The organism is Planobispora longispora (genome assembly GCF_016863135.1).
GTDB lineage: Bacteria > Actinomycetota > Actinomycetes > Streptosporangiales > Streptosporangiaceae > Planobispora > Planobispora longispora.
On record NZ_BOOH01000073.1, the window covers coordinates 1 to 45,138 of the forward strand.

The 45,138-nt window shown below is 72.8% G+C and carries 35 protein-coding genes and 1 pseudogene; 15 read left to right on the forward strand and 21 right to left on the reverse strand.

Features of this window, described 5'->3' with window-relative positions; translation table 11 throughout:
- From Plo01_RS38145 to Plo01_RS38160, 4 genes are all read right to left on the reverse strand, one after another.
- The coding region (locus tag Plo01_RS38145) for a non-ribosomal peptide synthetase (protein ID WP_203895674.1) at positions 1 to 8,163 on the reverse strand (8,163 nt) is incomplete at its 3' end.
- 183 nt (positions 8,164 to 8,346) lie between these two features.
- Positions 8,347 to 10,896: an MMPL family transporter gene (locus Plo01_RS38150; RefSeq protein ID WP_203895675.1), complete on the reverse strand. Its 2,550-nt coding sequence runs from the start codon at positions 10,894 to 10,896 to the stop codon at positions 8,347 to 8,349.
- A 50-nt stretch (positions 10,897 to 10,946) separates the two neighbouring features.
- Entirely contained in the window at positions 10,947 to 11,216 is a 270-nt protein-coding gene (locus tag Plo01_RS38155) for an acyl carrier protein (RefSeq protein ID WP_203895676.1), read from the reverse strand.
- Between the two features lies 1 nt (position 11,217).
- Positions 11,218 to 12,996, reverse strand: coding sequence for a fatty acyl-AMP ligase (locus tag Plo01_RS38160; protein ID WP_203895677.1), 1,779 nt, complete (start codon positions 12,994 to 12,996; stop codon positions 11,218 to 11,220).
- 218 nt (positions 12,997 to 13,214) lie between these two features.
- On the opposite strand from Plo01_RS38160, the gene Plo01_RS38165 reads away from it, so the two are divergent.
- On the forward strand, positions 13,215 to 14,177 hold the full coding sequence (locus Plo01_RS38165; protein ID WP_203895678.1) for a cation diffusion facilitator family transporter: 963 nt from the start codon (positions 13,215 to 13,217) through the stop codon (positions 14,175 to 14,177).
- Positions 14,178 to 14,293: 116 nt separating this feature from the next.
- Here the strand turns inward: Plo01_RS38165 and Plo01_RS38170 are convergent, their stop codons facing one another.
- Entirely contained in the window at positions 14,294 to 14,854 is a 561-nt protein-coding gene (locus Plo01_RS38170) for a TetR/AcrR family transcriptional regulator (RefSeq protein WP_203895679.1), read from the reverse strand.
- 81 nt (positions 14,855 to 14,935) lie between these two features.
- Between Plo01_RS38170 and Plo01_RS38175 the strand changes: the two genes are divergently transcribed.
- From Plo01_RS38175 to Plo01_RS38185, 3 genes are all read left to right on the forward strand, one after another.
- Positions 14,936 to 16,564: an MDR family MFS transporter gene (locus Plo01_RS38175; protein WP_203895680.1), complete on the forward strand. Its 1,629-nt coding sequence runs from the start codon at positions 14,936 to 14,938 to the stop codon at positions 16,562 to 16,564.
- A gap of 384 nt (positions 16,565 to 16,948) precedes the next feature.
- Positions 16,949 to 17,593, forward strand: coding sequence for an SRPBCC domain-containing protein (locus Plo01_RS38180; protein WP_203895681.1), 645 nt, complete (start codon positions 16,949 to 16,951; stop codon positions 17,591 to 17,593).
- A 99-nt stretch (positions 17,594 to 17,692) separates the two neighbouring features.
- Positions 17,693 to 18,184, forward strand: a complete 492-nt coding sequence (locus Plo01_RS38185; protein WP_203895682.1) for an SRPBCC family protein — start codon at positions 17,693 to 17,695, stop codon at positions 18,182 to 18,184.
- Between the two features lie 7 nt (positions 18,185 to 18,191).
- Here Plo01_RS38185 and Plo01_RS38190 read toward each other — a convergent pair whose 3' ends face one another.
- Both Plo01_RS38190 and Plo01_RS38195 read right to left on the reverse strand, forming a co-directional pair.
- Positions 18,192 to 19,115, reverse strand: coding sequence for a hypothetical protein (locus tag Plo01_RS38190; RefSeq protein WP_203895683.1), 924 nt, complete (start codon positions 19,113 to 19,115; stop codon positions 18,192 to 18,194).
- Positions 19,116 to 19,138: 23 nt separating this feature from the next.
- Positions 19,139 to 19,324, reverse strand: coding sequence for a hypothetical protein (locus Plo01_RS38195; protein ID WP_203895684.1), 186 nt, complete (start codon positions 19,322 to 19,324; stop codon positions 19,139 to 19,141).
- 231 nt (positions 19,325 to 19,555) lie between these two features.
- Between Plo01_RS38195 and Plo01_RS38200 the strand changes: the two genes are divergently transcribed.
- Positions 19,556 to 20,398 (forward strand): DUF2306 domain-containing protein, encoded by an 843-nt coding sequence (locus tag Plo01_RS38200; protein ID WP_203895685.1) that lies wholly within the window; start codon positions 19,556 to 19,558, stop codon positions 20,396 to 20,398.
- A 148-nt stretch (positions 20,399 to 20,546) separates the two neighbouring features.
- Positions 20,547 to 21,140, forward strand: a complete 594-nt coding sequence (locus tag Plo01_RS38205; RefSeq protein WP_203895686.1) for a hypothetical protein — start codon at positions 20,547 to 20,549, stop codon at positions 21,138 to 21,140.
- Between the two features lie 6 nt (positions 21,141 to 21,146).
- Here Plo01_RS38205 and Plo01_RS38210 read toward each other — a convergent pair whose 3' ends face one another.
- Positions 21,147 to 21,701 (reverse strand): peroxiredoxin, encoded by a 555-nt coding sequence (locus tag Plo01_RS38210; RefSeq protein WP_203895687.1) that lies wholly within the window; start codon positions 21,699 to 21,701, stop codon positions 21,147 to 21,149.
- A 475-nt stretch (positions 21,702 to 22,176) separates the two neighbouring features.
- On the opposite strand from Plo01_RS38210, the gene Plo01_RS38215 reads away from it, so the two are divergent.
- Both Plo01_RS38215 and Plo01_RS38220 read left to right on the forward strand, forming a co-directional pair.
- The gene (locus tag Plo01_RS38215; RefSeq protein WP_203895688.1) at positions 22,177 to 23,997 is read left to right on the forward strand and encodes a substrate-binding domain-containing protein; all 1,821 of its coding nucleotides are present in this window, start codon (positions 22,177 to 22,179) and stop codon (positions 23,995 to 23,997) included.
- A complete protein-coding gene (locus Plo01_RS38220; RefSeq protein WP_203895689.1) occupies positions 23,994 to 25,319 on the forward strand; it encodes an extracellular solute-binding protein in 1,326 nt (441 codons plus the stop codon). Before Plo01_RS38215 ends, Plo01_RS38220 begins: the two co-directional genes overlap by 4 nt.
- A 9-nt stretch (positions 25,320 to 25,328) precedes the next feature.
- Here Plo01_RS38220 and Plo01_RS38225 read toward each other — a convergent pair whose 3' ends face one another.
- The 3 genes from Plo01_RS38225 to Plo01_RS38235 form a co-directional block, all read right to left on the reverse strand.
- Entirely contained in the window at positions 25,329 to 25,718 is a 390-nt protein-coding gene (locus tag Plo01_RS38225) for a type II toxin-antitoxin system death-on-curing family toxin (RefSeq protein ID WP_203895690.1), read from the reverse strand.
- Positions 25,715 to 25,912 (reverse strand): ribbon-helix-helix protein, CopG family, encoded by a 198-nt coding sequence (locus Plo01_RS38230; protein WP_203895691.1) that lies wholly within the window; start codon positions 25,910 to 25,912, stop codon positions 25,715 to 25,717. The genes Plo01_RS38225 and Plo01_RS38230 overlap by 4 nt, the downstream gene beginning before the upstream one ends.
- Positions 25,913 to 26,113: 201 nt before the next feature.
- Positions 26,114 to 27,277 carry a pyridoxal phosphate-dependent aminotransferase gene (locus Plo01_RS38235; protein ID WP_203895692.1) on the reverse strand — a complete coding sequence of 388 codons (1,164 nt, stop codon included), beginning with the start codon at positions 27,275 to 27,277 and terminating at the stop codon, positions 26,114 to 26,116.
- Between the two features lie 138 nt (positions 27,278 to 27,415).
- Here Plo01_RS38235 and Plo01_RS38240 point away from each other — a divergent pair, with 138 nt between their 5' ends.
- Positions 27,416 to 30,559, forward strand: a complete 3,144-nt coding sequence (locus Plo01_RS38240) for a DEAD/DEAH box helicase (protein WP_203895693.1) — start codon at positions 27,416 to 27,418, stop codon at positions 30,557 to 30,559.
- A gap of 32 nt (positions 30,560 to 30,591) precedes the next feature.
- Entirely contained in the window at positions 30,592 to 30,888 is a 297-nt protein-coding gene (locus Plo01_RS38245; RefSeq protein ID WP_203895694.1) for a hypothetical protein, read from the forward strand.
- On the opposite strand, the gene Plo01_RS38250 is transcribed toward Plo01_RS38245, so the two are convergent.
- Positions 30,852 to 32,255, reverse strand: coding sequence for a GH1 family beta-glucosidase (locus Plo01_RS38250; RefSeq protein ID WP_203895707.1), 1,404 nt, complete (start codon positions 32,253 to 32,255; stop codon positions 30,852 to 30,854). The genes Plo01_RS38245 and Plo01_RS38250 overlap by 37 nt on opposite strands.
- A gap of 298 nt (positions 32,256 to 32,553) precedes the next feature.
- On the opposite strand from Plo01_RS38250, the gene Plo01_RS38255 reads away from it, so the two are divergent.
- The 4 genes from Plo01_RS38255 (at position 32,554) to Plo01_RS38270 (ending at position 35,452) form a co-directional block, all read left to right on the forward strand.
- Positions 32,554 to 33,573 carry a DUF418 domain-containing protein gene (locus tag Plo01_RS38255; RefSeq protein WP_203895695.1) on the forward strand — a complete coding sequence of 340 codons (1,020 nt, stop codon included), beginning with the start codon at positions 32,554 to 32,556 and terminating at the stop codon, positions 33,571 to 33,573.
- Positions 33,570 to 34,463, forward strand: a complete 894-nt coding sequence (locus tag Plo01_RS38260) for a carbon-nitrogen hydrolase family protein (RefSeq protein ID WP_239317873.1) — start codon at positions 33,570 to 33,572, stop codon at positions 34,461 to 34,463. The genes Plo01_RS38255 and Plo01_RS38260 overlap by 4 nt, the downstream gene beginning before the upstream one ends.
- Positions 34,464 to 34,488: 25 nt before the next feature.
- Positions 34,489 to 34,953 carry a hypothetical protein gene (locus tag Plo01_RS38265; RefSeq protein WP_239317875.1) on the forward strand — a complete coding sequence of 155 codons (465 nt, stop codon included), beginning with the start codon at positions 34,489 to 34,491 and terminating at the stop codon, positions 34,951 to 34,953.
- Positions 34,954 to 35,020: 67 nt separating this feature from the next.
- Complete coding sequence (locus Plo01_RS38270; RefSeq protein ID WP_203895697.1) at positions 35,021 to 35,452, forward strand: hypothetical protein; 432 nt, start codon at positions 35,021 to 35,023, stop codon at positions 35,450 to 35,452.
- Between the two features lie 51 nt (positions 35,453 to 35,503).
- Here Plo01_RS38270 and Plo01_RS38275 read toward each other — a convergent pair whose 3' ends face one another.
- The 6 genes from Plo01_RS38275 to Plo01_RS38300 form a co-directional block, all read right to left on the reverse strand.
- Positions 35,504 to 36,304, reverse strand: coding sequence for a hypothetical protein (locus tag Plo01_RS38275; protein ID WP_203895698.1), 801 nt, complete (start codon positions 36,302 to 36,304; stop codon positions 35,504 to 35,506).
- Positions 36,305 to 36,381: 77 nt separating this feature from the next.
- Positions 36,382 to 36,951, reverse strand: a complete 570-nt coding sequence (locus tag Plo01_RS38280) for a DUF6461 domain-containing protein (RefSeq protein WP_203895699.1) — start codon at positions 36,949 to 36,951, stop codon at positions 36,382 to 36,384.
- A 241-nt stretch (positions 36,952 to 37,192) separates the two neighbouring features.
- Positions 37,193 to 37,867 carry a response regulator transcription factor gene (locus Plo01_RS38285; protein WP_203895700.1) on the reverse strand — a complete coding sequence of 225 codons (675 nt, stop codon included), beginning with the start codon at positions 37,865 to 37,867 and terminating at the stop codon, positions 37,193 to 37,195.
- A 7-nt stretch (positions 37,868 to 37,874) separates the two neighbouring features.
- Positions 37,875 to 39,146: a hypothetical protein gene (locus Plo01_RS38290; RefSeq protein ID WP_203895701.1), complete on the reverse strand. Its 1,272-nt coding sequence runs from the start codon at positions 39,144 to 39,146 to the stop codon at positions 37,875 to 37,877.
- A 232-nt stretch (positions 39,147 to 39,378) separates the two neighbouring features.
- Positions 39,379 to 40,908 carry a carboxyl transferase domain-containing protein gene (locus Plo01_RS38295; RefSeq protein ID WP_203895702.1) on the reverse strand — a complete coding sequence of 510 codons (1,530 nt, stop codon included), beginning with the start codon at positions 40,906 to 40,908 and terminating at the stop codon, positions 39,379 to 39,381.
- Between the two features lie 130 nt (positions 40,909 to 41,038).
- Positions 41,039 to 42,196 carry a CaiB/BaiF CoA transferase family protein gene (locus tag Plo01_RS38300; RefSeq protein ID WP_203895703.1) on the reverse strand — a complete coding sequence of 386 codons (1,158 nt, stop codon included), beginning with the start codon at positions 42,194 to 42,196 and terminating at the stop codon, positions 41,039 to 41,041.
- A 177-nt stretch (positions 42,197 to 42,373) separates the two neighbouring features.
- Between Plo01_RS38300 and Plo01_RS38305 the strand changes: the two genes are divergently transcribed.
- Positions 42,374 to 42,946 carry a uridine kinase family protein gene (locus Plo01_RS38305; protein ID WP_203895704.1) on the forward strand — a complete coding sequence of 191 codons (573 nt, stop codon included), beginning with the start codon at positions 42,374 to 42,376 and terminating at the stop codon, positions 42,944 to 42,946.
- A 154-nt stretch (positions 42,947 to 43,100) separates the two neighbouring features.
- On the opposite strand, the gene Plo01_RS38310 is transcribed toward Plo01_RS38305, so the two are convergent.
- The 3 genes and pseudogenes from Plo01_RS38310 to Plo01_RS38320 all read right to left on the reverse strand — a co-directional run.
- Entirely contained in the window at positions 43,101 to 43,988 is an 888-nt protein-coding gene (locus Plo01_RS38310; RefSeq protein WP_203895705.1) for a neutral zinc metallopeptidase, read from the reverse strand.
- 33 nt (positions 43,989 to 44,021) lie between these two features.
- Positions 44,022 to 44,534 (reverse strand): anthrone oxygenase family protein, encoded by a 513-nt coding sequence (locus tag Plo01_RS38315; protein WP_203895706.1) that lies wholly within the window; start codon positions 44,532 to 44,534, stop codon positions 44,022 to 44,024.
- A 150-nt stretch (positions 44,535 to 44,684) separates the two neighbouring features.
- Positions 44,685 to 45,138: pseudogene (locus Plo01_RS38320) on the reverse strand (hypothetical protein); the annotation flags it as partial.

Sequence of the window (45,138 nt, forward strand, 5' to 3'; positions counted from 1 at the left end):
CACCCGCTCCGGCCGCACCGATGCCCGCACCAATCCCGGACGCCGCGCCCCCGCCCCGACGCCCTCGGCCAGCCACCCAGCCAACCCCGCCACCGACGGAGACTCGAACACCACCCGTACCGGCAGCTCGACCCCCAGCCCCGAACGCACCCGGCTCACCAACCGCGTCGCCAGCAGTGAATCCCCGCCCAGCTCGAAGAACGAGTCCTCGACTCCGACCGTCTCCAGCCCCAGCACCTCACAGAAGATCCCGCACAGGATCTCCTCGACCGGGGTACGGGGCCCCCGCCCGGACGCCTGGACGCCTGGGGCGGGCAGGGCGGTCCTGTTCAGTTTTCCGTTGGGCGAGAGCGGCAACTCGTCCAGGACCACTACGGCCGACGGCACCATGTACTCCGGCAGCCTCTCCCCGGCGAACCTCCGCAGCTCTCCGGCCTCCAGATCGGCGCCGGTCGCATAGGCCACCAGCCGCCGGTCCCCCGGCCGGTCCTCCCGCGCGATCACCGCCACCGCCGACACCCCCGGATGCCGCGCGATCACCGCCTCGATCTCCCCCGGCTCGATCCGGAACCCCCGGATCTTCACCTGGAAGTCGGCCCGGCCGAGGTAGTCCAGCACTCCGTCCTCACGCCAGCGCACCAGGTCCCCGGTCCGATACATCCGCCCACCCGGCTCCCCGAACGGACAGGCCACGAACCGCTCCGCCGACAACCCCGGCCGCCCCAGATACCCCCGCGCCAGCTGCGGACCGGCCAGATACAGCTCCCCGGCCACCCCCGCCGGCACCGGCCGCAACCACGCGTCCAGCACGTACACCCGCGTGTTCCACACGGGCCGGCCGATCGGGACGGAGACGGCGCCCGGCTCGGGACGGTGCTCCCAGAAGGTGACGTCCACCGCGGCCTCGGTGGGGCCGTAGAGGTTGTGCACCGGCACGCCCAGCCGGGCGGCCGCCTGCTCGGCGAGGTCCAGCGGGAGGGCCTCGCCGCTGCACAGGACGCGGCGCAGCGGTCCCGGCTCCGGGTTCTCCGCCGCCTCTCCCAGCTCCGCCAGGAAGACGGCGAGCATGGACGGGACGAAGTGCACGGTGGTCACGGCCTCGTCCCGGATGAGCCCGGCGAGGTAGACCGGGTCGCGGTGGCCGTCGGGCCGGGCGATGACCAGGGTGGCGCCTGCCTGGAGGGGCCAGAAGAACTCCCAGACCGAGACGTCGAACCCGGCCGGGGTCTTCTGCAGGACCCGGTCGCCGGAGCGCAGGCCGTACTCCGCCTGGGTCCAGAGCAGCCGGTTGACGATCGCGCGGTGGGAGACGACGACGCCCTTGGGCCGTCCGGTCGAGCCCGAGGTGTAGATCACGTAGGCGGGGTTGTCCGGCGCGGGCCGTACGTGCGGATTCTCCGGCGAGTATCCGGCCGGGTCGGCGGTGGCCATCCAGAGGGGGTCGATCACCAGGACCGGGCGGGCGTCGGCGAGCATCGCGTCGATCCGCCCCTGCGGGAGACCGGGGTCGAGCGGCAGGTAGGCCGCGCCCGCCTTGATCACGGCGTACATCGCGACGAGCAGGTCCAGCGAGCGGGGCAGCATCAGGCCCACGATCCGCTCGGGTCCGGCGCCCCGCTCGGCCAGCATCCGGGCCAGCCGGTTGGCCCTGGCGTTCAGCTCCGCGTAGCTCAGTTCCGTGCCCTCGAACACCAGCGCCGTCGCGTCCGGCGTGCGGGCGGCCTGCGCCTCGAACAGGTCCGTCAGCGTCACGGCCGGTACGGGGGCCGCCGTCTCGTTCCACCGGCGCAGGACCAGGTCCCGTTCGGCGGCGGGCAGGGCGTCGAGCGCCGCGACGATCCTGTCGGAGGCCGGCCCCCCGCCTGGTCCTTCCGGGTCCTCCGCGGTCAGCGCGGCGAGCAGGCGCCGCAGCCGGTCCAGCAGACGTGCGGCCTCCGCCTCGGCGAACACGTCGGGCCGGTACTGCAGGCGGAACCGGAGCCGCTCCCCCGGGATCATCAGCAGCGTGACCGGGTAGTGGGTGGCGTCGGCCACGTCGGCCGCGGTCAGCCGGAGGTCGCCGATCGCGGTGCGCGGGTCGACGGGGTAGTTCTCCATCACCAGCAACGTGTCGAACAGGCCGCCGCGCCGGATCTCGGTCAGGCCGAGGTGGTGGTGGGGCAGCAGCTCGGCCTGCTCGTCGCGGAGCCTGCGCAGCAGATCGCCGACCGGTTCACCGGGCTGGAGCCGGACCCGGACCGGAACCGTGTTGATGAGCAGGCCCACCATCCGCTCGGCGCCCGGCAGCTCGGCCGGGCGTCCGGAGACGGTGGCGCCGAAGACGACGTCGTCGCGGCCGGTGAGCTGGGCGAGCAGCAGCCCGAAGGCGGCCTGCACGACCGTGTTCAGCGTGGTGGAGCAGTCCCGGGCCAGCGTGCCCAGGGCCGTGGTCAGCGCGGCGTCGAGCTCGGCGGTGACGCGGGCGGGGGCGGTGGGCTCGGCGGGCGCGTGCGGGGCGAGGAGGGTGGGCTCGTCCAGTCCGTCGAGGGCCCGGTCCCACGCCTCCCGCGCCGCCGTACGGTCCTGCCGGTCGAGCCAGGCCAGGTAGTTCTCGTACGGCGGTGCGGGCGCCGCCTCGCCCTCCGCGTAGAGGGTGAGCAGCTCGGCCGCCAGGAGCGGGGTGGACCAGCCGTCGAGCAGGATGTGGTGGTTGGTCAGGATCAGCCGGTGCGCGTCCGGCGCGAGCCGTACGAGAACGAACCGGAGCAGCGGCGGCCGGGCCAGGTCGAAACGGCGGGCCCGCTCCTCGGCGGCCACCGTCTCCGGGTCCCGACCGGAGACCTCCCGCCAGGGGACTTCGACCCGGCGGTGGATGAGCTGGACGGGGTCGTCGAGCCGGCGGAAGGAGGCACGCAGGACGGGGTGCCTGCGGACCAGCCGCTCGGCCGCCTGCCGGAGCCGGGCGGTGTCGAGGGGACCGGCCAGGTCGAGGGTGAGCTGGGCGGTGTAGACGTCCACGTCGAGCAGGGAGTGGAAGTACAGGCCGCGCTGGAGCGGGGCGAGCGGCCAGACGTCCTGGAGATCCGGGCCGGAACCCGTCGGGACACCAGGGCCGGAACCCGTCTGGACACCCGGGCCGCTGAGCGCTCCGGCGCCCTCCGGGACCGTCAGGCCGTCGAGCTCGCGCTGGGTCAGCGGGGCGAGCACGTCGGAGGGGGTCAGGCCGCCTCCGGAGTGCCGGGAGATCCCGGTGAGCGCCTCGCACCAGGCGGTGGCCAGGGCGACGATCTCCTCCTCGGAGTAGGCGGTCCCGGCCCAGGTCCAGGTGGCGCGGAGGGTGTCGCCCAGGACGACGGCGTCGATCTGGATTGCGTGCCGGAGCGGGGCGGCGGCGTCCTGACCGCCGGACAGGCCGCCGTCGACCGGTTCCCAGTCCCCGCCCGAGGCGGTGACGCGGCCCAGGTAGTTGAAGCCGATCTCCGGCTGGGGGAGCGCGGCGAGCGCGGGGGCGGTGTCCGGGTTGAGGTAGCGCAGCAGGCCGTAGCCGAGCGGGCCGGGCAGGGCGCGCAGCTGTTCCTTGACCCGCTTGACCGCGTGCCCGGCCGCGGGGCCGCCGCCGGCGAGATCGGCCCATTCGAGCTCGCCCGCGTCGATCCTGGCGGGATGCATGCTGGTGAACCAGCCGACGCTCCTTGACAGGTCCGCGCCGGGGAACAGATCCTCCTGCCTGCCGTGTCCCTCCAGATCGACGAGCACGTCACGCCGTCCGCCCCACCGCGCGACCGCCGCCGCGAGCCCGGCGAGCAGCACGTCGTCGGCCCGCCCGTGGAACGCGGCGGGCACCCTGCTCAGCAGCGGCCCCGTGACCTCGCCCGCGAGCTCCACGACCAGCTCGCCCCGCTGCCCCCACGTTCCCCACCGTCGAGGTACGGCGCCCTCGCTCCCGCTCGGGATCCCATCGCCGCCCGGCACGGGAAGAACGGCACCGGCCCCCGTACCCGGCGAAGCGGCGGCACCCGTACCCGGTGGCGTGGGGGGAGGGGTGATCCGAGCCGGGGCGAGGGTGGGCGGGGGGTCGGCGAGGAGGGCGGTCCAGGTGGCGAGCTCGGCTGTTCTGGCCTGCGCCTCGGCGTGGAGGCGGTGGGCCCAGGCGCGGAAGGAGGTGGTCACCGGGGCGAGGGAGGCGGGGCGGCCCTCCGTCGCGGCGGACCAGGCCGCGAACAGGTCGGGCAGGAGGATGCGCCAGGAGACGCCGTCGACCACCAGGTGGTGGAGGACGAGCAGAAGGCGGCCGGAGCGGCCGGGGCCGGCGTCCAGCCAGACGACCCGGACCGTCGCCCCGCTCGCCGGGTCGAGCTCCGCCTGGGCCAGGGCGGAGTGCTCCTCGACCGCCTCGGCCAGCCTCTCGTCGGACGGCTCACCGGAGGTCCCCGCCGGGAACGGCTCCGCCCCGGGCTCCTCGTCCCCAGGACTTCTCCCGGGGGATCCCGCTCCGGACGACGTCTCCGCCGAAGCGCCTGCGACCTCGGCCGGATCCACGACCGGGATCTCGCCTGCGACCGCGGCCTCGCCGCCGACCCCGACCCGCCGTACGCAGTCCTCCGCCCGGACCGCTCCCCGCGGCATGATCTCCAGTCCGCCGGGCGTCGTCCGCAGGCGCAGGGCGTCGTGGTGGTCCAGTACGGCCTGCAGCCCGGATGTCAGGTGGCCGAGGCCGAGACCCGGCGGGACCCGGAGCGTCACGCTCTGGCAGAAGCCCGCGACCGGCCCGCCCGCCTCCGCCAGCCACGCGATGATCGGGGTCGCCGGGACCGGTCCCACCGGCCCCACCGCGTCGCCGCCGTCCGCCGCGCCGGGGCTTTCGCCGGTCTCCTCGGCGGCGAGGGCCAGCGCCTCGGGCGTCTGGTCCTGGAACACCTGCTTGGGGGTGATGCGAAGCCCCGCCTCGCGGGCCCTGGCGACGAGCTGGATCGCGACGATGCTGTCGCCGCCCAGGTCGAAGAAGCCGTCGTCGGCGCCGACCCGGTCCAGGCCGAGGACCTCGGCGAACAGTCCGCACAGCAGCCGCTCCCGTTCGCTCTCCGGCTCCCGGCCCCCGCTCTCGCGGTCCGGTGCGGGCAGGGCCCGCCGGTCGATCTTGCCGTTGGCGTTCAGCGGGAGGGCGTCGAGCACGACGACCGCGCCCGGCACCATGTACTCCGGCAGCGACCGCCGGGCGAAGGCGCGCAGCGCGTCCGGGGAGAGCGTGCCCGCGGACCTCGCGGGGCCCGCGGAACTCACCGTGCCCGCACCCCCTGCGGCTTCCGCAGACCTCGCGGCACCCGCGGCGCCCGCGGCGCTCACGACGTAGGCGACCAGCCGCCGGTCCCCCGGCCGGTCGTCGCGGGCCAGGACGACGGCCTGCTCGACCTCCGGGTGGGAGGCGAGCACCGCCTCGATCTCGCCCAGCTCGATCCGGAAGCCCCGGATCTTGACCTGCCGGTCGGCCCGGTCCAGGTAGTGGAGCTGGCCGTCGGCGCGCCACCGGACCAGGTCGCCGGTGCGGTACATGCGCCCGCCGGGGGTGAACGGGTCGGCGACGAACCGCTCCGCGGTCAGGCCGGGCCGGTTCAGGTATCCCCGGGCCACGGCGGGACCGGCGACGTAGAGTTCGCCGGTCCCGCCGAGCGGGACCGGGCGCAGGCCGGCGTCCAGGACGTGCAGCCGGGCGTCGTAGACGGGACGGCCGATCGGGATGTCGTCGGGCGAGGTCAGCGGGTCGCTGGTGGTGACGACCACGGTGGTCTCGGTCGGCCCGTACACATTGATCATCCGGCGTCCCGCGGCCCAGCGCCGGACCAGCTCCGGGCGGCAGGCCTCGCCGCCGACCAGCAGCGCGCGCAGGTCGGGCAGCGGCCTCTCCGGTACGGTGGCCAGCGCGGCGGGCGTGACGAACGCGTGCGTGATCCGCGCCTCGGCGAGGAACCGGCCGAGCGGCTCGCCGCCGTACACCCCGGTGGGCGCGAGCACCAGCGCCGCGCCCCCGGCGAAGGCCATCAGCCACTCCAGCACCGCCCCGTCGAACCCGATCGAGGCGAACTGCAGGACCCGCGCGTCCGGGGTGACCGCGTACCGGTCGATCTCGGTCCGCGCGTAGGCGGGCAGGCCCGCGTGGGTGACCACCACGCCCTTGGGGCGGCCGGTGGAGCCGGAGGTGTAGACGACGTAGGCGGGGTGGCCGGGCAGGATCGGGACCCGCGGGTCGGTGTCGCGCGGCTCCCCGGCCGTCCCCGTCCCGGGCGAGCCGTCACCGCTCCCTCCGTAGTCGCCGTAGTCGCCGTCGCCACGATCGCCGTACTCGCCGTCGCCGTGGCCGCTGTCGCCACGGCCGCCGTTCCACTCGTCCAGGTCGACGATCTCCATGCCGTCCGGGCGGATCGCCGCGATCGCGGCGGTGGTCCCGCCGCCGGTCACCGTGATCGGCGGGGCGGCGTCGGCGAGCATCACCGCCAGGCGCTCGGCCGGGTGCTCCGGGTCGAGCGGGAGGTAGGCCGCGCCGGACTTCAGGATGGCCAGGAACGCCACGACCATGTCGGGCGAGCGCGGGACCGAGAGGCCGACGTAGCGGCCCGGGCCCGCGCCCAGGGCGATCAGGCGGTGCGCCAGCCGGTTGGCGCGGGCGTTCAGCTCCGCGTAGGTGATCTCGGTCGTTCCGGTCGTTCCGGTCGTCCCGGTGCCCCCGGCGACGACCGCGACGGCCTCGGGGGCACGCCGCACCTGCTCCTCGAACAGGTCCACGGCCGTGCCGGGCGGCACGTCGCGCGGGGCGGAGCCCCACTCGGCCAGGAGCGTGCGCTCGGCGTCGTCGAGCAGTTCGATCGAGCCGACGCGGCGGCCGGGGCCGGCCTGGGCGATCTGGGCGAGGAAGCGCAGGAAGCGGTCGTGGTGGTCGGCCAGCTCGGCCTCGCCGTACAACTCGGGGTGGCCGTCGAAGTCGACGCGCACGCCGCGGCCGTCGGAGCCGTCGTAGAGGTTGATCGACAGGTCCTCGACCGGGCCGGTGGCCAGCGCGTGCGCGGTGGCGGCGTGCCCGGCGAACTTCAGGTCGTAGTCGAACCGCATGATGTTGACCACCGGCCCGAACAGCCGCCCGCGCACCTCGCGGCGGAGGTCCTCGTAGCGGTAGCGCTGGTGCGCCAGCAACCGCCCGACCTCCCGGGTGACCTGCGCGACCAGCTCGCCGAGTGTCGTCTCCGGCGGTACGGCCAGGCGCAGCGGGAGCACGTTGGAGAGCATCCCCGGGGTACGGCGGGCGGCCGGCGTGGTCCGGGCGGTGACCGCCAGGCCCAGGACGACCTCCCGGGCGCCGCCGAGCCGCGCGACGAAGGCCGCGATGGCGGCGATCACCAGTCCCGGGACGGACGTGCCGTGCGAGAGCGCCGCCTCGGTGAGCGCGGCGGCGTCCTCGTGCCGCATCGTCGTGCTCCGGCGGTGGAAACGCGAGGTGGCGGCCGTACCGGACGGCGCCGTACCGGAGGACAGGGTCGGCACGGCGGGCAGGTCGTCGAGCACGGCCAGCCAGTGGCGGCGGTCGGCCTGGTGGCGGGCGGAGGCGCGGTAGGCGGCGTCCTCCTCCAGCAGGGTCGCCAGCGAGCCGAGGTTCCCCGGCTCCGGGTCGCGCCCTTCGGCCAGCGCGGTGTAGACCTCCGCCAGGCGCTGGGCGATCATCGGCCCGCTGTACCCGTCCATGATCACGTGGTGGCATCGCAGGTACCAGAAGTAGCGGTCGTCGGCGACGCGCAGCAGCGCGGTGGCGATCAGTCTCTCCGCGGAGAAGGGCGACCCCAGCTCGGCCCGCATCCAGTCCAGGGCGGTCCGCTCGTCCCCCAGGTCGAGGAAGGGGCACTCCAGCTCCCGTTCCTCGACGACCTGCCACTCCCCCGGTCCCGCGGCCCCCGCAGCACGCCCGTCGGCTGTCCCTCCGGCACGAGGTCCCGCGCCGCTCCCGTCACCCGGTCCCGGAGCGGGCCCGTCCTCGACGATCCGCAGGTGGACGGCCTCGGCCTCGCGCGCCGCCCGCCGGACCGCGGCGGCGAAGACCTCCGGGTCCACCGGTCCCGATATCTCGATGTACTGGGCGATGTGAATCGGGTCCCCGGGCGTCAGCCGCTGGGCACGCCAAATTCCACTCTGCGCTGCGGACAATGGCAGAAATGAATTCACGATATGCACCATCGCCACGCTTTCCATCTGGACCGTCGAGAAGCCGGATGCGTGCGTATCAGCACTTCACAGGGGTACAAGCGCATTGTGTGCGACACCCCTGCTCCCTATTTGTTACTCGAAAGTAAATCACAGGTGTGATCTACCTCGCAATAATCGCGATTGTCACTTGCCGCTAAATTCCCCCTCCCTTTTTTCGCGTTTCCCCAAGGTCGCGGGGCCGGATCTGAGCATGACGCGCGGACGGACGAGCCGCCGGGGCGCCTTGAGCATCACCTGCGGCCGCACCCGTGAGGCCCGGAACCTGGCGAGGGGGGTGCCGCCGCGCCACCAGCGGAAGCCCCGGGCCAGCCGGCCGGGCCACCAGATGGCGTCGCCGACGTCCAGGGTCAGCGCGGTGACCAGAACCGAGCGGACGATCATCGTGTCGAGGAGCACGCCCACGGCCACCGCGAAGGCGATCTGCACGGTCTGGGAGAGCGGGAGCACCACCAGCACCGCGAAGGTCCCCGCCAGCACGACCCCGGCCGAGGTGATCACCCCGCCGGTCGCCTCCAGGCCGAGGACCGCGGCGCGCGCCGTACTGTGCCGGTGGGCCTCCTCGCGCACCCGGTGCATCAGGAAGATGTTGTAGTCCACGCCGAGCGCCACCAGGAACACGAAGACCAGCAGGACGAACCCCTGGTCCACCCCGGCGAAGCCGAACAGGTGGGTGAAGGCCAGCGCGCTGATCCCCAGCGTGGCCAGGAACGACACCACCACGGTCAGCAGCAGCAGCAGCGGCGCGATCAGCGAGCGCAGCAACAGGGCCAGCACCGCGAAGACCACCAGCAGCACCAGCGGGATGATCACCTCGCGGTCCCGCTCCGCGCCCCGCTCCAGGTCGGCGATGAGCGCGACGTTCCCGCCCACGTTCACGTCGGGGGCGGCCACGGCGCGCAGCCGGTCGCGCAGGGCCATCACCTCCTGCCGCTCGGACTCCTCGCCGTCGCCCGAGCGCACGGTCACGTTGAGCAGGATGTCGCCGTTGCCCGCGGCGCCCAGGGAGATCGCGGTGACCTCGGGCCGCCGCGCGGTGTCCACGATCACGTCCTTGACGTACTGCTCGGTCGTGACGACCTGGACCGGATCGGAGGTCGCGGCCGGGAAGTGCCGGGCGGCGACCTCCTGCCCGACGACCGAGTCCGGCCTGCCGAGGAACACGTCGGCGTTGTCCAGCCCGCCCTCCCGGTAGGCGACCAGCCCGGTCGCGCACGCCGCCAGCGCGGCGAAGGTGACGATCCACACCAGCCGGGGATTCCTCGCGATCCGGCGGCCCAGGTTTCCCCACACCCCGCTCCCGGCCTCCGGCCCCGCGTCCCCGGCGTGCCGCGCGGTCGCGATGTGCCCGGCGGTCACGGTATGCCCGGCGGTCGCGGCGGGCTCGGCCGCATGCGGGTCGTAGCGCGGGATCATCGGCCAGAACACCCACCGCCCGAAGATCACCATGACCGCGGGGAGCAGCGTCATCATCGCGAGCATCGCGCTCGTCACGCCGACCGCCGAGACCGGTCCCAGCCCCTTGGTCGAGTTGAGCTCGGCCACCACCAGGCAGAGCAGCCCGGCCACCACGGTCGCCGCGCTGGCCACCACCGCGGGCCCGGCCCGGCGCAGCGCGATCGCCATGGCCTCGTGCCGGTCCTCGTGTCGGCGCAGTTCCTCCCGGTAGCGGGCCACGAGCAGCAGCGCGTAGTCGGTGCCCGCGCCGACCACCAGGACCATGAGCAGGGAGACCGCCACGCTGCTGACCGTGATCACCCCGGCCGCGGCCAGTCCGTAGTTGACCCCCATCGCCAGCGACAGCCCGATCCCCACGATGCCCAGCGGGAACAGCCACAGGACGACGCTGCGATAGGTGATCAGCAGCACCACCACCGCCACGCCCATCGCGGCCAGCAGCAGGTCGGTGTCCACGGTGGAGAAGACCGCCAGCGCGTCGGCCTGGAAGCCGACCATGCCGGTGACGTGCGCGGCCAGCCCGGCCGGGCGCCCGTCGTCGAGGACCTTCCGCACCCGGTCGATGACCCGGGCCGTCTCGCGCCCGCCGTGGTCCTTGACGATGACCACGACCTGGACGGCCTCGCCGTCCTTGGACCGCTGCGCGACGAGCAGCTTGATGGTCTTGGTCAGCTTGGGGATCTGCAGCTTCTCCTCGACCGCCCGGAGCTCGTCGGGCAGCCTCCCCTCGGCGTCGCGGTACGGCTCCAGCTCCCGGTCCAGGTCCTCGCGGTCGAAGGTCTTGCCCCCGGTCGGCGCGGGCAGTTCGGCGACCACCCCGTCGATCCCGGCGAACGCCTTCATGTCCCGGTCGATCTCGTCCTCGTCGGCGCGGGTGATGCCGCCCCGCCGCTCGTAGACGATCGTCGCCGGGGAGAGGTTCTCGCCCTGCATGCCGAGGATGCGCTTGACCGCCTGCGCGGAGTCGGCGCTGCCGGGCAGGTAGGCGGCGATGTCGTCCTTCTGCACCGACTCCAGCCGCCCGGCGAAGGACCCGGCGACGGCGATGACGCCCAGCCAGACGACCAGCACCAGCCACTTGGTACGGCGCCCGCACAGCAGGTCGGCGATCCTCCGGCCGGACCAGGGACGACCGGAGGGCGGCGTGGACGAGGGCCCGGACGAGGGCCCGGGTGGCGGCGGGGAATCCGGGCGGCGTGGCAGCAGCCCGGGCACCACGCCGGACACCCGGCGGCCGGGCCGCGGACCCGACGGCGGCCGACCGGACATCAGGCGGTGCTCAGCCTCCCCCGGATGTGATCGGCCATGGCCTCGACAGTCGGGTGCTCCCAGGCCAGGGTGGGCTCGATCTCCAGCCCGTACTCGGCCTCGATGTCACCGCAGAGGCTGAGCGAGTAGACCGAGTCCATGCCGTACTGGGCGACCGGGACCAGCGGGTCGATCTCCTCCGGCGCGCGCATGACGTAGGAGCCCACCTGGGCCCGCAGCCAGTCGCGGATGGTGTTCAGGTCGACGGCGATCCCGGCGTCGGCGGACATGTCAGCCTCCCTCGTCTACGGCCGCCGCCCCGACGGCGGATCCTGCGGTGAGTCCCGCGGCGAGCCCGGGGGTGAGTTCCGCGTGGACGATCGGGAGCAGTCCGGACACCATCAGCTCGCGGGTGCGGGAACGCTGGATCTTGCCGCTGGTGGTCTTGCCCACCCCGCCGCGATCGACCAGCACCGTGCTCATGGACGGCACCCCGAACGCGCGGGCCAGCTCACCCTGGACCGTGCGCGCGAGGTCGGCGGCGGAGGTGCCCCCCAGGCGCTGCTCCCTGACCTCCTGCACCACCACCACGTGCTCCCCGGACGCCTCGACGCCGAAGGCCGCGGCGGCGCCCAGCGCCGGGTGCACCTCCCGGGCGGCCTCCTCCAGGTCCTGCGGGTAGAGGTTGCGCCCGTTGACGATGACGACGTCCTTGATCCGGCCGGTGACGTAGAGCTCGCCGTCCAGCAGGAAGCCGAGGTCGCCGGTGCGCAGGTACGGCCCGTCGCCGCCGGCCGTACGGCCCGCGAAGGCGTCGCGGGTGGCCTCCTCACGCTGCCAGTAGCCGCGGGCGACGCTCCCGCCGCGCACCCAGATCTCGCCGACCCGTCCCTCGCCGAGCGGCTCGCGGCTGTCGGGATCGACGATCTCCACGGTCATGGTGATCGGCCTGCCGCAGCCCACCAGCTCGACGCCGCCCCCCGCCCCGCCGTCGGCCGGGACGACCGGGACCGCCTCGTGCCGCTCCAGCGCCTCGGCGTCGAAGCGGCGGACCAGCGGTCCCTGCCCCAGCGGGGTGGCGGTGATCACCAGGGTCGCCTCGGCCATGCCGTACGCCGGGGCCCAGGCCTTCTCGCTGAAGCCGGCGGGCCCGAAGCGGCGGACCATGGTCCGCAGCGTGCTGGGGCGGATCGGCTCGGCCCCGTTGAGCGCGAACTTCAGGCTCGACAGGTCGAGCCCGGCGATCTGGGCGTCGGTGACCCGGGCGGCGCACCACTCGTAGGCGAAGTTGGGCGCGACGATGTAGCCCGCCCGGTAGCGGCTGATCATCTCCAGCCAGAGCGCCGGGCGCATGACGAAGGAGATCGGCGAGGCGAAGTACAGGTCGCCGCCGGCGTAGATCGGCTGGAGCAGCATGCCGATGAGGCCCATGTCGTGGTAGTGCGGCAGCCAGCCGACCCCGACGCCCTCCTCGGGAGAGCCGATGGCCCGCCAGATCTCGTTCTCGTTGTGGAGCAGGTTGGCGTGGGTGAGCATGACGCCGCGCGGCTCGCTGGTGGAGCCGGAGGTGTACTGCATGTAGGCGAGGGTGTCCGGCCCGATCTCCGGCTCGGTCCACGCGCCGGGGTCCGGCAGATCGAGGGCGTCGGTCGCCACGCACTCGACCGTGCCGTCGAGGCCGACCTCGCGCAGCCAGGCGGCGAGCATGTCGCGGTTGGCCGCGTCGGTCAGCACCAGCCGCACGTCGGCGTCCTTGATGATCCCCTCGGCACGTTCCAGGGCGCGGGGATCGGTCTGCGGGAGCGGGGAGGGCACCGCGACGGTCCGGGCGTACAGGCAGCCGAGGAAGGCCGTCAGGAACTCCAGCCCGGCGGGGTGGAGCAGCAGCGCCGTCTGGTCCTCCATCCGCCGCCCGGCCAGCCACGCGGCCGTCGACCTGGCCCGGTCGTCGACCTCGGCGAAGGTCAGGCGCCGCTCGGCGAGCTCCCCCCTGCGGTCTTCCACGAAGGTGTAGGACAGCTTGTGCCCGTGCCTCTCGGCCTGTGCGCGCACCCGTTGCACAAAGGACATGTGGTCATCTCCCGCGACGGCAAGACACCTCAACATAAGAGGATCGATCAGCCGGTCACAGCTCTGGACCGCACAACCCCTCGGCAGGTTTTACGCCGAAATTTAGTATCTTTCCCGTCTCGCGCCACCCGGGATGGGAACTCCTAGATCTTGTCACGTTAGGCTAGCCTTGCTTAACATCTGAGCAACTGTTCAAGTGTTGCAGAATGGATCTTGTGATGGGACACGGACACGGCCACGGGCACGGCGCGGGGCTCGGCGGGAGTCACCTGGGGAGTCACGGCTCCGGTCACCCCGCGCGGGCCGACCGCCGCTACCTCGCGGGGGCGCTCGCCCTGCTGGTCGTCTTCATGGCGGCGGAGGTCGTCGTCGGGATCATCGCCAACTCCATCGCATTGATCTCCGACGCGGGCCACATGCTCACCGACGCCGCCTCCATCGTGCTGGCGCTGATCGCGATGAGCATGGCGGCCCGTCCCGCCCGGGGCGCCTACACCTTCGGCTACAAGCGCGCCGAGATCCTGTCGGCCGCGATCAACGGCCTGACCTTCGTGCTCCTGGTGGTCTACTTCGTCTACGAGGGGGTCCGGCGGCTCGTCGAGCCTCCGGAGGTGGAGGGCGTGCTCGTCTTCGGCACGGCGCTCGCCGGGATCGCCGTCAACGCGGGCGCCGCCTGGCTCATCGCCAGGGCCGACCGGAGCAGCCTCAACGTCGAGGGCGCGTTCCAGCACATCCTCAACGACATGTACGCCTTCATCGCCACCGCGGTCGCCGGCGCGGTCGTCTGGCTCACCGGCTGGGGCCGGGCCGACGCGATCGCCGCCCTCGTCGTGGCGGCCCTGATGGCCAAGGCGGCGTACGGCCTGCTGCGCGACGCCGGGCGCATCCTGTTCGAGGCGGCGCCCGCCGGACTGGAACCCCTCGAGATAGGCACCGCGATCACCGGCCACCCCGAGGTCACCGCCGTCGAGGACCTGCACGTGTGGACCGTGACGAGCGGGTTCCCCGCGCTGTCCGCGCACGTGGTCGTCAAGCCCGGCGGCGACTGCCACCGCATCCGCCGGGAGGTGGCCGAGCTGCTGCACGAACGCTTCCACATCGACCACACCACGCTCCAGGTCGACCACGTGCCCGGTGTGTCCGGCGGGCCCGGCTCGGCCTGCCGGATCACCATCGCCTGATCGCCGTCGCCTGATCGCCATCGCCGGGCTCGCGCCGTCCGGCGGGAAAGCTCCGGGCGGCCGGGACCGGATGACCGCCCGCCGCCCGGCGCCTGGCGGCGGGGCGACCGGAGGGGCTAGACCTCCAGGCACACCTCGAAGATCCGGGTCAGCCGCGCCACCACGGCGTCATGGGAGGGCGAGCCCAGCTCCTCGGGGGTGAAGAGCTGGCGGAGCGTCCCCGTCCCGGTGATGAGCGCGGTGGCCACCGCCGCCCGCAGCTGGGCGTCCTCTCCGGGCAACAGCGCGGCGAGCGGCTCCATGATCGCCGAATTGACCCGGTCCCTGATGATGCCGTGGATCTCCGGGCTGGCCGACGACCGGTTCAGCGCCGTCATCACCGGACTGGCCCAGTCGGAGCGGAACCGCTCGGCGACGTACTCGGCCAGGCGCCGGGGCAGCTCCTCCCGGGGGCCGTCCAGCACGCCGGGGAAGCGCCCCTGCATGGCGAGCACCTCGGCGAACAGCTCCCGCTTGCTGCCGAAGTAGCGGTTGATCAGCGCGATGTTGGCGCCCGCCTCGGCGGCGATCAGGCGCATCGTCACATGGTCGTATCCGAGCTCGGCGAACAGACCTCGCGCGGCGTCGAGAATGCGCTGCCGGGTGCCTTCCCGGTCGCGGCGCCGTACCCCTTCCATTCGCCCGATCCTTCCAGGTTTGACGAAGTAAACACGCGTCTACTAACTTGTATGCATCGTACATGTATTGGGGGATGGTCCATGGTGACCGGACAGAAGGCCGAGGCCCGGATCGGAGCCGGGGCCGAAGCCGGGGTCGAGGCGACGCCGCGCTTCACGCACAAGCAGGTGATGGAGATCATGGTCGGGCTCATGCTCGCCATGCTCACGTCGATGATCTCGACGTCCGTGGTGGGCACCGCGCTGCCGACGATCGTCGGTTCGCTCGGCGGCCAGGAACAGCTCGCCTGGGTGGCCAGCGCGACCCTGCTCACCATGACCGCCTCCACCCCGCTCTGGGGCAAGCTCTCCGACCTCTACGGCCGCAAGCTCATGTTCCAGACCTCGCTGGTGGTCTTCGTGGTCTCCTCGGTCGCGGCCGGGTTCGCCCAGGACATGGGCCAGCTCATCGCCGCACGGGCCGTGCAGGGCATCGGCGCCGGCGGGCTCGCCGCGCTGCCGCAGATCATCCTCGGCGACGTCGTCGAGCCCCGCGAGCGCGGCCGCTACGGCGGTTACATGGGCGCGGTCTTCGGCGTCTCCACCGTGACCGGGCCGCTGCTCGGCGGCTTCATCGTCGACAACCTCTCCTGGCGCTGGACGTTCTGGATCTGCGTGCCGCTGGCCCTGGTCGCGTTCGTCGTCATCCAGAAGGTGCTCAAGCTGCCCTTCGTCCGCCGCGAGGCCAAGGTCGACTGGTGGGGCGCCACCTTCATCACCGGCGGCACCACCGCCCTCATGCTGCTGCTCTCCCTGGGCGGCCAGCAGTTCGACTGGAACTCCTCCTGGACCTACGGCCTGGGCGCGCTCAGCCTGGTGATGTTCGGCCTGGCCGTGGTCGCCGAGCGCCGGGCCGCCGACCCGATCCTGCCGCCCCGCCTGTTCGGCAACGGCACCTTCGTGCTCTCCAGCCTCTCCTCGCTGCTCGTCGGCGTCGCGATGTTCGGCGCGATGATGTTCCTCCCGCAGTACCTGCAGATCGTCAAGGGCATGAGCCCCTCCGGCTCCGGCCTGATGACCCTGCCCCTGGTCTTCGGCCTGCTCGTCTCCTCCATCGTGGTCGGCAGACTGGTCAGCAGGACCGGCCGCTGGAAGGCCTACCCGATCGCGGGCATGGTTCTGGTCGCGGTCGGCCTCTACCTGCTCTCCCAGCTGCACGTCGACAGCTCGCTGGTCGCGATCGGCCTGGACATCACGGTGCTCGGCATCGGCCTCGGCGCCGCCATGCAGATGCTCGTCCTGGCCGCGCAGAACGCCTCACCCCGCACCGACCTGGCCGTCACCACCTCGGGCGTCACGTTCTTCCGCTCCCTGGGCGGCGCGGTCGGCGTGGCCGCCTTCGGCGCCATCCTCAGCAACCGGCTCAGCTCCGAGCTGGTCTCCCTGGCCAGGGCCGCGAACCTGCCGCCCACCGGCGGCGCGACCCCCGGCCTCGGCTCCCCCGAGGCGATCCGGCACCTTCCCGCCCCGGTGCTGGACGTGGTCCTGGAGGCCTTCACCCGGGCCATCCAGACCGTCTTCCTGGTCGGCGTCCCGATCGCGATCCTGGGCGCGGTCGCCGCCCTGTTCCTGAAGGAGATCCCGCTGCGCTCCTCCCACGCCCCGCAGGCCGCCGAGACCTCGGAGACGCCGAAGACCGTGGAGGCCGCCCCGGCCGGTCCGGTCGTCTGACACCGCCCGAACGCTCGTCCCCACCGGCCATCCCCCGCCCGGGACCGGAATCGCCCCCGGTCCCGGGCATTTTCATGTACGGCGCCGCTTCATGCACGACGCCGCTTCATGCACGACGCCGCTTCATGCACGACGCTAAGAATCAGCGATGGTTTATATAAGCGAAGGCCGGTATAGTCTACGCTGTCGGGCCCGAGCCGCTGAGCGAGGTCGACGCGTGGCTGGACCGGTTTCGCCGGTTCTGGGAACAACGCCTCGACGCCCTGGGAACCGAGCCGGCCCGGGGCAGGCGTGCACGCCACCCGGCCGGTGGGGAACCCATCCGACCTGCCGGGCCCGGCTCCGACACGGGCAAGACCGATGCGCCGCCGAAAGGGACATGACATGAAAGATGTTCTCGACGAGCTGGCTGCCGTGCGCCGGGCGATGGGCACCGGCAGCGTGCCCGCCGGCGAGGCGTACACCATCGAGCTGCGACGTCGATACGACGCGGAGATCGATGACGTCTGGGACGCCGTCACCAGTCCCGAGCGGCTGCAGCGCTGGTTCAAGCCGGTCACCGGGGACCTTCGGCTCGGCGGAAAGTTCGCGTTGGACGGCGGTGAGCACGGCGAGATCCTCCGGTGTGAGCCGCCGCGCCTGCTGAAGGTGTCCTGGCTCTACGGACCGGACGCCGACGCCTGGCCCGGCACCAGCGAGGTGGAAGTCCGCCTGACCGCGGGCCCGGCCGGCGGCACCGAGTTCGAGCTGATCCACGCAGCGGTCGTCGGGGAGCCCTTGTTCCCGACCTACGGCCCCGGCGCCGGAGGCGTCGGCTGGGACCTGACCCTCCTCGCCCTGGGGCGGCTCCTGGCCGGCAGCGAGACCATCGATCACGAGGAGTTCGAGAAGTCGCCCGAAGGACGGGAATTCGGCCGCCGTAGCGCCGCGGCCTGGGGCCGGGCCCACCTGGCCGCCGGTGGCGAACCGGAGCACGTCGCGGCCGCGGTCGAGGCCACCACCAAGTTCTACGTACCCGACCCGACCTGACACTCCTGCCGCGGTGGACTGGCCGGCCTCCTCGGCGCTCACGACGAGCAGGGACTGCAGCGAGTCGTCCCACACCTACGGGGAAAAGAGCGGTACCCCATGAAGTACACCGTCTCGATCGAGATCGCCCTGCCCCGGGAGAGGGTGGTCCAGCTGCTCGCCGACCCGGCGCACCTGCCGAAGTGGCTGCGGGGCCTGGTTCTGCACGAGCCGCTGAGCGGGGTGCACGGGCAGGTCGGCACCAAGTCGCGGGTCGTGATGCAGACGGGGCGGCAGAAGATGGAGGGCATCGAGACCATCACCCGCCGGGAACCGGCAGACCTGCACGGGATCCCGAAAGAAAGCGTCGTCCACTTCGACCGCGAGATCGTCGGCGGGGGCATGTGGAGCGCCGGGCGCGAACGGCTGACCGAAGCCGGCCCGGAGACGACGCTCTGGGTGAGCGAGAACGAATACCGGTTCGGCGGCCTGCTGATGCGGCTGGTGGGGCTCCTGATGCCCGGCGCCTTCCGCAAGCAGTCGCTACAGCACATGCAGGACTTCAAGCGTTTCGCCGAGCAGGGCAAGGACGTCCGCGAAGAGACGGACTGACGTGCCGTCACGCTCGGCGACGGCACGTGCAGGCGGGTTCTGCGCGGTGGACGACGAGGCGCGGGCTCTGTGGTGAAGGGCCGGCAGACGCGCTTGCCGTCAGCCCGAAGGCCGGCCGGTTTCTTCGTGCTGCACGTACGGTGATCACTTCACGCGTTAGCTCGCCGGGGTAGTCGTATCCGGAGGTCGTCGGGGCCGGCGTGACGGGCGGGTCGAGGTCCACCTTGACCAGCTCGTACGACGGCCCGGCGGGAGTGCGCTGAACATCCACGCCGAGCGGGTGGACGATCTCCCCGCAGCGCCCCCGGCCGACGAGCAGATACCGTCCCGAGGCGTCCAGGGTGAACGCGCTGAAGTCGCCCGCGTAGGCATGACCGCGCGGCTCGCCGGTCGCGCGGTCGTAGACGAGGACGCCGTGGTTCACGCGGTTCATGGTGTCCGAGTACGACAGGAGCACGCTGTCGGCCGTGACCACGGCGGTCCCGCTCCAGTAGGCGGACATGGCCAGCACTCTCTCGGCCGCCAGCAGGTCGTCGCCGCCCCCGCGTACGTCGAGGGCGAGGACCTCGGACCCCTTCTCCGGATTCCGGTTCGCCCGGAAGGCGAGCGTCGAGCGGTCGGCCCAGTGCAGGCCGATCGGGTCCTGGCGGCCGTCCCAGGACCCGTGGTACCCCGGGGCCGACCACTCCCGGGCCGGATCCAGCACGCCGACCACGGTCCTGGCCACCTCGGGCCCGCCGCCGGTGCCGGCGAGCAGGCGCGCGTAGGCGACCCGCCCGTCCGGCGAGACGGCCAGGTCCCGGACGACGCCCTCGAGATCACTCCCGACCTGCTCCCCCAGCTCGGCCCGGCCCTGTCCGTCGACGGTGACCCGGTGGATCCGGGAGGTGCCGCGCCCCCACGACCTCTCCCCGACGTTCCCGGCCGCCACCAGGTGACGGCCGGGACCTCCACCTACGGACCGACGGAGAAGCAGCCGACGGTCTCCGTCCCGATCAAGCCGGAGAACCAGTTCGCCTCGGAGAGCCCGAGGACGAGAACCCACATGACGGCGTGGTTCCAGACGGTCAGCCCGATGGCGAGGAGCCACCAGAACGTCGGGTACGGCTGCCGCCGGGACGGCGTCGGCGCGGGGGGCATCGGCGGATACCTTCTCCATGATCGGCATCGACGGCCCGCACCCTACCCGCACCCCGAGAACCATGAGAAATTCCCTCGGGCCGGACACGAGCGCCTGCGGAGGATCCCGGCCACCCGCTCCCGGCACGTACGGCGCGGGCGGCACCGCCGTCAGCGACCGGTGCGTGAACCGTCAGCGCCCCCGGCGAGGCTCCATCCCACGGAGATCACATCCACCGTGAGGAGCTCGACATGACGGAACCGACCACCGCGGCGGCCTTTGCGACCCGGCCGGACACGGCCCCGGTGGACCGGCCGGGCGCGGATCCGGCAGATCGGCCGGGTGAGGGCACGGATGAGAGTGCGGGTGCGGCCCGGGGTTCCGGTCGCCGCGGGTCTCCGCGCTGGTGGCGGCGGCCCTGGGTGGGACCCCTGGCGGTGGTGTCGCTGGCGTTCCTCGCCTTCTCGCTGCCGCCGTACCTCTCCCTCGACCCGAGCCTGTCGCGGGTGCCGCCGGTCGAGGGGTTCGCGGCGTACTACCCGCTCCTGGTGGCGCACATCCTGTTCGGCACGGTGGCGATGGTCGCCTGCGGCCTGCAGGTCTGGCCGTGGTTCCGGCGGCGCCACCCGGTCGCGCACCGGATCATCGGGCGGGTGTACGTCCTCGGCGGAGTCCTCCCGGCGGGCGTGCTGGGGCTGGTGATCGGGGCGGTCAGCCCCTTCGGCCCGGTGGCCCGGGTGAGCAACGTCATTCTCGCCGCCCTCTGGCTGGCCTTCACCGTCGCCGGATTCCGCATGGCCCGGCAGCGCCGCTTCGTCGACCACCGCAGATGGATGATCCGCAGCTTCGCGCTGACCATGTCGATCATCACGAACCGGATCTGGGGCGGGATCGCGGCGGTCATCCTGATCCCGCAGCTGGACACCTCCTTCGGCGGCAGCGACGTCGCGCTCACGCAGGCCATCTCCGGACTGGCCACCTGGCTCGGCTGGACGACCAGCCTGCTGGCGGCCGAATGGTGGCTGGAGCGCGGCGAGGCCGCCAAGCGCCGCCGCCGCACCTCGCCCGCCGCCCGCCGTACCACCCCCGCCTGAACCCCGGCCGCCCCCGCCTTCGCAGCCTTGGCCGCCGCGAGCCCTCCCGGCCCTTCCCCGTACGGCACACGCCATATCCATCGCGAATGACAATCAGGATGATGCGCCCGAACGGGAACCGATCTCGCAATACGGCCATCCAACGACTGTGATCGAAAAGGCAGGCGCACCCCCGAATCGCTTACGGACCACGATCGCGCCGCTTCACTCCGCGCTTCCCTACGGTCTGGCCATCGTCGCGATCATCCTCATCGCCGTCGCCCAGACGCACACGGCCCTGCGGGGAGTCCAGATGACGGCCAACGACGACGCGGTCCCTGCGGCGCTGCACCAGTTCAGCCCGTTCGCCTCCCGGCGGATCCTGCTCATCGCCCTCTTCTTCGGCGCGGCCGCCCTCGCCTTCGCGGCCCTGGCCGCCGGGGCCCGGGCCGCATGGCGCGGATCCCCCGCGACGCCCCCCGGCGCACGGCGGCGGCCCGCCCTGGTCACCGTGCCGGCCGGGCTGCTCAGCCTGGCCTACCTGGCCGGTCTGGCGCTGGTGTACCTGCACGAACCCGTCCGGGATTACCAGGATCATCCGATCGTGCTGGACGACAGCCTGGTCCAGATGCCCTTCGAGATGAGCGCCTCCGTTCCCGGCTGGTACCTCCCCGCGCTCGCGGCGACGCTCCTGGCGGCGGCGCTCACCCAGGTCGCCTCCGTGGCCCTGCTGATCCGCGGGCCGATCACCGGGGGCGGCTGACCTCCGTCAGGCGCCGGCCATCAGCTCGTCGACGTCGAGGACGGCCTCGCCCCTGCTCCAGTTGCACGGGCAGAGCCCTTCCGACTGGAGCGCGTCGAGGACGCGGAGGACCTCCTCGACGTTCCGCCCGACCGAACCGGCGGTCACCATGGCGAACCGGATCTCGTTGTTCGGATCGACGATGAAGGTGGCGCGCTGGGCGACGCCGTCCTCGCCGAGGATGCCGAGCTCGGCGGAGAGCTCCCGCTTGATGTCCGACAACATCGGGAACGGCAGGTCGCGCAGGTCCGGGTGGTCCTTGCGCCAGGCGTAGTGGACGAACTCGGAGTCGACGGAGACCCCGAGGACCTGCGCGTCGCGGTCGGCGAACTCCCCGTTGAGCCTGCCGAACTCAGCGATCTCCGTCGGGCACACGAAGGTGAAGTCCTTCGGATAGAAGAACACCACCCGCCACCTGCCCTCGTAGGTCTTGTGGTCGATCGTCTCGAAGGCCTTCCCCGGATCGAGGGAGACGCAGGCCGTGAGCTCGTACTCGGGGAAGCGGTCGCCGACGGTGAGCAAGTCCGGGACTCCTTTGCAGAGGACGTCGTTGTCGTGGTCCGGCCTCTCGCGATCGGTGGGCCCACTCCCACCTCCGCCCGGCTCCGCACCGTTCCTCGCGGCGGCCGACCACCTGCACTCTCCCGGGAGGATGCCGGCTCGCCCCGGGCCGGCGGGCTCTCTTTGCCGGGTGCGATCCCGGCCCTCGGCGAGAATTTGCACACGCGGCCGCCGCCCGGCCTCCGGGGGCGTGCCGTGGTCGCGCCCGGCGGAGATACGGCGCGGCGTTCCATCCGAAATCCGGAATACAGCCCGGATCAATATTATTTCCCTTCAGATAACACCAGTAACGTCGGCGGTCAGACGTAAGGTGAGAGAAGGGGGCATGAAGACTGCCTTACACGGGGGCGGTTGAGAGATGACGAAAAGCGACCGGATAATCGTTCCATTAGCCATTGCCGACATTATTCTCGTACTGTTCGCCCTGCCGGTTTCAGTGGCGTGGAAGATTGCCCTCGCCTGCGGACTCATCGCGCTGACGGCACTGGTCATCTTCGCCGACCGCCTGCACGGCTTCCTGCGGTCGCACCGCCCCGCCGCCTTTCCCGGAGAACCCGGTTACAACCCGCTCAAGCGTTTCTCGAAAATCCTCATCTGCCTGGGCGCCCTGACCATCGTCGGCGTCATCGGCTTCCACCTCGTCAGGGACCAGCCCTGGGCGCCCTGCCCGATCCCCGTCGAGGTCACATTCGCCGTGTCGGACGAGACGGCCCCGGCCGTACGGCGGGCGGCCTCCGTCTTCATGGAGGACACCACCAACTGGCGGGGCTGCCGAGGCGTGAACGTGAACGTCAGCGCGCTCCCCGCCGAAGAGTTGCGGGACCGGTTCCGCGACTGGACGTTCCCCGTCGAGCCCTCCGGGGGCCAGGCGCCGAAGCCGCCGCCCGGAGCCAGGCCCGACGGGTGGCTCGCCGACGCCCCCGAGGAGGTCGACTACGTGCGGGGCCGGCTCGATCCGCGGCTGAGGCTCGGCGATCCGGTGATCGTCGCCACGTCGCCCCTTGTCATCGCCGCCCCCTCCGGCGTCGCCGCCGACCTCGCCGGAGACGACCTGAGGCCCGGCGCCCACGACTGGGCCTACCTCCTGCGCCCGAATTCAAGCACCCGCCAGGTGGTCCGCACCTATCCCCTGGCCTCCAACGTCGGCCTGGTCGCCACGGCCGCCGCCCGCTCGGCGGACGGCCTGTCCCAGGAGGTGGGGCCGGACGACAACGTCCTCGAAGTGGTGTGCCGCCATCCCGACCCCGCCGCGGCCCCTCCGGTGATCATGACGGAGCAGCAGTTCCATGAGATCAATGTGGCCCTGTCCGGCACGGCCCCGGCGCCGGGCGCCCCGGATGCCTGCTTCTCCGCCCCCGCCACCGCGCCGGGGACGACGAAGGTCTCGGCGGCCGGCACCCCGGGCGGATCCTCCTCGCTGACCGCCGTCTACCCGAAGGGCGGGCACGCCCTCCGCTACGCCTGCGTCCCGGCCCACTGGTCGGACCGGGAGCGGCCCGGCCCGGCGGAGCAGGCGGTGGACGACTTCTGCGGCGCGCTGCGGGAGATACTCCCCCGCCATGGCTTCCGGGATCACCAGGGCCGGCTGGACACCGACGCCCTGCCGCCCGGCAGCGGATGGCTGAGGGGCGAGGCGCCGGTGTCGCCGGACTGGAAGGCTCCCGTGATCAGCACGCTCTACCAGTCCAGGACCCGGCTCGCCGAGCACGTCCTCCTCCTGATCGACACCTCCGGCTCGATGGGCAACCGGGTCGCCGACGGCGGGACCCGGCTGACGGCGGCGGGAAGGCTCGCCCAGTTCATCGTCACCAGCAGGCGGGGGGAACGGACCACGGGCGTGCAGACCTTCTTCCCCGGCGACGGCCACGGCAGCGGCCCCGCGGCCGTCACCGACGAGGGGAGGGCCCTCGTCGAGCGGATCGACGCCATCATGGACACCCGCCCCCACCGCCGCGACCCCGAGATGCGCTCCCTCGTCGGCGACGCGCTCGGCCGGATGGCCGCGGTCGGCGGCGGCCCGGACCGCCGGGTCGTCCTCGTCCTCACCGACGGCGGCGATCCCGACGGCCTGACAGCTGACGACCTGCGGAAACACGCCGGCGTCCGGCTGGTGATGATCTCCTTCGCCGGGCAGGGATGCGCGAAGGGACCTCTGCCGGCGCTGCGGGAGGAAGGCCTGATGTCCTGTCACGACGCGAGCGGCGATCCCGACCGGGCGCTGGCCGAGGTGTTCGACGAGCTGAGGAGGCCCCGATGAGGCGCCCGCTCCGGACCGCGGCCGTCACCGTGGCCGCCGTCGCCTGCCTCCTGCTGCCGTCGGGCAGCGTCTCCGAGCCGGTCCCCGCGCCGTCCGACGGCGCCAGGGACGGCTGCGTGCTGCGCATCGCCAGTGGCGCCGACGTCTCGGGCGGCGTGCGCGAGCAGGTCCTCGACACCGTCTGGAACTCCGCCGGGAACCGCCCGCGGGCGTGCTTCGTGGTGGTCTCCGAGGTGGCCGACGAGCAGCGCAGCGAGATGGTCTCGGCGGCGCAGGCGGAGAGCGGGCGCTACGACGTGTTCAACCTCGACATCCAGTGGATCCCGGAGTTCGCCGCGGAGGGACGCCTCCTGCCGATCGACCCCGCCGCGCACAGCGTGACCAACGACTTCCTCGCCCAGATCTGGTCCGCGGGAGCCTGGGAGGGCACGCAGTACGCCGTGCCGCTCAACACGGACGTGGGACTGCTCTACTACCGCGCGGACCTCCTGGCCGGGCCTCCCTCCGGCTGGCCGGAGATGCTCTCCCTCGTCGGAGCGCACAAGTCCGGGCTCGTCTCGCCCGCCCTCCCCTTCGCCGGGCAGTTCGCCTCCTACGAGGGGCTGACGGTCAACCTCCTGGAGGCGATCTGGGCCAACGGCGGAGAGGTCGTCGATCCCGCGGGCCGGGTGGTGATCGACACCGAGCGGGGCAGGAACGCCCTCCAGCGGCTCGTCGACTCCGCGCAGGCGGGAGTGATCTCCGGGGACGCGCGCAACGGCTTCGAGGCGCAGTCGCTGACCGCCTTCCGGGAGAAGCAGGCCCTCTTCCTGCGGCACTGGCCCTACGCCTATGAAGTCCTCTCCGGAGAGCGGCAGGAGGGAGGGGTGGAGTTCGCCGCGGCCCCCCTCCCGTGGGCGGGCGTCCTGGGCGGGCAGTACCTCGCCGTGGCGGAGAACACCGGCCGGCCGGCTGAGGCGCAACGGCTGGTGGCGGCGCTGACCGGCCCGGAGGCGGCCCGGATGCTCTACCGTTGCGGCGGCTTCGCCCCGGCGAGGATCTCCGCGCTCTACGCGCGGGCCCGCTGCGGCGACTCCGCGCCCCCGGCGGCCGGAGCGGAGCCCCGCTCCGAGGTCGCACCGCCGGAGATCCTCCTGCCCGCCCTGGCCGGGGCCCGGGTCCGCCCGCCCTCGCCGTACTACAACCGGTTCAGCCAGGTCCTGCGCTCGGAGGTCCACGCGCTGCTCACCTGCTGGTCGCTCAGGCCGGGCCGCTGCGAGAGCGTGGCGGACTTCACCGCGGACCTCACGCCCCGGCTGCAGGACGCGCTGGCGGGCCACTAGGGTCCGCGATCATGACCCCGAAGGTACGGCGAAGCTCCGGAGCACCTCGGCGATCTCGTCGACCTCGGTCAGTTTTCCCGACGCGATGGCGATGACGAAGTCGTAGGCCTCGTCGTCATCCGCCGGGTCGATCTCAACGCCGTTCTTGGCGCAGAAGACATACATGGTGAGCCAGGCCGCTCGTTTGTTGCCGTCGACGAACGGATGATTGGCGACGATCGAGTGCAACAGCGCGGCCGCTTTGGAGAAAAGGTCCGGATAGGCGTCCCGCCCGAACATCGACGTCTGCGGACGGAGCAGCGCCGCTTCCAGCAGGCCCAGATCACGGACCTGGATCGGCCCCCCGGTGGCCTTCCTGGCGATTCGGAGTCCCTGCTCCAGGGAGATGAATCGCGTCACTCGCCGAGCCTCCGTAGCAGGTCCTCGAAGCGCTTCGCTCCCCGCTCGGCGATCTCGTCGGTGAGATCGTCATCGGCCATTCGCGACAGGTAGTCCTCGATGGCGTGCAGCGCAACCTGCTGCATGCTCCGCCCTTCCTTCTCCGCGCGCTGCCGGAGGGCTTCGGTCTGGGACTCGGAGAGACGCAACGTCATGGCCATACCCTCCATGCTAGAGCGCCCTTGGTATCAAGGCGATACCAGAGAACTCGGTGCTTACAAGCCGTTACTCTGCGCTGTCGACCTCTTTGCCGAGGCGGATCACGGCGTCATCGTGATACGCCCGCCGAGGAGCGGCCCATCGAGGTGACCGGGGCCGCTCCCCTGGCGGGCGCCGGGGAACTGCGGGTCATACGCTCAGGCGAGCTTCCGCAGGCGGGTCACGGCCTCGTCGATGACCTCGTCCTTCTTGCAGAAGGCGAAGCGCACGAAGTGCCGCCCGCGCTCGGGGTGGGCGTAGAAGACCTGGGTGGGGATGGCGACCACGCCCGCCAGGGAGGGGAGCTCGCGGGTGAGGGCCAGGCCGTCGGTGAAGCCGAGGGGGCGGATGTCGGCCTGGACGAAGTAGGTGCCGGCGGGGCGGTAGACGTCGAACCCGGCGGCGGAGAGGCCGGACATGAGGCGGTCGCGCTTGGCCTGCAGATCGTCGCGCAGGGAGGAGACCCAGCCGAGCTCGTGGCGGAGGCCGTACGCCACGGCGAGCTGCCAGGGGGCCGAGGCGGTGAACGTGAGGAACTGCTTGACGGTCTGCACCGCGCGGACGAACGGCTCCGGGGCGCAGATCCAGCCCGTCTTCCAGCCGGTCACCGAGAAGGTCTTGCCCGCCGAGGAGATCATCACCGTGCGTTCGCGCATGCCGGGCAGGGTGGCCAGCGGGATGTGCGGGGCGCCGTCGAAGGTCAGGTGCTCGTAGACCTCGTCGGTGATCGCGGTCAGGCCGTGCTCGGCGCACAGCCCGGCGATCGTCTCCAGTTCCTCGCGGGTGAACACGGTCCCGGTGGGGTTGTGCGGGGAGTTGACCAGGATGGCGCGGGTACGGGGGCCCACGGCGGCGCGCAGTTCGGCGGGGTCGAAGGTGAACCGGCCCCCGGCGGGACGCAGGGTGACCGGGCGGAGCACGGCCCCGGCCAGGGCGACGGAGGCGGCGTAGGAGTCGTAGTAGGGCTCGAAGGCGATCACCTCGTCGCCCGGCTCGCAGAGCGCCAGGATCGAGGCGGCGACGGCCTCGGTGGCGCCGACGGTGACGAGGATCTCGCCGTCGGGGTCGTAGTGCAGGCCGTAGTGCTCCTTGCGGTGCTCGGAGACGGCCTGGCGCAGGTCGGGGACGCCGGGGCCGGGAGGGTACTGGTTGGCGCCGCCGCGGATCGCCTCGACCGCCCGCTCCAGCAGCGCCGCAGGGCCGTCGGTGTCGGGGAACCCCTGTCCCAGGTTGATCGAGCCCGTCCGCAGGGCGAGAGCCGACATCTCGGCGAAGATCGTCGTGCCGAACGCGCGCATCCGCGCCACCAGGGGATCGCTCACCCGGTCCAGAGTAGTCGGCGCGCCGTCGTCGATCACAGCTGCGGGCCGGGACGGGGCCGGCGGGGCGCGGTGATCTCCGGCGTCCGGTCTGTCCGTCCGTGACTGCTACGGTTTCCCCGCGAGAGAGGGGGCTCGGCGGTGCTGGTGATCCACGGAGCGTGGGCCGGTGGCAGGTTGGCGCTGTGGGCGGAGGATCCGCCCGGTCCCGACGTCGGCGCCTCCCGCGCGAAGGTCCGCCCGCATCCGTTCGCGGCTCCGGCCGCGGACGTCGTCGCGGGCCTGCCGCTCTGGGGACCGGACGGGGCCGCCGCGGCGGACGAGGCCGTCCCGGGTGAGCTGGTCCTGCTCCTGCCGGGGTCGGCGCGGAGCCCGCTGCCCTCCCCCGAGTCGGGGGCGCAGGTCTCCGCGCGGCAGCCGAGGATCGGCTCCTGGCGGGTGCCCGCCCTGCTGGTGGAGCCCGGCGCGGCGCTCGGCCTGCTCGGCTCCGTCGGCGAGACGGCCAGGCTCCCCGCCGCGGCGTACGAGCCCGACGAGCTTCCCGGCGAGCAGGCCCCGGTCCCCGCGGCCTCGCTGCGTTATCTCGCCGTCGTCGCGGAGTACGCCCGCGACCTGGTCCGCCGCGGCCGGGTGCTGCCCCAGCTCGTCCCCGAGGACGGGGAGCACGCGGCGCGGTGGTGCCCGGTGCTGACCGGTTCCGACGCGGCCCGGTTCCGGGAGCTGGCCGCCGCGATGCCGCCGGTCTGCCGGGCCGTCGCCGAGGAGCGGCCCTCGGCCCACGTGCTGATCGAGGTCCTGGCCGGGCTGGCCGACGCGGCGGTGCGGCGGGCGCTCCCCGACCGGCTGCTCGGCGGGCACCGGCCGGGGCGCCGCAGCCCGCTGGCGGACCGCTGGACGGTGGCCCTCACCGGTGACGAACCCGTTCTCCCCGGGGTGACGCGGGCCGAGGCGGACGAACTCGCCGGGCCGCTCCAGGAGTGGTTCCGGTCGGCGCACCGGCTCGACAGCTCGGTCAGGGTCTGCTTCCGGCTGATCGAGCCCGCCGAACCCGCGGAGCTCGCGGAGCTCGCGGCCGGCGGATCCGGGCTCCCGGCCGGCGCCGATCCCGTCGCGCAGCACGGCGGCCGCCCGGCCTCCCCCGGGAACGGCTGGCGGGTGGAGTTCGCCGTCCAGCCGGCCGAGGAGTCCGGCCCCTCCCTGCCCGCGCGGCTCGTCTGGGCGGGCGAGACCGCCCCCGGCCTGCCCGCCTCTCCGCAGGAGGCGCTGCTGGCGGGGCTCGGCCGGGCGGCCCGGCTCTATCCCCGGCTGGAGGAGGCGCTGCGCGACCCCCGGCCGTCGGAGGTGTCCCTCGACACGACCGAGGCGTTCTGGTTCCTCCGGCAGGTCGCCCCGCTCCTGCGGTCGGCGGGATTCGGCGTGCTGCTGCCCGACTGGGCCGGCCGGACCCGGCTGGGGCTCAAGCTGACGGCCCGCTCGCGGGAGACCGGCCCGGGGGGCGCCGGCCGGGGGTTCGGGCTGCACGAGCTCGTGGACTTCCGGATGGACCTGGCCCTCGGCGACGAAACGATCAGCGAGGAAGAGCTGGAGGAACTGGCCCGGTTCGAGGTCCCGCTGGTGCGGGTGCGGGGCCGCTGGGTCGAGCTGGACGGCCGGCAGCTCCGCGCGGCGCTGGAGACCGTCGGACGGCGCCGGTCGGGTGAGATGACGGTCCGCGACGTGATCCGGGAGATCGTCCACGGCGGTGACGCGGAGCTGCCGCTGACCGGGGTGGAGGCCGACGGCCTCCTCGGCGACCTGCTCTCCGGTGAGGCCGACCGCCGGCTGGAGCCGGTCGCCACCCCGGCCTCCTTCCACGGCGCGCTCCGGCCGTACCAGGAGCGCGGATTGTCCTGGCTCGTCTTCATGGCGGGGCTCGGGCTCGGCGGGATCCTCGCCGACGACATGGGCCTGGGCAAGACCGCGCAGACGTTGTCGTTGCTCCTGAACGAGCGCGAGGCGGGCGCGGAAGCGGGACCGACGCTGCTGGTGTGCCCGATGTCGCTGCTCGGCAACTGGCAGAAGGAGGCGGCCCGGTTCGCCCCCTCGCTGGAGGTCTACGTCCACCACGGGGCCTCCCGGCTCCGCGGCCCGGAGCTGGACCGGCGGGTGGAGAAGGCGGATCTCGTCCTGACCACGTACGGCACCGCGCTGCGGGATCAGGCCGTCCTGGCCGGTCTCGCCTGGGCCCGGGTGGTCTGCGACGAGGCTCAGGCGATCAAGAACAGCGCCGCCCGGCAGGCGCAGGCCGTACGGTCCCTCCCGGCGGGCGGCAGGCTCGCGCTGACCGGCACGCCGGTGGAGAACCACCTGGCGGAGCTCTGGTCGATCATGGAGTTCTGCAACCCGGGGCTGCTCGGCCCGGCGAAGGCGTTCCGCGAGCGCTACCAGGAGCCGATCGAGCGGCATGGCGACGAGCGGGCGGCGGCCGCGCTCCGGCGGGTCACCGGGCCGTTCGTGCTGCGCCGGCTGAAGACCGACAAGACGATCATCTCCGATCTGCCGGACAAGCTGGAGATGAAGGTCTGGTGCAACCTCACGCCCGAGCAGGCCGCGCTCTACCAGGCCGTGGTGGAGGAGATGATGGGCCGGATCGAGGGGAGCGCGGGCATCGAGCGGCGCGGCAACGTGCTGGCGGCCATGACGAAGCTCAAGCAGGTCTGCAACCATCCCGCGCACCTGCTCAAGGACGGGTCACGGCTGGCGGGCCGGTCGGGGAAGCTGGCCCGGCTGGAGGAGCTGGCCGAGGAGATCGTCAGCGAGGGCGACAAGGCGCTGGTGTTCACCCAGTACACCGAGTTCGGCTCGCTGCTCCAGCCGTACCTGGCGGCGCACCTGGACCGGCCGGTGCTCTGGCTGCACGGCGGGCTGCCGAAGAAGCGGCGGGATGAGCTGGTGGAGCGCTTCCAGCAGGACGACGAGCCGATGTTGTTCCTGCTGTCGCTGAAGGCCGCGGGCACCGGGCTCAACCTGACCGCCGCCTCCCACGTGATCCACGTGGACCGCTGGTGGAACCCGGCGGTGGAGGACCAGGCGACCGACCGGGCGTTCCGGATCGGCCAGACCAAGAACGTGCAGGTACGGAAGTTCGTCTGCGTCGGCACCCTGGAGGAGCGGATCGACGAGATGATCGAGCGGAAGAAGGCGCTGGCCCAGAGCGTGGTCGGCACCGGCGAGGACTGGATCACCGACCTCTCCGTCGACCAGCTGCGCGAGCTGTTCCGGCTCGGACCGGAGGCGGTCTCGTGAGGGCGGGCGACGGGTCCGGCGGAGGAGGGACCATGAGCGACCGGGACCGGTCCGAGCCGCCCCGGCCGGGTCCGCTCGACGTGACCGAGCCGCCCCGGCCGGATCCGCTCGACGTGACCGACGTGCCGTTCACCGGCCGGACGGCGGACTTCTACCAGCCGGGCGCGTCGCCGGCCCGGCTGCGCGACCGCGCGGACCCGCCGGACACCCCGCCCGACCTGCTGCTGCGCCTGCTGGATCCGCCGCCGGTCAAGGCCCGGCACATTCCGCTCCTGGACCTGCTCCGGCCCGCCTACCGGGCGCTGGCCGAGTGGGAGGACGACGGCTGAGCGGCGATGAGGTCGCGGTACCAGCGGTAGCTGGCCTTGGGCGTGCGGGCCTGGGTGGCGTAGTCGACGTGCACGAGGCCGAAGCGGGCGGCGTAGCCCCTGGCCCACTCGAAGTTGTCGAGCAGCGACCAGCAGAAGTAACCGCGCACGTCCACGCCGGCGGCCACGGCCTCGCGCGTGGCGGCCACGTGCTGCTCCAGGTAGGAGACGCGGCCGGTGTCGTCGAGCTCCCCGCCGCCGCCGTACCCGTTCTCGGTGATGAAGATCGGGGGCAGGCCGGGGAAGCGGCCGGCCAGGCCGGTCAGGGTGTCGTAGAGGCCGCGCGGCTCGACGCGCCAGCCGAGGCCGCTGACCGGCGGCCCGTCCGGGGCGACCGTGCGCACGCCGATGTCGTAGGCCGAGCGCAGGGCCGGGTCGGGCTGGCCGTACGGCGCCGCGGCGGCGTGGATCGGGTAGTAGTAGTTCACCCCGAGGAAGTCCAGCGGCGCCGAGATGATCTCGAGGTCGCCCTCCCGGCGGAAGGAGAAGTCGCTGATCTCCCCGTAGACCTCGTCCGCGTCGGCGGGGTAGACGGCGCCGAGCAGCGGCTCGGTGAACTGCCGGTTGACCATCAGGTCCATCCGGCGGGCGGCGGCGACGTCCTCGGCGGACGGGCTCGCGGGCACCGCCGGGGACATGTTGAGGGTGACGCCGATCTGCTCGCCCTCGCGGGTGCGCTCCCGCAGCCGGGCGGTGGCCAGGCCGTGACCGAGCAGCAGGTGGTGGGCGGCGGCGAGGGCGCCGTGTCCCTCCCGGGCGCCGGGCGCGTGGCGGCCCTCGGCGTACCCGGTGATCGAGGAGCAGTAGGGCTCGTTCAGCGTGATCCAGTACGGCACGCCGTCGAGGGCCTCGTGCACGGTCGCGGCGTAGTCGGCGAAGTGCTCGGCGGTGTCGCGGACCCGCCAGCCGCCGCGCTCCTCCAGCGCCTGGGGCAGGTCCCAGTGGTAGAGGGTGAGGAACGGGGTGACGCCCCGGGCGTTGAGCGCCTCGACCAGGCGCCGGTAGAAGTCGAGGCCGCGCTGGTTGACGCGGCCGGTTCCCTCGGGGAACACCCGCGGCCACGCCACCGAGAACCGGTAGGCCCCGGCGCCCAGGCCCGCCAGCAGCGCCATGTCCTCCGGCCAGCGGTGGTAGTGGTCGCAGGCGTGCTCGCCGGTCTCTCCCGCCGCCACCGCCCCGGGGACCCGGCAGAAGGCGTCCCAGATCGAGGGGCCCCGGCCGTCGGCGGTCACGGCTCCCTCGATCTGGTAGGCCGAGGTGGCCACGCCCCACACGAATTCTTGTGGGAGCGCTCCCACCTCCATGGGACGTTCCCCGGTCGCCGTCATCTCGTTCACTCCAGACATGGTGGCCGCGCCGCCGCCGGAGTCATCCCGGCCGGCGCCCCGCTCGATCCCGGCCGACGCTACCGGCGCGTCATCCGGTACGGCAAGGCGAGGTCCCGCATGCCAAGACGCGCCCCGCCTTCCCGCCCGCCCGGCGGCGACTTCGCCCGCCCGCCCCTCCGGTGGAACGCGCGGCCACCGTACCGGCCGGTGCTGCGACGGCCGGTCCGGGACGCTACGTTGAGTCCGTGATCGTATTCCGGACCGGCACGTGCGCGCGGCCCGCGGACGGGGTGACCGTATGACGCGCAGGCTGCACGAGCTCGACGCCCTCCGGGGCTTCGCGATATGCGGGATCATGCTGGTCAACACCTGGCAGCACACGGTCGGCCACCTGGCCGAGTCGGGCGACCCGCGCGCCGCGGAGCGGGGGGCGGTCGACTGGGTGGTGGAGAACCTGTTCCAGGGCCGGTTCTACCCGATCTTCTCGTTCCTCTTCGGCCTGAGCTTCGTGCTGTTCCTCGACTCGGCGGCCGAACGCACGGCCCGCCCGCGCCTGGCCCTGCTGCGCAGGCTGGCGGTGCTGGCCTGCTTCGGCCTGGCGCACTGGAGCGTGAACCCGGGCGAGGTGCTCCTGCCGTACGCAATCTTCGGCGTTCTGGTCCTGCTGCCCGCCTCGTTCCTGCCGCGCGCGGCGGTGCTGGTGCTGGGGATCGCCACGACGGCGTGGGCGGTCTACGCGAACGGCGGATACGTCGTCGACGGTGAGATCTTCGGCGGGTTCCTCGGCGAGCGCGTGTTCGTGGTCGTCCTCATCCCGGCGATGTTCCTGCTGGGAATGGCTTTGATGGAGTACCGCCCGGGCCCGCGCCTGCTGCTCCCCGCCTTCCTGGCCGGCGCGGTGCTGACGGTGGGACTCGTCGCGTTGTGGAACGCCTCCCGCACCGACCCCGACCTGTCCTACCGGGGCCTGTTCATCGCCGCCCCGCTGGCCTGCGCGACCGCCTACTGCACCGGGCTGCTGCTGCTCCTGCGCACCCGGCTGCGCGGCCCGCTGGAAGCCGTGCTCAACCCGCTCGGCCGGATGGCTCTGACGAACTACCTGGCCAGCACTCCGATCATCCTGCTGGCCCTGCCGCTGCTGACCGCCGACCCGACCCGGCTCTCCGTGGTGGGGCTCGCGCCGGCCGTACTGACCGCGCAGGTGCTGTTCGGCCGGTGGTGGCTGGCACGGTTCCGGTACGGCCCGCTGGAATGGGTGTGGCGATGCCTCACGTGGATGGAACGAGTCCCGAATCGCCGGATAAAGTCGCAGACGTGACCCGCATCGCCCTGTGCCAGATCCCGGTCTCCGAGGATCCCGCCGCCAACCTCCGTCAGGTCCAGACCTCCCTCGCGCGGGCCGCCGACGACGGCGCCGAACTGGCGATCTTCCCCGAGGCCGCCCTCACCCGGTACGGCAAGCGCATCCTCGACCTGGCCGAACCGCTGGACGGGCCGTTCGTCACCGGGCTGGCCGAGGCCGCCCGGGCCCACGGCCTCTCCGTGATCGCCGGGGTGTTCGAGCCGGCGACCGGCCGGAGCACGCCCCCCGGCGATGGCACGGTCCAGGTGAAGAGCACGATCCCGGCGGAGAGCACGATCCCGGCGAGCGACGCGGACACGGCCCGGGCCGGCGACGCCGGCGCGATCCGCGTGTACAACACCGCGGTGGCCCTCGGCCCCGACGGGGAGGTCAGGGCGGCCTATCGGAAGATCCACCTGTTCGACTCCTTCGGGGCGCGCGAGTCCTCGCTGGTCGTGCCCGGCGACGAGCCGGTCGTCGTCGAGCTGGCCGGGCTCCGGGTCGGGCTGGTCACCTGCTACGACATCCGCTTCCCCGAACTCACCCGGGCCCTGGCGGACCGCGGCGCCGACCTGTTCGCGGTGATCGCCGCATGGGGGTCGGGACCGATGAAGGAAGAGCACTGGGCGACCCTGACGCGGACCCGCGCGATCGAGAACACCACCTGGGTGGCGGCCGTGGGCCAGGCGCCCAACCCGGAGGCCGCGGACGGCTTCGGGATCGGCCGCAGCATGCTGATCGATCCCATGGGCGTGGTCCGCGCCGACCTCGGCCCGGCGCCCGCGGTGCAGACCTGCGTCCTCGACGCGCAGGTCACGATTGTCACCCGTAATGCCCTGCCCTGCCTCGAACACCGACGACTGTGAGTCAACAGATCGTAAAATGCGACATGTGAGTGAGCCACCTGGGCGCAGAACGCAGATGCAGAAGGTCATCCCGCCTCGGCTGCTCCTGCCCTACCTCTCCGGCAAGCGGACCGTGATCTCGGGATACGTCTACCGGGTTCAGGACTGCGTCAGGCTGACCACTCCCGCGCTCCTCTTCATGGGTCTCGACCTGGGATTCGAGGGCTCCGAACTGACCGTCACGGTGCCCGAGGTCTATCTCATGCGGTGGTTCGCCCGGGATGTGGACACCTACGTCGTCCCCTACGGCCCGCACATGGGCGGCGACTGGAACGATTCGCCGCCGTTCGCCGGGAACGGCTTCACCACCTCGCGCGAGCACGTCGTGCCGCAGTTCCACACCATGCCGATGCCGATCCCCCCGGGAGCCGAGATCATTCACGTGACCGCCGACGCCGAAGAGCGTCTCTTCGGCGTCTACGACGGCCTCACCTGGCGGCCCGCCCCATGAGCGAGCGAATCAACGGGCACAGTGCGTCCGCGGATGCGGATTCCGAGCCGCTGGGCGGAGAAGCGGCATGAGCGAGGAGATCGAGCCGGTGGCGTCGGGCTTCGTCGCCCGCTACCGGGAACGCACCTACGCCGCGGCGCTCGGCCCCGGTCCCGCCGAGGCCGTGCTGTTCAGCGAGGAGGCCCAGGAGGGCTTCGAGCCGGTCTCCGGCTACTGGCGGGCCGTGGTCGCCCGCGCCTCCCTCGACTGGCTGGTGCTGGTCCGCACCGTCGGCGCGTTCGGCGGCGAGCCGTGCCTGGTCCTCGACGTCTCGGAGGAGAACGGCGAGGAGGGACTGCACATCGCCTACACCGGCCACAGCGGGATGAAGGCCGAGGCGCTGGGCTACTGGATGGTCGACCACGGGGCCTACGAGGTGGTCGTCCCGCGCGAGGAGGTCGTCTCCCTGCGGATCGAGCGCGTCCCGGTCCCCCTCTCCCCCTCCCGAACCGAGCCCTGAGCCCCCGTTCCCGGAGCCGGAGCCGGAGCCGGAGCCGATCAACGGGCTATGTCAGATCAGCGGGCAGTTGCTCGTCTGACGGCGATCGGAAGCGGGCCGGTGGGTCCCGCTCGCCATCGGCCAGGCCGACCGGGAGTTCCCCGCCGAGCTTCTGGAGGCGGTTGGAGCCGTCCCAGTTCCTTGACTCCTATGGTCGGCCGCGTCCGGTGCAAGCGCGAGCACTCCGGTTCCCCGTACCTTCGTCCCGCGCGTCAGGGTGAACGGGCTGACACCATATGCGGCGGCGATCTCGGGAGCCAGGTCGAAGGCGACCTCGGTCCACTCCTCGATCTGCTCGTCGCTCGCGCTCCGCAGATCCCCGTCGGCCGGCAGGCCCAGTTCCGCGAGCCGCGCCTGTTCCACGGGGAGGGGGTCGCCGAGGGTGAGCAGTTCGTCGTCGGGTTCGCCGGTCGCCGCGTACCGGCGTACGGCGTGGCCCTTCTCGGCCACCAGCCATGCCGAGCCGTCCCCTTGCGCGCCGTAGTAGTAGGCCTGGGCTCTTCCGTAGCGGACGCTGAGCTCCTTGCATTCCCCCAGCACGTCCTCGTGACGCTCCCTGCTGCAGGGATCACACCAGGCGCCGATGACCAGGGTCCAGCCGTCCACCTCGGGCGTGACGAAGACCCGTGCCAGGTGACGGCGATCGTTCGGGTCACTATGTCCGTCAGCATCGATCACCTGTCGGGCCTCGGCGAACGTGATCGGCCTGAGCGGGGACAGGCCCAGGATGTCTATCACGCCCACCTGATCACCGGCCGGGACCGCGATCCAGTGGTTCCAGCACGTCGATATCGGCTCAGGCCAGTCCTTCACCTCTGCATCACTTCCGTGGACACGCCCCCACTCTGAGCTGTTGCTTCAGGATGGAGAAGGCTCGCTGTCGGCCGACGTTACGACGCGGCCGGTTCCGGGACGATCCCCCACATGAACGTGGAGCCCTTCAGCAGCTGCTCCGTCACCCTGATCCCGGTCAGGTGCTCGATGAGCAGGAAAGCCGGCCCCTCATAGAGGTGGGGAGATGATGGGTAGATCCTGTCGATCTCCGCCATCGTGTCCGCGAGTTCATCCGGGGTCCCCGCCAGATGTTCGTCGTCTACTCCCCAGGCGAACCTGATCTCGCCGTCCTCGCACCAGTGGAAGTAGTCCAGCCCCTTGATGGCCAGTGCGGCCTGGGAGACGAGGCGGGTGCCCACCGAGAGTTCTGTGATCACATCTTCACGGGTGCCGAGCCAGTCAGGGTCGAAAACGAACGTCCAATCGCCGATGGAGGTGACGCCGAGAGACTCGAAACCCGGGTGGTCATCCGCATCGTCGGGGAAAGGGCCCGGCGTGAAGTCCTCCCATCGGCCGCCGAGGCGGGCGACCACCTGTTCAGGCGTGGCACGGATGTAGATGAAGCTGTAGCACTCCTCGGCGTATTCGCCGCAGAGCCAGGAGACATCAAAGGGCTGCATAGTCATGTCGTCATGCTGCCAACCGCCACCGACAGACACAGAACCCTCTCGTCCAGGAACGAGGAGCCGAGCACGATACGGCGTGACTGTCAGTGACGCCCCTTGACCAGCATGAACTCAGGGTGGCAGGAATCAGTGAGCCTTCTCATCCTCTCAATCAGACAGCTCGGGACCTGGCGATGTGGAGTTGCTTGACTGGGCGGAATAGTCCGACGACCTGCCTGGCGGCCCGAGCCCTGAGCGTCCGTCATGAACCCGGGCCGCCGGGGCGTCTCTGGGCCGCCGACTGGGTCCAGGCCAGTACGGCCAGCACGCGCCTGTTGTCGTCCGGGGCGGACTCCAGGTCCAGCTTGGCGAAGATGGCCGCGATGTGGCCCTCGACCGTCTTGACGCCGAGGTGCAGCCGGCGGCTGATCGCCTGGTTGGAGCGGCCCTCCGCCATCAGGGTCAGGACGGAGCGCTCCCGCTCGGTCAGCCGGTCGAGGGGGGAGGCGGCCTTGCGGGCGAACAGCCGGCTGATGATCTCGCCGTCGACGACCGACTCACCGTCGATCACCCGGGTGAGGGCGTCGCGGATCGCGGCGGCGTCGTCCACCCGGTCTTTCAGCAGGTAACCGACCCCGCGCGGCCCGATCTCCAGCAGCCGTTGCGCGTAGGCGGTCTCCGCGTAGGTGGACAGCACCAGCACGCCCAGCCGCGGGTGGGCGGCCCGCAGCTCGGCCGCGCCCGTCAGGCCCTCGTCGGTGAAGGTCGGCGGCATGCGGATGCCGAGGATGACCGCGTCGGGCAGGTGGCCGCGCATCAGCGTCGTCAGCTCGGCGACGTCCCTGGCCTGTCCGGTGACCTCGACGCCGACGCCTTCGAGGAGGAGCGCCACCCCGCGCCGGAACAGCGCGGAGTCGTCACACAGCATCACGCGCATCAGCCGCTCACCAGCCTGGCTTCCAGCCGGGTGCCTCCCCGCGGCGGGCTCTGGATGCGCAACGTCCCGCCCAGGGCGTTGACGCGGTCGGCCAGGCCGGCCAGGCCGCCGCTCGGCCGCATGGCGGCGCCGCCGCGGCCGTCGTCGGCGACGGCCGCCTGCGCTCGGCCACACCGGCCTCGACGATCCGGGCGCGGGAGTCCTCGACCTGGCGCAGTTGCTGCTGGAGGTCGGTGTGGAGCCGGGCGTTCTCCAGGCTGAGAGCGGCCGCGCCCAGCGCGGCCTCCACCACGTCGCCGCGTCTTCGCAGCTCGGGTGCGGTGCGCACGTGGGCCAGCGGCCGACCGGCGCTGTCGGTGATCTCCAGATCGAGCCGGCCGTCGGCGTCGGGCGGGTCGCCGGCGAACAGGTCCAGCCCGGGGTCGGCCAGGGCCCGGCGCAACGCCTCGCGCACCGACTCCGCGGTGGCGGGCTGGGCGATGCCGGTCACCAGGTCCGCGACGGCCGCCCGGTCCAGCCGGCGGCGGATCGCCGCGGCGAGGAAGGCGGCCGGGATGAGCAGCGGCGCGGCCACGGCGGAGATCGACACCACGTCGGGCACGTAGGCGGGGTCGAGCGGGTCGTCGCCGGTGAAGTACGGGGTGACCGTCCAGACGGCGTTCGACAGGATCGCGAAGCCGTACACGGCCGAGGCGACGAAGACCGGCACGAGCTCCCGCCGTTCCAGGCCGCGCGCCGTGACGGCGCGGTGTGCGACGAGGGCCAGCGCGGCCATGGCGACGGCGATCACCAGCAGCCAGTACGCGCCGTACGCGGTGCGCTGCTCCGGCCCGTCGGCGTGGAGGGTGATCCAGGCGAAGCCCGCCGGCGGCCGGCCGGGCGGGGCCGGGTCCCAGGTGACGGCGTCGGCCACGTTGGCCACGAGGAGGAGCGCGCTCGCGCCGAGGACGAAGGCGCGGTAGCCGACGCGCCGGTGGGGGTAGCTCAGCAGGACCGTCATCAGGAGCAGCGCCCCGACCGGCCGCGCCATGTGCGCGATGAAGGGATGCCAGCCCCACGGACGGCTGGTGAGGGCGGCGGTCAGCTCGGCGAACGCCGCCGCGGCGAACAGGGTCCCGACCAGGCGCTGTCCCTCGGCGAGGAACAGCCCGCCGGTGACGGCCAGCGCCACCTGGCCGGCCAGCAGCAGGATCGGGGCCGCGGCGTCGTGGGCGAAGTCCGGCCACACCGCCCACACCCCGTATCCGAGTGCGGCCACGGCGATCAGCGAGGTGCGCATGCCGGCCTCCTTCGTCAGACAGGCCTCTTCGGATGAGCCTCTCTGCCGAGCAGTGTCGCCAGCCCGGCCGCGGTCGCGGAAGGGGGGAAACCCGCGACCCCGCCAGGGCTGTCTCGGCTGTGCCCGCAGCCGCCGAGGCCGTGGCGGACGGGACGGCCGGAGCGGACGGGACGGCGAGCTCGCCGGGCGCCGGGCCGCCGGGGACGATCACCGGCCGCCTTCGCCGGGTCGATCAGTCCGGTGGAGGCCGGTGGTCTCCGTCCGGGCCGGACTGGCCGAGGTTGCGGTAGCGGGCGAGGCGGGCGGTGAGGCGGTCCGCGGGGGCCTGCCCCAGCAGCCCGATGATCTCGTACTCCAGCGCTGCGGCGACCCTGCGGCAGAACGCCTCCGGCTCGTAGGCGGCGTCGGGGAACTCGGGGACGATCCGGTCCACGACGCCGTTCCGCTTCAGGTCGGTGGACTTCACGCCCTGGGCCGCGGCGATCTCCGGGGCGAAGTCCACGCTCCGGTAGAGGATCGCCGAGGCCCCCTCGGGCGGCAGCGGGGAGAGCCAGCCGTGCTGGGCGGCCAGCACCCGGTCGGCCGGGAGCAGCGCGAGGGCCGCGCCGCCCGCGCCCTCGCCGAGCAGCAGGCAGACGGTCGGGGCGTCGAGCATGACCAGGTCGGCCAGGCAGCGGGCGATCTCGGCGGCGAGGCCGCCCTCCTCGGCCGCCTTGGAGAGCGCCGCCCCGGCGGTGTCGATCACTGTGACCAGCGGCAGGCCCAGCTCGGAGGCCAGGCGCATGCCCCGGCGGGCCACCCGGAGCCCGGCCGGGCCGAGCGGGGCCTCGGCCCGCTGGCGGCGCCGGTCCTGGCCGAGCACGATCACGGGGGCCGTGCCGAACCGGGCCAGGGCCAGCAGCAGGCCGGGGTCGTTCTCGCCCTCGCCGGTGCCGTTGAGCGGGGTGACGTCGGCCGCGCCGAGCTTGAGCAGCGCCCGTACGCCGGGCCGGTCGTCGCGTCGGGAGCGGGTGATGGCGTCCCAGGCGTCGACCCGCTGGACCCCGTCCAGTTCCGCCGGCTCGGCCCCGCGCCGCAGGCCGCGGCGGGGGGCGCACAGCACGGCCAGCGCCCTGATCGCGATCGCGCGGGCGTCCTCGGCGGAGACCACGGCGTCGACCAGGCCGTTGGCGAAGAGGTTCTCGGCGACCTGCACGCCCTCGGGGAAGGGATAGCCGTGCAGCGACTCGAAGACCCTCGGCCCGAGGAATCCGATCAGCGCGCCCGGCTCGGCGGCGGTGACGTGGCCGAGCGAGCCCCAGGAGGCCAGGACGCCGCCGGTGGTGGGGTGACGCAGGTAGACGACGTACGGCAGGCCGGCGGCGCGGTGCGCGGCGACCGCGGCGGTGATCTTCACCATCTGGGTGAAGGCCAGCGCGCCCTCCTGCATGCGGGTGCCGCCGGAGGCGGGGGCGGCCAGCAGCGGGAGCCGTTCGGCGGTGGCGCGCTCGATCGCGGCGGTGAGCCGCTCGGCGGCGGCCACCCCGATCGACCCGGCGAGGAAGGAGAACTCGCAGGCGACGATCGCGACCCTGCGCCCGGCGAGCAGGCCCTCGCCGGAGATCACCGACTCGTCGTAGCCGCTCTTGGTCCGGGCGGCGGCCAGTTCCTCGGCGTAGTCGGAGCCCGGCTCGGCGGGGTCGACGGGCGGCCGGTCCCACGACTTCCAGGTCCCGGGGTCGAGAACCGCGTTGATCAGCGTCCGCGCGTCCGGTCGTCTCATCGCGGCGCTCCGGGCTCCGCGACCGCGGGGCGCGACAGACGTTCCGCGGCCGTACGGCACGACAGAGATTCCGTGACCGCACGGCACGGCAGACGTTCCGCGGCCGTACGGCGCGGCAGGTGCCGGGCACTCATCCCTCACGCTCCGCGAGCCAGGCGAGCACCTCTTCGTTGTGCTGGCCGAGGGCGGGCGGGGCGGTGTGCTCGCGGGACGGTTCGCCGTCGAAGCGCAGCGGCGGGCCGGGCAGCTCGATCGGGCCGAGCACGGGGTGGTCGACCTCGACCAGCAGTCCCTGGGAGCGGGTCTGCTCCCAGGCGTAGACCTCGTCGATGGAGCGGATCGCCCCGGCCGGCACGCCGCGTTCGCCGAGCGCGGCGAGCCAGTGCGCGCGGTCGTGTTTGGCCAGGGCCTGTTCCATGTCGGCGATCAGCTCATCCCGGTGTGCGAATCTTTCTCTATTTGTCGCATATTTCGGGAGATCTGGGTCGATGTCGAGAAGGGCGGCCACCTTCCGCCACTGCCCCTCGTTGGCCACCGCGATCTGGATCATGCCGTCGGCGCAGCGGAACGCGCCGTAGGGGGCGATCGAGGCATGGTGGTTGCCGGCCGCCCCGGGCACCCGGCCCCCGACCGTCCAGGCGGTGCCGTGGTAGGAGTGCACGCCGGTCACCGCGGCCAGCAGCGAGGTCCGCACCACCTTCCCCCGGCCGGTGCGCTCGCGCTCGTAGAGGGCGGCGGCCACGCCGTACGCCCCGTGGATGCCCGCGAGCAGGTCGGCGATCGAGGCGCCCACCCGGTACGGCTCCGCGGGCGAGGGCCCCGTCAGGCTCATCAGTCCGGCCTCGCCCTGGGCGATCTGGTCGTAGCCGGGCCTGCCGCCCTCCGGCCCGTCGTGCCCGAATCCGGTGATCGACAGCACGACCAGGCGGGGGTTGAGCTCGTGCAGCCGCTCCACGGTGAAGCCGAGCCGGTCCAGGACCCCGGTCCTGAAGTTCTCGATCAGCACGTCGCTCTGCCGTACCAGGCGCTCGATCAAGGTCTTTCCCTCGGCGGACTTGAGATCCACCGTGATCGAGAGCTTGTTGCGGTTCGCGGCCAGGAAGTACGTGGAGATGTCGTGGTCGGGACCGGCGAAGGGCGGACCCCAGCCCCGCGACTCGTCGCCCCCGCCGGGGTGCTCCACCTTGATCACCCTTGCGCCCAGGTCACCGAGCATCTGCGCGGCGTGCGGCCCGGCCAGCGCGCGGGACAGGTCGAGGACGGTGATGTCGCCAAAGGCTCCCTGCAAGATCAACCTCCGGGTGAGAGTCGCCGATCCCGGCCGGGGCGGGCCGGGAAGGGCACGGGGGGCGGCATGGCAAGCGTGCCAGGTCCCCGACCGGAACGATACCCAGGGGTAATCGCGGCTCCCCACGGGTGTCCCGCGGTTGCGGGCCGCCACGGGCCCGGATGTCATCCTGGGGAGGTGGCAGACACGATCTCCTTTCCGGACCTGGCGGCGACCGTCCGGGTGCTGCCGCCGTCGTGCGGGCCGGTGCGCGTCGTCGCGGTGGACGGGCCGGGCGGGTCGGGGAAGACGACCTTCGCCGGGCGGCTCGCCCGCGCCCTGGGCTGCCGGGTGGTGCACAGCGACGACTTCCCGGTGCCGTGGGACGAGCCGCCGGAGGCCTGGTTCGCGCGGGTGGAGGAGCAGGTGCTCGTCCCCCTGGCGGCGGGCGGGCCGGGAGGCTACCGGCGCTACGACTGGGTGCGCGGCGTGTTCGCCGAGTGGGTGGAGGTCCCGGTGGCGCCGGTCCTGCTGATGGAGGGGGTGAGCACGGCCCGGCGCACGGCCCCGCTCGCCTACGCCGTGTGGGTGGAGGCGCCCCGGGAACTGCGGCTGGCCCGCGCCCTGGCCAGGGACGGCGCCGCGCTGGAGCCGCAGTGGCACGCCTGGATGCGCGCCGAGGACGAGTGGTTCGCCGCCGACGGCACCCGCTCCCGCGCCGACCTGCTGGTGGACGGGGCCGCGGTCCCGGGCGAGTTCGTCGCGCTCTGACGGTCGCCCGTCGCGCCGCCGGCGGCCCGTGCCGGCGGCGATGGTCGCGGTGGCGTCCGCACCGGTGCGCGCTCTGCTGGAGCAGGCGGCCGGCCGGGTGCGGGCCATGGTCCGGGCCCGCCGCGCCGGGCTGGGCGGGGACGGGCTCGGATCGTCAGGAGACCCAGGACCGCGGGGCCTTCCAGGTGTCGCAGGCGGCCGGGGAGGTCGCGGCGTAGCCGCGCTTGAACCAGCGGAGCCGGTTGGCGCCGCTGCCGTGGCTGCGGTACTCGGGGTCGTCGCCGCTGGCCCGGATCGCCTCGTGCAGCGCCTTCCAGTCCTTCGGGGTGCGCGTCAGGGAGCGGCGCACGCTGCCCAGGAAGACCCCCGACAGGCAGTCGGCCTGGAGCTCGTAGCGGCGTTTGAGCTCGGCCTCGTCGGCGCGGCGGGAGCGGGCGCGGGCCTCGAAGGCGGCCCTGATGCCGGTGATGCTCTGCAGGTGGTGACCGTACTCGTGGGTCGCCTTCTTCAGGGGGTACAGGTCGGTCCGGCCCTCGATCCAGTCACCGGCGAGCAGGAACACCAGCGTGCCCTGCCGGGTGCAGTAGAAGGCGTCGGCGTGGGCGGGCCAGGGCACGCCGCAGACGCGCTCCACGGGATCGTCGTAGAAGCGGACCGCGGGGGCGCGGAACCGGAGCCCGTGGAGCCCGCGGCGCTCCGCCCGGGCGAAATGCGCCGACCAGGAGGTGTTCAGGCATTTCATGACCGCCGTCAGGTACTCCCGCGCCCGCGGGACGCCCCCGTCGACGAGCGGCGGTTCGGGGCACGCGGTGGCCGCCAGCCTGCCGGAGGTCAGCAGCGCGTTCCCGGGCGGGGCGGTCCGCGCGGCCGCGGCGGACAGGACGGCCCGCCCGGCCGTGGTCGGCGAGGCGGGCGGAGCCGCCTGGGCGGCCGTGGCGGGCAGGGCGACCAGGCAGGCGGTTCCCAGGAGGGTCCATCGGGCCAGGATCGCCGGACGCCGGAGGGACCGCCGGGGGCCGGCGCCGGGCGAGAGAGAGCGCATGGTCGGACAGCTTAGGACTCCCCGCGGCGCCGGTCACCCCGTCGCACCGCCGTACAGCACCAGCGCCCAGGCCAGGCAGGCGAGGGCGGCCGTGGAGGACACCGCGCGGACGACGTTCCAGCGCACCCACCGCGTCTCGAAGGCGGCGCGCACCGCCGCGGGGTCGGCGATGGCCGCCGGGTCGCCGGCCGCGTCGATGGCGTTGTTGAGCGGAACGTTGACGGCGGCGGTGACGACGAAGGTCACGCCGTACAGGACGAACCCGGCCGCGATCCAGGGCAGCGCGGGCCGCCCGTCCTCTCCCCCGCCGGCCAGGTGGAGCACCCCGGCCAGGAGGGTCAGCAGCGGCGCCCCGCCGAAGCTCAGCGCGAACCAGCCGTTGAGGATCCTCCTGTTGATCCGCTGCATCACGCCGATGAAGGTGCGGTCGTCCGTCTCGGCCAGGCCGAGCATGACGGAGCAGGAGAAGGTGTAGAACAAGCCCGCCGTGAGCCCCATCGCCACCGTGGCCGCGACCAGCGTGATCGTCTGGAACAGCTCAAGCATCGTCTCTCCTGCCTCAGGACCCTCGCGGGCGCCGTTCTGTCTCGCCCGCTTTCCTTGTGCTCCAAGTCAAGTGCGACGGGGCGGGAAAGGCCATGCGTGAGACTCTCGATCAGATCTTCACACGTCCAGGCCCGGCCGGGCGGCCGGCTCTCAGCTCGCCAGCGACCGCCGGTCCCAGTCCTGGGCGGCGGCCTGTTCGCCCGCGCCGGTGATCGGGTGGCGCGGCTCGGCGATCAGGCTGATCCCCTCGGGCAGGCCCGACACGGTGGAGACCCGGTTGTCCTCCGCCACCTCGACGGTGATCCGGGAGCCCGCGATGGGCAGGCCGGAGATCCGCAGCTTCCCGAACCTCTCCGGCAGCGCCGGGGACAGCCACAGCCTGCCGTGGGGCACCCAGGGATCCAGCCGGAGCAGGGAGCGGAGCAGCAGGATGGGGGCCGCGGCCGCCCACGCCTGCGGGGAGCAGGAGGTGGGGTACGGCACCGGGTGCGGGAACTCCTCGCGGTCGAACCCGCAGAACAGCTCCGGCAGCCGCCCGCCGAGCGCCTTGGCGGCGTCCAGCAGCCCGGCGGCGATGCGCTGGGCGCCCTCGACGAAGCCGTAT

Bases quoted from the DNA above. Each gene is read 5' to 3' on its own strand.
- Plo01_RS38285 (WP_203895700.1), bottom strand. From the start codon at position 37,867: ATGCGCGTGATGCTGTGTGACGACTCCGCGCTGTTCCGGCGCGGGGTG.
- Plo01_RS38250 (WP_203895707.1), bottom strand. From the start codon at position 32,255: ATGACGGCGACCGGGGAACGTCCCATGGAGGTGGGAGCGCTCCCACAA.
- Plo01_RS38245 (WP_203895694.1), top strand. From the start codon at position 30,592: ATGAGCGACCGGGACCGGTCCGAGCCGCCCCGGCCGGGTCCGCTCGAC.
- Plo01_RS38310 (WP_203895705.1), bottom strand. From the start codon at position 43,988: ATGCGCTCTCTCTCGCCCGGCGCCGGCCCCCGGCGGTCCCTCCGGCGT.
- Plo01_RS38295 (WP_203895702.1), bottom strand. From the start codon at position 40,908: ATGAGACGACCGGACGCGCGGACGCTGATCAACGCGGTTCTCGACCCC.
- Plo01_RS38200 (WP_203895685.1), top strand. From the start codon at position 19,556: ATGACGGAACCGACCACCGCGGCGGCCTTTGCGACCCGGCCGGACACG.
- Plo01_RS38155 (WP_203895676.1), bottom strand. From the start codon at position 11,216: ATGTCCGCCGACGCCGGGATCGCCGTCGACCTGAACACCATCCGCGAC.
- Plo01_RS38220 (WP_203895689.1), top strand. From the start codon at position 23,994: ATGAGGCGCCCGCTCCGGACCGCGGCCGTCACCGTGGCCGCCGTCGCC.
- Plo01_RS38170 (WP_203895679.1), bottom strand. From the start codon at position 14,854: ATGGAAGGGGTACGGCGCCGCGACCGGGAAGGCACCCGGCAGCGCATT.
- Plo01_RS38185 (WP_203895682.1), top strand. From the start codon at position 17,693: ATGAAGTACACCGTCTCGATCGAGATCGCCCTGCCCCGGGAGAGGGTG.
- Plo01_RS38175 (WP_203895680.1), top strand. From the start codon at position 14,936: ATGGTGACCGGACAGAAGGCCGAGGCCCGGATCGGAGCCGGGGCCGAA.
- Plo01_RS38280 (WP_203895699.1), bottom strand. From the start codon at position 36,951: ATGACTATGCAGCCCTTTGATGTCTCCTGGCTCTGCGGCGAATACGCC.
- Plo01_RS38270 (WP_203895697.1), top strand. From the start codon at position 35,021: ATGAGCGAGGAGATCGAGCCGGTGGCGTCGGGCTTCGTCGCCCGCTAC.
- Plo01_RS38165 (WP_203895678.1), top strand. From the start codon at position 13,215: ATGGGACACGGACACGGCCACGGGCACGGCGCGGGGCTCGGCGGGAGT.
- Plo01_RS38315 (WP_203895706.1), bottom strand. From the start codon at position 44,534: ATGCTTGAGCTGTTCCAGACGATCACGCTGGTCGCGGCCACGGTGGCG.
- Plo01_RS38230 (WP_203895691.1), bottom strand. From the start codon at position 25,912: ATGACGTTGCGTCTCTCCGAGTCCCAGACCGAAGCCCTCCGGCAGCGC.
- Plo01_RS38160 (WP_203895677.1), bottom strand. From the start codon at position 12,996: ATGTCCTTTGTGCAACGGGTGCGCGCACAGGCCGAGAGGCACGGGCAC.
- Plo01_RS38255 (WP_203895695.1), top strand. From the start codon at position 32,554: ATGACGCGCAGGCTGCACGAGCTCGACGCCCTCCGGGGCTTCGCGATA.
- Plo01_RS38180 (WP_203895681.1), top strand. From the start codon at position 16,949: ATGAAAGATGTTCTCGACGAGCTGGCTGCCGTGCGCCGGGCGATGGGC.
- Plo01_RS38290 (WP_203895701.1), bottom strand. From the start codon at position 39,146: ATGCGCACCTCGCTGATCGCCGTGGCCGCACTCGGATACGGGGTGTGG.
- Plo01_RS38195 (WP_203895684.1), bottom strand. From the start codon at position 19,324: ATGCCCCCCGCGCCGACGCCGTCCCGGCGGCAGCCGTACCCGACGTTC.